This is a genomic window from Frankia sp. AgPm24, assembly GCF_023243055.1.
GTDB classification, from domain to species: Bacteria; Actinomycetota; Actinomycetes; order Frankiales; family Frankiaceae; genus Frankia; species Frankia umida.
Window position 1 is genome coordinate 57,672 of the sequence record NZ_JALKFW010000208.1, and the last position, 57,671, is coordinate 115,342.

General features: G+C 72.3%; 51 protein-coding genes and 4 tRNA genes (2 of these 55 cut by a window edge). 31 read left to right on the forward strand and 24 right to left on the reverse strand.

The window, feature by feature from the left end:
- The 3 genes from MXD61_RS21130 to MXD61_RS21140 all read left to right on the forward strand — a co-directional run.
- Positions 1-285, forward strand: partial view of an SPFH domain-containing protein gene (locus MXD61_RS21130; RefSeq protein ID WP_163549756.1) — the 3' portion only. The gene continues 630 nt to the left of window position 1, outside the view; the window shows 285 of its 915 coding nt (coding positions 631-915); its start codon lies beyond the left edge, outside the window; its stop codon occupies positions 283-285.
- A 154-nt stretch (positions 286-439) separates the two neighbouring features.
- The gene (locus MXD61_RS21135; RefSeq protein ID WP_163549755.1) at positions 440-982 is read left to right on the forward strand and encodes a DUF3145 domain-containing protein; all 543 of its coding nucleotides are present in this window, start codon (positions 440-442) and stop codon (positions 980-982) included.
- A 215-nt stretch (positions 983-1,197) separates the two neighbouring features.
- On the forward strand, positions 1,198-1,491 hold the full coding sequence (locus tag MXD61_RS21140; protein WP_163549754.1) for a DUF4193 domain-containing protein: 294 nt from the start codon (positions 1,198-1,200) through the stop codon (positions 1,489-1,491).
- 105 nt (positions 1,492-1,596) lie between these two features.
- Here MXD61_RS21140 and MXD61_RS21145 read toward each other — a convergent pair whose 3' ends face one another.
- Positions 1,597-2,190 (reverse strand): isochorismatase family protein, encoded by a 594-nt coding sequence (locus tag MXD61_RS21145; protein WP_248815195.1) that lies wholly within the window; start codon positions 2,188-2,190, stop codon positions 1,597-1,599.
- A gap of 230 nt (positions 2,191-2,420) precedes the next feature.
- Between MXD61_RS21145 and MXD61_RS21150 the strand changes: the two genes are divergently transcribed.
- Together MXD61_RS21150 and MXD61_RS21155 are read left to right on the forward strand one after the other, a co-directional pair.
- Entirely contained in the window at positions 2,421-3,230 is an 810-nt protein-coding gene (locus MXD61_RS21150; protein ID WP_248815196.1) for a DUF3097 domain-containing protein, read from the forward strand.
- Positions 3,231-3,390: 160 nt separating this feature from the next.
- Complete coding sequence (locus MXD61_RS21155) at positions 3,391-4,323, forward strand: N-acetylmuramoyl-L-alanine amidase (protein ID WP_248815197.1); 933 nt, start codon at positions 3,391-3,393, stop codon at positions 4,321-4,323.
- Between the two features lie 173 nt (positions 4,324-4,496).
- Here MXD61_RS21155 and MXD61_RS21160 read toward each other — a convergent pair.
- From MXD61_RS21160 to MXD61_RS21170, 3 genes are all read right to left on the reverse strand, one after another.
- Positions 4,497-4,568 (reverse strand) — tRNA-Val (locus MXD61_RS21160).
- 12 nt (positions 4,569-4,580) lie between these two features.
- A tRNA-Cys gene (locus tag MXD61_RS21165) sits at positions 4,581-4,652 on the reverse strand.
- Positions 4,653-4,694: 42 nt separating this feature from the next.
- Positions 4,695-4,767: transfer RNA gene (locus MXD61_RS21170), tRNA-Gly, on the reverse strand.
- Positions 4,768-5,087: 320 nt separating this feature from the next.
- On the opposite strand from MXD61_RS21170, the gene MXD61_RS21175 reads away from it, so the two are divergent.
- Complete coding sequence (locus MXD61_RS21175; RefSeq protein ID WP_374629327.1) at positions 5,088-6,197, forward strand: chorismate-binding protein; 1,110 nt, start codon at positions 5,088-5,090, stop codon at positions 6,195-6,197.
- Between the two features lie 233 nt (positions 6,198-6,430).
- Here the strand turns inward: MXD61_RS21175 and MXD61_RS21180 are convergent, their stop codons facing one another.
- The gene (locus MXD61_RS21180) at positions 6,431-6,862 is read right to left on the reverse strand and encodes an SsgA family sporulation/cell division regulator (RefSeq protein ID WP_009739629.1); all 432 of its coding nucleotides are present in this window, start codon (positions 6,860-6,862) and stop codon (positions 6,431-6,433) included.
- A gap of 552 nt (positions 6,863-7,414) precedes the next feature.
- On the opposite strand from MXD61_RS21180, the gene MXD61_RS21185 reads away from it, so the two are divergent.
- Both MXD61_RS21185 and MXD61_RS21190 read left to right on the forward strand, forming a co-directional pair.
- Positions 7,415-7,486, forward strand: a tRNA-Val gene (locus MXD61_RS21185).
- Between the two features lie 1,436 nt (positions 7,487-8,922).
- Entirely contained in the window at positions 8,923-9,492 is a 570-nt protein-coding gene (locus MXD61_RS21190; protein WP_308222809.1) for an HIT domain-containing protein, read from the forward strand.
- Positions 9,493-9,612: 120 nt separating this feature from the next.
- Here MXD61_RS21190 and MXD61_RS21195 read toward each other — a convergent pair whose 3' ends face one another.
- The gene (locus tag MXD61_RS21195) at positions 9,613-11,730 is read right to left on the reverse strand and encodes an elongation factor G-like protein EF-G2 (RefSeq protein ID WP_248815198.1); all 2,118 of its coding nucleotides are present in this window, start codon (positions 11,728-11,730) and stop codon (positions 9,613-9,615) included.
- 261 nt (positions 11,731-11,991) lie between these two features.
- Between MXD61_RS21195 and pgsA the strand changes: the two genes are divergently transcribed.
- The 17 genes from pgsA to cutA all read left to right on the forward strand — a co-directional run bounded on the left by pgsA (position 11,992) and on the right by cutA (position 31,707).
- Positions 11,992-12,762 carry a phosphatidylinositol phosphate synthase gene (gene pgsA / locus MXD61_RS21200; RefSeq protein WP_248815199.1) on the forward strand — a complete coding sequence of 257 codons (771 nt, stop codon included), beginning with the start codon at positions 11,992-11,994 and terminating at the stop codon, positions 12,760-12,762.
- Positions 12,759-13,658, forward strand: coding sequence for a phosphatidylinositol mannoside acyltransferase (locus MXD61_RS21205; RefSeq protein ID WP_248815200.1), 900 nt, complete (start codon positions 12,759-12,761; stop codon positions 13,656-13,658). The genes pgsA and MXD61_RS21205 overlap by 4 nt, the downstream gene beginning before the upstream one ends.
- Positions 13,655-14,782 (forward strand): glycosyltransferase family 4 protein, encoded by a 1,128-nt coding sequence (locus MXD61_RS21210; protein ID WP_248815201.1) that lies wholly within the window; start codon positions 13,655-13,657, stop codon positions 14,780-14,782. The genes MXD61_RS21205 and MXD61_RS21210 overlap by 4 nt, the downstream gene beginning before the upstream one ends.
- A 43-nt stretch (positions 14,783-14,825) precedes the next feature.
- A complete protein-coding gene (locus MXD61_RS21215) occupies positions 14,826-15,362 on the forward strand; it encodes a hypothetical protein (RefSeq protein ID WP_163548651.1) in 537 nt (178 codons plus the stop codon).
- Between the two features lie 204 nt (positions 15,363-15,566).
- A complete protein-coding gene (pdxS, locus tag MXD61_RS21220) occupies positions 15,567-16,517 on the forward strand; it encodes a pyridoxal 5'-phosphate synthase lyase subunit PdxS (RefSeq protein WP_285223341.1) in 951 nt (316 codons plus the stop codon).
- Positions 16,514-17,113 carry a pyridoxal 5'-phosphate synthase glutaminase subunit PdxT gene (gene pdxT / locus MXD61_RS21225; RefSeq protein ID WP_163548649.1) on the forward strand — a complete coding sequence of 200 codons (600 nt, stop codon included), beginning with the start codon at positions 16,514-16,516 and terminating at the stop codon, positions 17,111-17,113. The genes pdxS and pdxT overlap by 4 nt, the downstream gene beginning before the upstream one ends.
- Positions 17,114-17,135: 22 nt before the next feature.
- Positions 17,136-17,891, forward strand: coding sequence for a YebC/PmpR family DNA-binding transcriptional regulator (locus MXD61_RS21230; RefSeq protein WP_163548648.1), 756 nt, complete (start codon positions 17,136-17,138; stop codon positions 17,889-17,891).
- Positions 17,892-18,088: 197 nt separating this feature from the next.
- Positions 18,089-18,607 (forward strand): crossover junction endodeoxyribonuclease RuvC, encoded by a 519-nt coding sequence (gene ruvC, locus MXD61_RS21235; RefSeq protein WP_163548647.1) that lies wholly within the window; start codon positions 18,089-18,091, stop codon positions 18,605-18,607.
- Positions 18,604-19,326 carry a Holliday junction branch migration protein RuvA gene (ruvA, locus tag MXD61_RS21240; protein ID WP_248815202.1) on the forward strand — a complete coding sequence of 241 codons (723 nt, stop codon included), beginning with the start codon at positions 18,604-18,606 and terminating at the stop codon, positions 19,324-19,326. Before ruvC ends, ruvA begins: the two co-directional genes overlap by 4 nt.
- A 54-nt stretch (positions 19,327-19,380) precedes the next feature.
- Positions 19,381-20,427, forward strand: coding sequence for a Holliday junction branch migration DNA helicase RuvB (gene ruvB / locus MXD61_RS21245; RefSeq protein ID WP_248815203.1), 1,047 nt, complete (start codon positions 19,381-19,383; stop codon positions 20,425-20,427).
- Between the two features lie 119 nt (positions 20,428-20,546).
- Positions 20,547-21,119, forward strand: coding sequence for a preprotein translocase subunit YajC (gene yajC / locus MXD61_RS21250; protein ID WP_374629329.1), 573 nt, complete (start codon positions 20,547-20,549; stop codon positions 21,117-21,119).
- A 165-nt stretch (positions 21,120-21,284) separates the two neighbouring features.
- Positions 21,285-23,177 carry a protein translocase subunit SecD gene (gene secD / locus MXD61_RS21255; protein WP_248815204.1) on the forward strand — a complete coding sequence of 631 codons (1,893 nt, stop codon included), beginning with the start codon at positions 21,285-21,287 and terminating at the stop codon, positions 23,175-23,177.
- Between the two features lie 4 nt (positions 23,178-23,181).
- A complete protein-coding gene (gene secF / locus MXD61_RS21260) occupies positions 23,182-24,453 on the forward strand; it encodes a protein translocase subunit SecF (protein WP_248815205.1) in 1,272 nt (423 codons plus the stop codon).
- Between the two features lie 117 nt (positions 24,454-24,570).
- On the forward strand, positions 24,571-25,140 hold the full coding sequence (locus MXD61_RS21265; RefSeq protein ID WP_248815206.1) for an adenine phosphoribosyltransferase: 570 nt from the start codon (positions 24,571-24,573) through the stop codon (positions 25,138-25,140).
- 83 nt (positions 25,141-25,223) lie between these two features.
- Positions 25,224-27,869, forward strand: a complete 2,646-nt coding sequence (locus MXD61_RS21270; RefSeq protein ID WP_308222810.1) for a RelA/SpoT family protein — start codon at positions 25,224-25,226, stop codon at positions 27,867-27,869.
- A gap of 51 nt (positions 27,870-27,920) precedes the next feature.
- A complete protein-coding gene (locus MXD61_RS21275) occupies positions 27,921-30,611 on the forward strand; it encodes a bifunctional (p)ppGpp synthetase/guanosine-3',5'-bis(diphosphate) 3'-pyrophosphohydrolase (protein WP_248815207.1) in 2,691 nt (896 codons plus the stop codon).
- Between the two features lie 769 nt (positions 30,612-31,380).
- Entirely contained in the window at positions 31,381-31,707 is a 327-nt protein-coding gene (gene cutA / locus MXD61_RS21280) for a divalent-cation tolerance protein CutA (protein ID WP_175084650.1), read from the forward strand.
- Positions 31,708-31,762: 55 nt separating this feature from the next.
- Here cutA and MXD61_RS21285 read toward each other — a convergent pair whose 3' ends face one another.
- Positions 31,763-33,262, reverse strand: a complete 1,500-nt coding sequence (locus MXD61_RS21285) for a helix-turn-helix transcriptional regulator (protein WP_248815208.1) — start codon at positions 33,260-33,262, stop codon at positions 31,763-31,765.
- Between the two features lie 284 nt (positions 33,263-33,546).
- On the opposite strand from MXD61_RS21285, the gene MXD61_RS21290 reads away from it, so the two are divergent.
- Positions 33,547-35,385, forward strand: a complete 1,839-nt coding sequence (locus tag MXD61_RS21290) for a DEAD/DEAH box helicase (protein ID WP_248815209.1) — start codon at positions 33,547-33,549, stop codon at positions 35,383-35,385.
- Between the two features lie 119 nt (positions 35,386-35,504).
- On the opposite strand, the gene MXD61_RS21295 is transcribed toward MXD61_RS21290, so the two are convergent.
- Complete coding sequence (locus MXD61_RS21295; protein ID WP_248815210.1) at positions 35,505-36,356, reverse strand: peptidylprolyl isomerase; 852 nt, start codon at positions 36,354-36,356, stop codon at positions 35,505-35,507.
- Positions 36,357-36,677: 321 nt separating this feature from the next.
- On the opposite strand from MXD61_RS21295, the gene serS reads away from it, so the two are divergent.
- Positions 36,678-37,940, forward strand: coding sequence for a serine--tRNA ligase (serS, locus tag MXD61_RS21300; protein WP_248815211.1), 1,263 nt, complete (start codon positions 36,678-36,680; stop codon positions 37,938-37,940).
- On the opposite strand, the gene MXD61_RS21305 is transcribed toward serS, so the two are convergent.
- The 6 genes from MXD61_RS21305 to MXD61_RS21330 form a co-directional block, all read right to left on the reverse strand.
- Positions 37,905-38,957: a phytoene/squalene synthase family protein gene (locus MXD61_RS21305; protein ID WP_248815212.1), complete on the reverse strand. Its 1,053-nt coding sequence runs from the start codon at positions 38,955-38,957 to the stop codon at positions 37,905-37,907. The two genes, serS and MXD61_RS21305, sit on opposite strands and share 36 nt — an antisense overlap.
- Positions 38,954-39,913 (reverse strand): VWA domain-containing protein, encoded by a 960-nt coding sequence (locus MXD61_RS21310; protein ID WP_248815213.1) that lies wholly within the window; start codon positions 39,911-39,913, stop codon positions 38,954-38,956. Before MXD61_RS21310 ends, MXD61_RS21305 begins: the two co-directional genes overlap by 4 nt.
- Positions 39,910-40,965: a DUF58 domain-containing protein gene (locus MXD61_RS21315; protein ID WP_248815214.1), complete on the reverse strand. Its 1,056-nt coding sequence runs from the start codon at positions 40,963-40,965 to the stop codon at positions 39,910-39,912. The genes MXD61_RS21310 and MXD61_RS21315 overlap by 4 nt, the downstream gene beginning before the upstream one ends.
- Positions 40,962-42,092, reverse strand: coding sequence for a MoxR family ATPase (locus MXD61_RS21320; RefSeq protein WP_248815215.1), 1,131 nt, complete (start codon positions 42,090-42,092; stop codon positions 40,962-40,964). Before MXD61_RS21320 ends, MXD61_RS21315 begins: the two co-directional genes overlap by 4 nt.
- Before the next feature lie 98 nt (positions 42,093-42,190).
- Positions 42,191-43,702 carry a phytoene desaturase family protein gene (crtI, locus tag MXD61_RS21325; RefSeq protein ID WP_248815216.1) on the reverse strand — a complete coding sequence of 504 codons (1,512 nt, stop codon included), beginning with the start codon at positions 43,700-43,702 and terminating at the stop codon, positions 42,191-42,193.
- Positions 43,703-43,871: 169 nt separating this feature from the next.
- The gene (locus tag MXD61_RS21330; protein ID WP_248815217.1) at positions 43,872-45,017 is read right to left on the reverse strand and encodes a polyprenyl synthetase family protein; all 1,146 of its coding nucleotides are present in this window, start codon (positions 45,015-45,017) and stop codon (positions 43,872-43,874) included.
- A gap of 23 nt (positions 45,018-45,040) precedes the next feature.
- On the opposite strand from MXD61_RS21330, the gene MXD61_RS21335 reads away from it, so the two are divergent.
- Both MXD61_RS21335 and metF read left to right on the forward strand, forming a co-directional pair.
- The gene (locus tag MXD61_RS21335) at positions 45,041-45,733 is read left to right on the forward strand and encodes a hypothetical protein (protein WP_248815218.1); all 693 of its coding nucleotides are present in this window, start codon (positions 45,041-45,043) and stop codon (positions 45,731-45,733) included.
- 122 nt (positions 45,734-45,855) lie between these two features.
- Positions 45,856-46,752 (forward strand): methylenetetrahydrofolate reductase [NAD(P)H], encoded by an 897-nt coding sequence (metF, locus tag MXD61_RS21340; RefSeq protein WP_248815219.1) that lies wholly within the window; start codon positions 45,856-45,858, stop codon positions 46,750-46,752.
- Between the two features lie 7 nt (positions 46,753-46,759).
- On the opposite strand, the gene MXD61_RS21345 is transcribed toward metF, so the two are convergent.
- The gene (locus MXD61_RS21345) at positions 46,760-47,050 is read right to left on the reverse strand and encodes a hypothetical protein (RefSeq protein WP_248815220.1); all 291 of its coding nucleotides are present in this window, start codon (positions 47,048-47,050) and stop codon (positions 46,760-46,762) included.
- A gap of 63 nt (positions 47,051-47,113) precedes the next feature.
- On the opposite strand from MXD61_RS21345, the gene MXD61_RS21350 reads away from it, so the two are divergent.
- Positions 47,114-47,947: a CDP-alcohol phosphatidyltransferase family protein gene (locus MXD61_RS21350; RefSeq protein ID WP_308222811.1), complete on the forward strand. Its 834-nt coding sequence runs from the start codon at positions 47,114-47,116 to the stop codon at positions 47,945-47,947.
- A 406-nt stretch (positions 47,948-48,353) separates the two neighbouring features.
- Positions 48,354-48,965, forward strand: coding sequence for a hypothetical protein (locus MXD61_RS21355; protein ID WP_248815221.1), 612 nt, complete (start codon positions 48,354-48,356; stop codon positions 48,963-48,965).
- Positions 48,966-49,001: 36 nt separating this feature from the next.
- Here the strand turns inward: MXD61_RS21355 and MXD61_RS21360 are convergent, their stop codons facing one another.
- The 9 genes from MXD61_RS21360 to MXD61_RS21400 all read right to left on the reverse strand — a co-directional run.
- Complete coding sequence (locus tag MXD61_RS21360) at positions 49,002-50,504, reverse strand: NAD(P)/FAD-dependent oxidoreductase (protein ID WP_248815222.1); 1,503 nt, start codon at positions 50,502-50,504, stop codon at positions 49,002-49,004.
- A gap of 110 nt (positions 50,505-50,614) precedes the next feature.
- Positions 50,615-51,259: a response regulator transcription factor gene (locus MXD61_RS21365; protein WP_248815223.1), complete on the reverse strand. Its 645-nt coding sequence runs from the start codon at positions 51,257-51,259 to the stop codon at positions 50,615-50,617.
- Positions 51,256-52,644: a sensor histidine kinase gene (locus tag MXD61_RS21370; protein ID WP_248815224.1), complete on the reverse strand. Its 1,389-nt coding sequence runs from the start codon at positions 52,642-52,644 to the stop codon at positions 51,256-51,258. Before MXD61_RS21370 ends, MXD61_RS21365 begins: the two co-directional genes overlap by 4 nt.
- Before the next feature lie 47 nt (positions 52,645-52,691).
- Positions 52,692-53,459 (reverse strand): ABC transporter permease, encoded by a 768-nt coding sequence (locus MXD61_RS21375; protein ID WP_248815225.1) that lies wholly within the window; start codon positions 53,457-53,459, stop codon positions 52,692-52,694.
- Positions 53,456-54,373: an ABC transporter ATP-binding protein gene (locus MXD61_RS21380; RefSeq protein WP_248815226.1), complete on the reverse strand. Its 918-nt coding sequence runs from the start codon at positions 54,371-54,373 to the stop codon at positions 53,456-53,458. Before MXD61_RS21380 ends, MXD61_RS21375 begins: the two co-directional genes overlap by 4 nt.
- Before the next feature lie 82 nt (positions 54,374-54,455).
- Positions 54,456-55,601: a glycosyltransferase family 2 protein gene (locus tag MXD61_RS21385; protein ID WP_248815227.1), complete on the reverse strand. Its 1,146-nt coding sequence runs from the start codon at positions 55,599-55,601 to the stop codon at positions 54,456-54,458.
- A gap of 128 nt (positions 55,602-55,729) precedes the next feature.
- Positions 55,730-56,551, reverse strand: coding sequence for a bisanhydrobacterioruberin hydratase CruF (gene cruF / locus MXD61_RS21390; protein ID WP_248815228.1), 822 nt, complete (start codon positions 56,549-56,551; stop codon positions 55,730-55,732).
- On the reverse strand, positions 56,551-57,258 hold the full coding sequence (locus MXD61_RS21395) for a GNAT family N-acetyltransferase (protein WP_374629332.1): 708 nt from the start codon (positions 57,256-57,258) through the stop codon (positions 56,551-56,553). Before MXD61_RS21395 ends, cruF begins: the two co-directional genes overlap by 1 nt.
- 173 nt (positions 57,259-57,431) lie before the next feature.
- On the reverse strand, positions 57,432-57,671 hold the end of the coding sequence (locus MXD61_RS21400) for an FAD-dependent oxidoreductase (RefSeq protein WP_248815229.1). The gene runs 2,334 nt beyond the window's last position; 240 of the gene's 2,574 nt are visible here — the last part of the coding sequence; its start codon lies off the right edge, out of view; the stop codon is at positions 57,432-57,434.

A 57,671-nucleotide genomic window follows, 5' to 3' on the forward strand; every position in this document is an offset into this window, starting at 1 on the left:
CTGCGGGCCGAGGGTGAGCGGGAGGCGCAGATCCTCACCGCGCAGGGCGAGGCGCAGGCGATCGGCACCGTCTTTCGTGCCATCCACGAGGGCAACCCCGACCAGAAGCTGCTCGCCTACCAGTACCTGCAGACCCTGCCCCAGATCGCCCAGGGCCAGGCGAGCAAGCTGTGGATCGTGCCGAGCGAGCTGACCGGGGCGCTGGGCAGCCTCGGTGGTCTGCTCGCCGGACCGGGCCAGGGGGACCACCCCCCGGGCGAACCATCACCGGGCCGGGCGACATAGCCGGTGTGAGCACCGAGATACGACCAATTAGTCATACCTTTGGGTGGGGGTGGGGCTAGTCCCCACCGCTCGACCATGGGACGATTCCGTCAGCCGGTTGGGGCGGGTCGATGAGACGCAGGGGAAGGCGTTCCTCGTCGACGGAGGTTCCTGCGTGGTCGCAATATCCCCGACAGCTCGTGAGCTGTCGTCAACCCCGTCATCGTTCGCGGTGCCGGGCAAACTGGCGGTCCTCGCCTGTCCGCCAGCGCTGTGTCCACATCTCGAGTTCGGCGTGTCCACAGTGCTGTCCGCGGCCGTGTCGTTGACCTGGACGGCCCAGCCCGGTTCACCGGGGTTCCTGTTCGCCGGGCTGGAGTGGCGGGGCTCCCCGGGCACCGCCGGCCGGGTCGCCGCGAACCTGCGCCGGCTCGGGCACGTCACGTTCGAGACCGTGGAGGGCCCCTCCTCGGGCTGCGACGCCGAGCGCTACTCCTACACCCCGGAACTGGGCCTGCACCGGGCCGCCATCGCGGCCAACGGTGACGTCGTGGTCGGTGAGGCAGCCCTGCGGGCGCTGCTCGAACGCGGCGAAGCCCGGGAGACCCTGGCCCGCGGACTGCACCGTCTGCTCGGTACCGCATGGGACGACGTGCTCGAACCACTGCGCCGCGGGGCACACGGAGCGCCCATCACCTGGCTGCGGCGCACCGGCTGACACTGTCTGCGGGGAGTGGCCACACCCCCGCTGACCTGCGCTCCGTCAGGATGGCGGCGCCTGCGGGCGAGGTTCGTCGCGCAGCGACGCGGGCCGCGTTCCGGCGTGTGGCCAAGGCCACATACGGGTAGCGCGGGTCTGACGGGCACATACCCCGGCGGTTATGCGTTGAGGCTTGCGCACGACCACGAACAACCATTTTGGGAGTTACCTCAGTGGCCACCGATTACGACACCCCGCGTACGACCGACATAGAGGACGCATCGGAGCAGAGTTTGGAGGCACTCAAGGCCCGTCGTGCCGACGCGGCCGCGGATCTGGGCGATGAAGCCGACCCGTTCGAGGCGGAACTCGGACTGCCCGGCGCCGACCTGGCAGGCGAAGAGCTGAACCTGCGCGTCCTGCCCCGGCAGGCCGACGAGTTCACCTGCACACAGTGCTACCTCGTGCACCACCGCAGTCAGCTGTTCGACGAGCGTCGGATGGTCTGCCGGGACTGCGCGGCCTGACCCTCGACCAGGTGCACGGCGGTCAGCCGACCGTTGCCGGCGTGGCCCGCAGTCCGCACGGCCTGTCCACCGTGTGGCCTGCCGACCACCCGGGCGCGGGTGCGCTCACCCGCCGACCAGGACGCCAGCCTCGCGCATGGCGTCCACGGCCCGGTCATCGTCGCCGGGGTGCAGGTTCACGAACCGGGTGAGCGCCAGGGGCAGCACCACCGTCAGACCCTGAGCCCGGGCATCCAGTGCGCTGGCCCGCACACAGTGATCGCCAGCCAGGCCGACCACGACGAGAGTGGTGATCCCCAGCTGCCCAAGCCGCTCGCCCAGCAACGTCGCCCGGCGGACCCCCGAGCGTGGATCCCGCACCGAGAACGCCGAGTACCCGTCGGCCCCATCGACACCCTTGCGGATCACCTCGCCGTCGACGACCAGATCCGGGTGGAAGGCTGCGCCACGGCTGCCCGCGACGCAGTGCGGCGGCCAGACGCCGCCGCCGGTGACGAAGTGCGGTGTCTCGGCGGGATGCCAGTCCTGGCTGTAGAAGACCGGCGAGCCAGCGGCTCGGGCGGCTGCCACCTGCGCGTTTATCCCCGCGATGACCTGTTCGCCGTCGGCGACGTACAGACTGCCCGCGGGATCGGCGAAGTCGTTCTGCACGTCCACCACCAGCAGCCCGACCCCCGGTCCGTAGCCCACGCCCGGCATCAGGCCCACCTCTCCTTCGCTCGGGTCGGCGTGTGCCGACCCGTCGCACTGACCGACCGATCGTTCACCCCCGATCGGCAGTGTCCCGCCGGGAGCCGGAGCCGTCGAGGGGAAAGTGGGCCTGTCGTGTGGAATGTCGCCTCGGGTTGATATGTCCCCGCGTGTCGTATCCCGACACGCCAGGGCGGATATCCCTGATCATGGCCGGCTCGCGGCTTAGGTTCGGCCCCATGCGCAGCCGTGACTACGGTCGGGACGTCCTGGCGCCCGCCGCCCGCCCCCGTCCGCCCGTCGTCCCCGAGGTCGAGCTGGAGCGGGACCTGGTCGTCGAGGAGCTCGCGACCGGGTTCTGCGGCGCCGTGGTCGGGAGTGAGGCCGGCGGGGTGACACTGGAGGACCGTCATGGCGCGCGCCGGGTGTTCCCACTCGAGCCGGGCGGGTTTCTGCTCGAGGGGCGCCGGGTCACGCTGGTGCGCCCACGCCGGTCGGGCCCGGCCGCACCCATGCGGACGGCGTCCGGCTCCGTGGCGGTCGCCGGGCAACGGGCTCGCGTCGCCCGGGCCAGCCGCATCTACGTGGAAGGACTGCACGACGCGGCGTTGGTCGAACGGGTCTGGGGTGACGACCTGCGGATCGAGGGCGTCGTGGTGGAAAGCCTCGACGGCGTCGACGACCTGCCCGGGGTGGTCGACACCTTCCGCCCCGGGCCTGGCCGGCGGCTGGGGGTGCTGGTCGACCATCTGGTCGCCGGCAGCAAGGAGAGCCGGATCGCCGCGGCGGTGGCCGGCGAGCACGTCCTGGTCACCGGGCATCCCTACATCGACATCTGGCAGGCGGTGAAGCCGGCGTCGGTGGGTATCCCCGCCTGGCCCACCGTGCCGCGGGGGCAGCCCTGGAAGGAGGGGGTGTGCCAGGCGCTGGGAGTCGGTGATCCCACCGACATGTGGCGGCGGGTGCTGGCCAGTGTGGACAGCTACGCCGACCTCGAGGTCGGCCTGCTCGGCGCGGTGGAACACCTGATCGACTTCGTCACCGCCTGACATGGCACGGATGCGGACGGAATCCGGGCGGGGGAGTGCCGGGGGTGTGCCGCGGCGATGGTGGGCCGCAGCGTCGCATACGGTGAACTGGGCGGCCTGACACCCCCGCGGTGCGCGGCTGGGCACTGGTCGCCGTTCTTCGATGTCGATCAGGAGGCCGATGTCGGTCCGGGAACCGAGCATGATCGGGGCATCGTCGGCGTTGATCGGGGACCGGTGGTCGAACCACGGGTCGGGACGCTGGCCGCCGGTGGTGGTCTGGGCGTCCGGCGCGGTCCTTGTGATCATCTTCGCGTTGGGTGCCGGGTTCGGACTGCGCACCCTGCTCGGCGACGGGGACGCGCCGGGCGGTGCCGGGCCGGGTGGCGGTGCGGACGTGTCGTCGGCGACCTCCCTCGCCGGCCAGGTGATCGTGCTGGACGCGGGGCACAACGGCGGTAACGGCGCGGCGCCCGCGGCCATCGGCCGGCAGGTCCCGGCCGGCGGCATCAGCAAGGAATGCGACACCGTCGGCGCGCAGACCGATGCCGGCTATCCCGAACACGCCTTCACCTTCGACCTCGCCGAGCGGACGGCGCGGCTCCTACGGGCCCGCGGTGCCACGGTCCGCCTGACCCGGACGACGGACACGGGGGTCGGCCCCTGCATCGACGAGCGGGCACGGATCGGCAACGATCTCGGGGCGGACGCGGTGGTGTCCATCCACGCCGACGGCGGGCCGGCCCGCGGACGGGGGTTTCACGTGATCGCGCCGGCACTGAGCCCCGACCGGGCGAACGCGGCGATCCTCGCCCCGTCCACCAGGCTGGCGACCATCCTGCGCACCATGTTCGGCCGGGCCACCGGTGAGCCACTGGCGGACTACCTGGGCCAGCAGGGGATGACCATCCGCTCCGACCTCGGCGGGCTGAACCTCTCCCGGGTGCCGAAGGTCTTCCTCGAATGCGGCAACATGCGCAATCCGACCGACGCCGCCGAACTGGTCGACCCGGCGTGGCGCGCCCGGGCCGCGACCGGCCTCGCCGACGGCATCTCGTCGTTCCTGCGCACACCGTCGGCATCACCGACACCGCGTCGCCAGGCCGGCCCCTGACCGCGGCTGCCCCTGGATCCGCGTCCGCGAGAAACCGTCTGCTGTGGCCGCCCAACGCCCACCGGGCCGCGGCCCCGTGGGCGTCCCGTCAGAGGCCGCATCAGGCCTGGAAACAGAGACGGCCACTCCGCGTGGAGTGGCCGTTCGTGCAAGAGGGATCTGGGATCCCGGGGTGGGCGATACTGGGATTGAACCAGTGACCTCTACCGTGTCAAGGTAGCGCTCTCCCACTGAGCTAATCGCCCGCGATGGACCAGAGGCGGAGGCGGGAATCGAACCCGCGTACAGGGCTTTGCAGGCCCTTGCCTAAGCCACTCGGCCACTCCGCCGCGGTGGATGCGGCTGCAACGGACCTCAAGCCTCTACTTCCGAGCGGACGACGGGATTCGAACCCGCGACCCTCACCTTGGCAAGGTGATGCTCTACCAACTGAGCCACGTCCGCATCGCACCTGCCCTGTTCGGCGGTGCAGGTAGAACTCTAGCGGACGAAGGGGCCTCGCGTCGAATGGCCCGCCGGGCGTCGCGGAGATGTTGAGCTGGGTCAAGGCGTCCCACGTGAACATCCGGTTTCGCCCACGGCTCGGACACCAGGTCGGGTGTCCCGGGTGGCGACGGGGTCGGGGCGGCCCGGACGGCGTCCGCGGGGCCTGGTCGGCGGGGGCCCGCGGACGCCGAGGTACCCGGACGGGCCGGTCGGAGGCGGACCGCGAGCAGGGATGCGTGCTGCGGCGTCACCTGGCGGTGACGGTTAGGGTGAGCGGCGTGAGCCGGGCGAACACGGGCGTTCCGGGGCGCAGGTCCCACACGGTGGCAGCGGCGCGGGTCAGACCACGCCCACCCGGATCGTTCCTGCTCGCCGGCGGGCGGCTCGCCACCGGCGTACTCGAGGTCACCGACGACCCGGCGGTACTGGATCGTGGGGGCTTCTGGGCCGTCGCGATGGACTTCGAGGGCGCGTTGCGCTGCGTCCGCTTCGCGGACGTCCGGCCGGCGCCGCCCGGGGGGGTCGCGGCGTTGGCCCAGCAGCCGTGGCGGGGCCCGTCGGCGCACAGCTGGACGAGCAGCCTCGAGGAGGCGGCGTACGTCGCCGGGGCGCGGGTCATCCGGGAGCACATCGCCGCGGGGGAGGTCTACGAGGTCAACCTGTGCCGGGTGCTGTCCGCGCCCCTGCCCGCGGCGGGCGAGGCACCGGGCCGGGCCGACGGCGGTGGCCCGGCGGCCCTGGCCGCCGTGTTGGCCGCGGGCAATCCGGCGCCGTACGCGGTCGTGCTGGACGTGCCGGAGGCGGACCTGCGGATCGCGGGCGCGTCCCCGGAGCTGTTCCTCGAGCGCGACGGTGACCGCGTCCGCTCCGGGCCGATCAAGGGGACCGGGCGGACCGAGCGCGAACTGGGCCCGAAGGACGTCGCGGAGAATGTCATGATCGTGGATCTGGTGCGCAACGATCTCGGTCAGGTCGCACGGGTCGGGAGTGTGACGGTGCCGGCGCTGTGCGCACTGGAGCGCCATCCCGGGCTCGTGCACCTGGTCTCGACCGTCCGGGCCGAGTTGCGTCCCGGGATCGGCTGGGCGCAGCTGCTGGCCGCGACCAGTCCGGCCGGCTCGGTCTCGGGTGCGCCGAAGGCCAGCGCGCTGCGCATCATCGGCGAGCTCGAGCCGGTCCCGCGCGGCCCGTACTGCGGCGGCATCGGCTGGGTCGACGCGGACCGTGGCACGGGATGGCTCAGCGTCGGCATCCGCACGTTCTGGTTCGCGGGCGGACACCTGCGTTTCGGGACGGGTGCGGCCATCACCTGGGGCAGCGACCCACAGGACGAATGGCAGGAGACGGAACTGAAGGCGCGGCGTCTGGTGAGCCTCGCCAGCACATGATCGCCGATTCGCCCATGCGCTACTGGCACACCTGTGCGCATGCGCCAGCCGCACAGACGACGACCCGCCTGACCGAAGGGACCTCGGCCAGGCGGGTGGGTGCTCGTCCGCGCAAGGAATGCCGCCGCTAACCCGATGACGGGGCCGGCGGCGTGGGGAGTGTCGCCTCCCCGGTCGAACGGTGCCCGCACCGGTTCACCGGGGTCGGGCCACTGTCCCGACCCCGGTGAGAATCACCGCTCGGGACCGCCCCAGATCAACAGGGCGAGTTCTGCGTCAAGATCGATGATATCGCTCTCGCCGCCCAGGGGGACCGCGGAGTAGGTACGCCGTAGGAAGGCGAGAACTTCCGACCTCGGCATCTCGAACAACGCGTGCCCTGACGGACTGGACAGTGACAGGCAGACGATCCGCCCACCGGACTGGGCGGCCGGCCACACCTGGACGTCTCCATCGCCGGCGGGCCGGCGGACGCCATCACTGAGGAGTTGGCGCGCGAAGGTCCACTCCACCACTTCGTCCGCCCCGGTACGGAATCCGATGCTGATCGCATAAGGATCGGCCGGCTCGTATCGGACGGTGGCTGCGACCGGAACGGGCGCGCCGCCTGGGACGACAAGGCGAAGGGCAAGTTCGGCGGTGATCGAATCGTGACGAATAGTCATCGGGCGGCCTCTCATGGTGCGGTGGTGCGGGCGAGCACCCGTGTAACGGGATAGTTCCCTGTCTGAGTCCCGTTGGTAACAAGATTATGCCAAGACAACATCCGTTACGGCGGTTTTGAGTGAGTTACCCGGCCCGGAAGAGTGAACCCTTCCCGGGTAGAGCCTAGATCGGTCAGTCAGCGGATGGTTAGCCACCCATCGACCAGATGCGTGACTACCGTCCGTGATGACCGAAGGTCCCCCGAGTGTCCGGGCCCGTCTGCCGTGGCCGTTGCACCTTGAGCCTTCCCCGTCCGGGTGGTTCTCAACCTCGGCCAGTCGCGACGAAGCTGACGCGAAGCTGACTCTGGCCGCCCACCGGACGTGGGGGTCGAGATCGGTGGGACGATCGACATCGGAGGGACGTCGGACATCGGTGTGACGTCGGACTTCGGTGCGGCGGTGGGTGTCTGTGCGGCGGTGGATGTCGTTGCGGCGCTGGACATCGTGGACGCGGTGGACCCCCTGACGGGCCGCTCTCGGAGCCGTGTAAGGTAGTCCCATCACCTGCAAGGGCGTATAGCTCAGGGGTAGAGCGCTGCCTTCACACGGCAGAGGTCCGTGGTTCGAAACCACGTACGCCCACCGGCTGGTCCACATGTCTCTCCTTTCGCGGAGCGCGTGTCGGCGGCCTGAGGCCATGGCCGCCTCGGTCGTCCAACCCTCGGATTCCACCTGTGACGCACCTCTGCTGAGGGTCGCGATGCTGGTCAGGCCGCTACGGGTACGGGTACGGCGCTGAGGTGCGGGCCGGGCCTGGTGTCCTGATGGGTCACCTTCTCTCACCGAGGGGTCGGAGTGGGCCCCGGCGGTGGGCCGCGGGGTCTGGGATTCATGGTTACGGGTCGCCGGTGCAGGTGACGGCGTTCCGGGTCGGATTCCCCTTTGGTGGCGGTGTGAGCGGTCCGGAGGTTTGCCGGCGGGGGTGGCGGCGTCGGGCTCCGCGGCGTGGTTCGTCACCCGTGAACCGGTCCGGGTAGAGGCCAGGTGCCTGCATATACAGCGCAATTCCGACACTTCGGTCGATCTGGCGGCACGTGGCGCCTGGGGCCCGATGTCCGGACGCACCCCACTTTGGTGCTACCTGCGTGGGGGTGCCCGGCTGCGGACCCCCGTCGAGGCGACTCGGGGGCTCAGCGCGGTCATCCGGCTCTCGCGCACGGACAGTGAGCGATATGGGAGCCGTCGATCGCTGCCCCCACCGCCGTGATCCGGTCTCGGTCGGGTGTGTGTCGGACGGCTTCGTGGCTGGGATCGGGTCGACCGGCGAATGGTGCTCCGCACCCTGAGCACCGACCGTGGAAAGGGCCGGGCGTCGCGCCAGGGCGAATCGGCGGCGAGAAGGCGCACCGGGCGGTCCGGCGTGGATCGGCATCGGCTGTCGTTCCACTCTCTCGGTGGTTGACGGGTAGGTGGGTGGAGCGTGGGAAAGCGCGGCGGGGCCAGCGGGCTCCCGTCGCGTATTTCCACTCGGCATGACGCCCGGTCTGTACGGATCGGTCCACGGCCAGCTAGGCTGGCCGCGCAGAGGCGTTACGGGCTCGGGTTACGTTGTCGTGGTGTACCGGTCGCGCTGTACCGGCGCTCCAGGTCTCTGGTGTGCGGGTGCTGTGTCGACGCGGTCCTCTGTCCGGATGTGCTGGGAGAATCCTTCTGGTCACGGTGCGCGGCAGAGTGGGCGGCGGTGGCTCGGGTGCCGTGGTTCGAAACCGATAGCGCCACTCGGGGGAGACTGGCGGCGACCCCCCCACGCCGTCAGTCTCCCTCCTCCTCTCTCGGTGCGCACCCGCACCGGCGTGCGCATTCCCCGGGTACGCACCAGCCGCTTCGGGCACGTCCTGATAAATTGGCGAGATGACGACCACCCTTCCCGGGGGATCTGCCCGAAGGTCGGCCGGCGGGCGCGCCCGTGTGGTCGCCGGGGCGCATCGCTCGCGTGAGTCGCCGCGAGCGTCGGGCCGGATGTCAGTGGTCGGGCTGACCTGCGGTCCGGGTTCGGTTCGGCTGGGTCGGGTCGGTCGGTGATCGTCGAACCGCCGGCCGATGGCATCGCGCTCGAGGCGCAGTCGGGTGTCGGCCTGCGCGATGCGTTCCAGCGGCTCTACACGCCGCATCGACTCGCCTACATCAAGGGCGAGGGGCGTGGCCGCGACGATGAGTGCCCTTTCTGCGCCATCGTCACGATGACCGACGAGGACGGTCTGGTCGTCGCCCGCGGAAAAACGGTCTATGCGGTGCTCAACCTCTATCCCTACAATGCCGGGCATCTGCTTGTCGTGCCCTATCGTCACGTCGCCGACTACCTCGACATGGTCACCGAGGAAGTCGTGGAGATGGCGTTTTTCACCCGCCGTGCCCTACGGGTCCTGCGCGAGACGAGCGGCGCCCACGGTTTCAACACCGGAATGAACCTCGGTCACATCGCCGGGGCGGGAATCGCGGCGCACGTCCACCAGCATGTCGTTCCGCGCTGGGGTGGCGACGCGAACTTCATGCCCGTCATCGGAGCGACCCGTGTGCTGCCCGCTCTGCTCGGTCAGACCCGGGACATGCTCGCCGAACAGTGGGCCCGGACGGACCCGGAGGACTGAAGGCTCGGCGTGGACGGACCGGGCTGAGCTGGCCCGGTCGGCCGGACCGGGTGGACCCGGCCGGACCGAGGTGGCTGGCCGGGTGTCGGGTGGCGCCGAGTACGGTCGAGTGCCGCCGGGTCAGTCGGTCAGGGTGTCGGCCAGGGGGCGGGGCATCGGTTCGTAGCCGTGCGGTTCCCGGTGGAACTGGCCGCTGCCATGGCTGATCGACCGGAGCTCCATGACATAACGCGACATTTCCCGTTCCGGAACCTCGGCGTGCACGACGGTACGGGCCGCGTCCAACGTCGGAGGTGTCGCCGGCTCCATGCCGGTCACCCGGCCACGTCGTGCGCAGAGATCCCCCAGGACCGCGCCCACGAACGCGTCCGGTACGCAGACGTCCACCGTCAGCATCGGCTCCAGGACAACGACGCCGCCGACGCGCAGCGCGTCGCGCAACGCGAGCCCGCCGGCGAGCTGGAAGGCCAGATCGGAGGAGTCCACGCTGTGCGCCCGGCCGTCCACCAGCCGCACCCGTAGGTCGTCCAGTGGATGACCGACGTGCACGCCGGTGGCCATCTGGGCGCGGATGCCCTTCTCCACCGACGGGATGAACGCCCGCAGGACGGCCCCACCCACGATCTCGTCGACGAACTCGAAGCCGGAGCCCGGCGGCAGCGGCTCCACCTCGATCTCGCAGACGGCGTACTGCCCATGTCCGCCGGACTGCTTGACCTGACGTCCCGTGCCGTGGGCCGGGGCGGCCAGGGTCTCGCACAACGCGACCATCGGCGGTTCGGATTCGACGACCGTGCCGTAACGGGTGGCGAGACGGTCAAGGGCCGCCTCGGCATGCGCCTCACCCATGCTCCAGAGCACGATCTGGGCGGTCTGGGCGTCCTGGACGACGCGCAGGGCCGGGTCCTCCAGGCACAGCCGGGTCAACGCGACCGACAGCCGGTCCTCGTCCGACCGGGCCCGGGCCCGGATCGCGAGCGGCAGCTGGGGCTCGGGCATCGTCCACACCGGAAGCAGGCAGGGATCGTCCGGGCTGGACAGGGTGTCACCGGTCGCGGCCGTGGCCAGTTTCGTCACGACGCAGATGCCACCGGCCGCGCAGTACGGCACGCTGTGCAGGGCCGGGCCGTACGGACGCGACAGCGCCCCGACCCGCTCGTCGCCCGCGTGCTCGCCCGGTCCGCTGACCCGGACCATGTCGTCGGGGTGCAGCGTTCCACTGAACACCCGCACCACCGACATCCGTCCGACATACGGGTCGGTGGTCGTGCGGATCACCTCGGCGACCAGCGGGCCGGAGTCGTCCGGGTGGAGGGTAGGGTGCGCCGAGCCGTCCGGTCGGCGCAGCGCGGCCAGCTCCGCGGTGGACGGGGCGGGGAAGCAGCGGGCGAACAGGTCGAGCAGTTCGTGGGAGCCGAAGCCGCCGGCCGCCGCGGCCGGCGCCGGGTGGGGGACGGGCAGCGGACCGGAGAGCAGGACGGGGAAGAAACCGGCCTGGGCGACGGCGGTGGCCAGATCCGCGGACAGCAGCTCGGGGTCCGGTTCGGCGCCGCCGAGATAGCCCTCGAGCAGGGTCTCGTCCTCGCTCTCGGCGATGATGGCCTCGATCAGCGCGGCCCGGGCGGCCCGGGCGGTGTCCCCGGACGGTTCGGGGGACAGTTCGCGACGCTCGCCCGACGGCGCGTACTCGACGATCCGGTCGTGCAGGAGGTCGGTCAGCCGCATGCCACCCTCGCCCGACCTGCGGGCCAGCATCGCCGGCAGGACGCCGGGGCCGAACACGCGTCGACAGTCGCGGATCGTGGCGTCCAGGTCGGCCCGACCATGGTCGAGATGGGTGAGGGCGATCGCCCGTGGCATGCCCACCGCGGCGCACTCGGACCACAGCAGGCTGGTCGCGGCATCCACCCCGTCGACGGCGCTGACGACGAACAGGGCGGCGTCGGCGGCCCGCAGCCCCGCGCGCAGGTCCCCCAGGAAGTCCGGATGGCCTGGGGTGTCCAGCAGGTTCACCGTGCACTCGTCATGCTCGAACGAGCACAGGGTGAGGCCGTCGGAGTGGGCCCGGCGATGGTCGACGTCGGCGTGGCCCAGATAGCTGGTGTGCGAGCCGTGCTGCCCGTTGTGTCGCTCAGGCGGCCCCGCGACGGCCAGCAGCCGGTCGACCAGCGTGGTCTTGCCGGCGCCGGTGTGCCCCACCAGTGCCACGTTGCGAACACCCCTCGAGCCCACCGTCATCGCGGCCTCCCTGATCCGGACGTCTCCCGCAGCCGGTACCGGCAGACTCCTCCTTTGTGACGCGCGGCACAACCCGGACGTCGGCGGGGGAGGGCACGGGGACGACGCGGTGAAGACGCGGTGAAGGCGTGGGGAGGACGTGGGGCCGGGGCGGGACGGGTGCGGTGGAGCGCCCGTCGTGGCGGCGAGGATGTCGGTGCTCGGCGGTACTGTGAAGACCGCCCGAAGCCGGGCAGACGTGCGCGGGACGACGGGACGGACATGCTCGCAAGCAAGGCACGACCGCAGATCCAGAAGGTGCTCGACCCGGTGAGCCAGTGGGCCGCCCGTTCGTCGATCTCACCGGACGTGGTGACGATCATCGGCACCGTCGGGGTGGCGGGCGCGGCGCTGGGTTTCTTCACCCGCGGCGTGTTCTTCCTCGGCACGATCGTGATCACCCTGTTCGTCTTCTCCGACCTGATGGACGGGGTGATCGCCCGGGCACGGGGGATGTCGTCGAAGTGGGGTGCCTTCCTCGACTCCACCTCGGACCGCGTCGGAGATGCCGCGATCTTCGGCTCCCTGGTGATCTGGTACGCCGGGGACGGCGACTCCACGCCGCTCGTGGTGGCGGCGCTGATCTGCCTGGTCGCCGGCTCGATCACCTCGTATGTCAAGGCGCGGGCCGAGAGCCTCGGCTTCACCTGCAACGTCGGCTTCGCCGAGCGCGGCGAGCGGCTGCTCACCCTGCTGGTCGCCGCCGGGCTGTACGGGCTCGGAGTGCCCTATCTGCTGCCGGCCGCACTGTGGTTCCTGGTCGGGGCGACGTCGCTGACCGTCGTCCAGCGCGTGATCCACGTCTACCGGCAGTGGGACCGCGCCGGTGATCCCCCTGGCCCGCGTGGCTCGCGTGGTCCGTCCGGGTCGTCCGGGTCGGGCGGACCGGGTGGGTCGCCGGCACCGGGCGCTCCGCTGCCGGGCGGCGGGCCGATGTCGGCCGGTGGGCCCACGGTGGCGATGACCGGCCGCGGCGTCCCGCGGCGGCCGTGAGCTCCGGGCGGCTGACCGATCTGGCCTACGCGCTGGGGTGGCGGGTCGTCCGGTTGCTCCCGGAGCGGCTGGCCGCGGCCGTCTTTCGGGCCGGCGCCGACCTCGCCTGCCGCCGGGGTGGTCGTGGTGTGCGGCGGCTGCGCTCCAACCTGGCCCGGGTCGCGCCGACAGGCACCGACCTCGACGCGCTGACCCGCGCCGCGATGCGCTCCTACGCCCGCTACTGGCTGGAGGTCTTCCGGCTGACCGATCTCGGCCTCGAGCGCATCGTCCGCCAGATGCGGCTGCTGGACCAGCACGTGCTGCGGGAGGCACACGCCCAGGGCCGTGGCACGGTGGTCGCCCTGCCGCACATGGGCAACTGGGAGCAGGCCGGCGCGTGGCTGGTGGCCAGCGGCATGCCGTTCACCACCGTCGCCGAGCGGCTGCGACCGGAGTCGCTGTTCGAGCGTTTCCTCGCCTTCCGGACCGCGCTCGGGATGGAGGTCATCCCGCTGACCGGCGGCGAGTCCCCGCCCTACGAGGTGCTCGCCGCGCGGCTGCGGGCCGGTGGCACGCTGTGCCTGCTCGCCGATCGGGACCTGTCCAGTTCGGGAGTCGCCGTGCGCTTCTTCGGCGCGACCGCGACGATGCCCGCGGGCCCCGCCGCCCTCGCCCTGGAGACCGGGGCGGTCCTGCTGCCGGTCACCCTGTGGTTCGACACCGACGGCTGGAGCGGGCGGATTCACGCGCCCGTGCCGCACAGCGACGTCGCCACGATGACCCAGGCCCTCGCGGACGAGTTCGCCCAGGGCATCGCCGCCCATCCGGCCGACTGGCACATGCTCCAACGCGTCTGGCGGGACGATCCGCCCTCGTCGTCGCCGACCCGCGCGCCGGCATCGTCGGCTCCGTGAGGATCGGGATCGCCTGCCCGTACACCTGGGATGTGCCCGGCGGGGTGCAGGTGCATGTGCGGGACCTGGCCGAGACGCTGATCGCGGCCGGCCACGAGGTCTCGGTGATCACACCCGTCGACGACGAACGGACCCTGCCCTCCTACGCCGTGGACGTCGGGCGGGCCCTGCCCGTGCGCTACAACGGCTCGGTGGCCCGGCTGCTGATGGGGCCGGTCTCCGCCGCCCGGGTGCGCCGCTGGCTGCGTGAACACGACTTCGACGTGCTGCACGTCCATGAGCCCAGCGCGCCCAGCGTCGGCCTGCTGGCCTGCATGCTCGCCGACGGTCCGATCGTCGCCACGTTCCACACCGCCAACCCGCGCTCGCGGTTTCTCACCGCCGCGCAGGGCGCGTTGCAGCCGTCGTTCGAGAAGCTGCGGGCGCGCATCGCGGTGTCGGAGGCGGCCCGTCGCACCCTGGTCGAGCATCTGGGCGCCGACGCGATCCTCATCCCCAACGGGGTGGCGGTGGCGGGCTTCGTCGGCGCGACACCGCTGCCCGGCTACGACGACGGACGCCCCACGGTGGTGTTCCTCGGGCGCATCGACGAACCCCGCAAGGGTCTGGACGTGCTGCTCGCCGCGATGCCGGCGCTGCTGGCCAGCGTCGCCGACGTCCGGCTGCTGGTCGCCGGCCCCGGTGACGCCGCGGGTCTGCGCGCCCGGCTGGACCCGCGGTTGCGGGACCGGGTCGACCTGATCGGCCTCGTCTCCGACGCGGACAAGCCCCGGGTGTTCGCCTCCGGCCAGGTCTACTGCGCGCCGAACACCGGGCAGGAGAGCTTCGGCATCGTGCTGCTCGAGGCGATGGCGGCGGGCACCCCGGTGGTCGCCAGCGACCTGGACGCGTTTCGCCGCGTCCTGGACGACGGGCGGGCCGGGCGGCTGTTCGAGGTGGGTGACCCGGCGCGGCTGGCCGAGGTCCTCGCCGAGGTGCTCACCGACCCGGGCGGCGTCACCGATCTGGTGCGCCACGCCCACACGGTCGCGCAGGCCTACGACTGGCGCACGATCGCCGAACGCATCGTCGGGGTCTACCGGATGGTCTCCGGCGACGGACGGGTGTCGGTCGCTTCCAGCTGACCGGGACCCCGGTCACACCGCGGCGTTGGCTACGCTGCGCGAGATGGATGCCCTCGTGGTGGTGGTTGCTCTGGTGGTGGCGATCGCGACCTATCTGACCTGGCTGGCGTTGCGCCTTGATCGGCTGGCCGCCCGGGTCGCCGACGCCCGCGGGGGACTGGTCACCCAGCTCGTCGCCCGGGCCGACGCCGCCGACGCGCTCGCCACGCGGTGCGCGCTGCCCGAGCTCGCCGACAGCGTCCGGCGGGCGCGGGCCGCCCATCCGGCGCTGCTGGCCGGCGGCCCGCTGGACGGCGGGGTCGAACTGGCCGAGAACCTGCTGAGCCGGTCCCTGCGCTCCGGTGAGGTCGCGGCGGCCGGACAGCTCTTTCCCACCGAGCTGCACGCGGTCGACAGCGAGGCCGCCCGGGTCGCGCTCGCCCGCCAGTTCCACAACGACGCCGTGCGCGACCTGCGGGCCCTGGCCGGGCGCCGGCTGATCCGGCTGCTGCACCTGGTCGGACGTCGGCCGAGCCCCACCTACTTCGAGATCGACGACGCGCTGCCGGTCCGGGGGGATCTGCCGGGCCTCGCCTCCTGAGCGTCGGCCCTGACCGGGCTGCCCCGCCCACGGCACCGATGGCCGACCGGACCGCGCCGTACGATGGGATACCGACCCACCCACACGGGAATCACCGGGCCGGGCAGCCGACCTCTCCCGCGGCGTCCGATCGGGCGCGGCGTGGACGACGGCGGTGCCGGCCCGTGTGTGGTGCCCGACTGGAAGCGAAAGCGACGGCACATCATGTCCGAGGCCCAGAGCGCCCCCAACAGCGGCTTGGCGGCCGACTCCCCCCGTGACGGCGACGCGGCTCGCCACGCCGGCACCGCCCGCGTCAAGCGTGGCATGGCGGAGATGCTCAAGGGCGGCGTGATCATGGATGTGGTCAACGCGGAGCAGGCGCGCATCGCCGAGGACGCCGGCGCCGTCGCCGTCATGGCCCTGGAGCGGGTGCCCGCCGACATCCGCGCCCAGGGCGGCGTCGCGCGGATGAGCGACCCGGACATGATCTCCGAGATCGTGGCCGCGGTGTCGATCCCGGTGATGGCCAAGGCGCGCATCGGGCACTTCGTCGAGGCCCAGGTGCTGCAGGCGCTCGGCGTCGACTATGTCGACGAGTCCGAGGTGCTCACCCCGGCCGACCCGCATCACCACATCGACAAGTGGAAGTTCACCGTCCCGTTCGTCTGCGGTGCGACGAACCTCGGCGAGGCGCTGCGCCGGCTCGCCGAGGGCGCGGCGATGATCCGTTCCAAGGGTGAGGCGGGCACCGGCGAGGTGTCCAACGCCGTGGTGCACATGCGCACCATCCGCGCGGAGATCGCCCGGCTCTCGGCCCTGCCGGCCGAGGAGCTGTACGCCGCGGCCAAGGAGCTGCGCGCCCCGGTCGACCTGGTCACCGAGGTGGCCCGGCTCGGGCGGCTGCCGGTCGTGCTGTTCACCGCCGGCGGCATCGCGACCCCGGCGGACGCGGCGCTGATGATGCAGCTCGGCGCCGACGGTGTGTTCGTCGGCTCCGGGATCTTCAAGTCCGGCGACCCGGCCCGTCGGGCCCGGGCGATCGTCGAGGCCACGACCATGTACAACGACCCGGATGTCCTGGTGAAGGTGTCCCGTGGCCTCGGCGAGGCGATGGTCGGCATCAACGTCTCCGAGCTGCCGCCGGCCGCCCGCTACGCCGATCGTGGCTGGTGAGCGGCCCGCGGATCGGCGTCCTCGCGCTGCAGGGAGATGTCCGCGAGCACGCGCGCGCGCTCGCGGCGGCCGGGGCCCGGCCGGTGGAGGTCCGCCGGGTCGCGGAGCTCGACGAGGTCGACGGCCTGGTGCTGCCCGGCGGGGAGTCCACCACCATCGGGCGGCTGCTGCGGGTGTTCGCGTTGCTGGAACCGCTGCGGGAGAGGGTGCTGGCGGGCCTGCCCGTGTTCGGCTCGTGTGCTGGCATGATCCTGCTTGCACGGGACGTCGTGGACGGCCGACCCGACCAGCCTCTGGTCGGCGGGCTGGACATGGTGGTCCGGCGCAACGCGTTCGGCCGGCAGGTCGACTCGTTCGAGGCGGACCTCGACGTCGTCGGTGTGCCGGGACCGCCGGTGCATGCGGTCTTCATCCGGGCACCATGGGTGGAAAAGGCAGGCGACACGGTCGAGGTACTGGCCCGTGTCGCCGAGGCGCCGGTGGCGGTCCGTCAGGGGTCGCTGCTGGCGACGGCGTTCCATCCCGAGCTCACCGGTGACTTCCGGGTACACCGGCTTTTCGTCGACATCGTGCGATCATCCGGATCAGGTCGGTGATTGCGAGTAAGAGGGGCAGGACATGAGCGGTCACTCCAAGTGGGCGACCACGAAGCACAAGAAGGCGGTCATCGACGCCCGGCGCGGCAAGCTGTTCGCCAAGCTGATCAAGACGGTCGAGGTCGCGGCCAAGACCGGCGGGGGAGACCCGGCCGGCAATCCGACGCTCGCGGACGCCATCGCCAAGGCGAAGTCCCAGTCGGTGCCGAACGACAACATCGACCGGGCGGTCAAGCGCGGCTCCGGTGAACTCGGCGGCGGCGTGAACTACGAGAGCATCACCTACGAGGCCTACGGGCCGGCCGGGGTGGCGGTGCTCGTCGAGTGCCTGACCGACAACCGCAACCGGGCCGCGTCCGACGTGCGGGTGGCGATCACCCGCAACGGTGGGACGGTGGCCGACCCGGGTTCGGTGTCGTACCTGTTCAACCGCAAGGGCGTCGTGCTGCTGGCCAAGCGGGACGGGCTGACCGAGGATGACGTGCTGCTGGCCGTCCTCGACGCCGGCGCGGAGGAGGTCAACGACCTCGGCGACGACTTCGAGGTCATCTCCGAGGCGACCGATCTGCACGCGGTGCGGGTCGCGGCGACCGACGCCGGGCTCGAGGTCAGCTCGGCCGACATCTCCTGGCTGCCGAGCGTGAGCGTGCAGCTGGACGCCGAGCCCGCCGCCAAGGTGCTCAAGCTGGTCGAGGCGGTCGAGGACCTGGACGACGTGCAGAACGTCTGGTTCAACGGTGACATCTCCGACGATGTCATGGAGCTGGTCACCAGCTGAGTGCGCCCGAACGCCGGGGCACACCGCCGGGGGCGTCCGATCGGCCGCGGTCGGCGTGTCGTGGATGTCGTGGTTGCGCCGCACGCCGTAGTATCGAACGAGTGTTCTCGCCGCGGTGCGCGTCCTCCCGCGGCGAGTTCCCTGCGGCGGGTTCTTCGGCGGTGGGATCCCAGCGGCGTGCGTACTCGGGAGGATGGATGCGGGTGCTCGGAGTCGATCCGGGGCTGACCCGGTGTGGCGTGGGAGTGGTCGACGGTGGCGTCGGCACCCGGGCCACCCTGGTCGAGGTCGGGGTGCTGCGCACCTCGGCCGGGGCGGATGTGGCCGATCGGCTGCGCGCCATCGCCGACGGGATCGACGCCTGGCTGGACCGCACCAGGCCGCAGGCCGTGGCAGTGGAGCGGGTGTTCAGCCAGGCCAACGTGCGCACGGTGATGGGCACCGCCCAGGCCGGCGCGGTGGCCATCATGCTGGCTGCCCGGCGGGATCTGCCGGTGGTGCTGTACACGCCCAGTGAGGTCAAGGCGGCCGTCACCGGCAGCGGCCGGGCCGACAAGGCACAGGTCGGTTTTATGATCACCAAGCTGCTCGGGTTGGCCGAGGTGCCGCGGCCCGCCGACTCCGCCGACGCGCTGGCGCTGGCGCTGTGCCACCTGTGGCGCGGCCCGGCCCTGGCTCGGATGCGGGCGGCCGCCGGCCCCGGGGGCACGCGGTGATCGCCTCGGTGTCGGGCACGGTCACCGCGCTGGGGCCGCTGTCCGCGGTCGTCGAGGTCGGCGGGGTGGGGCTGCTGGTCCAGTGCACCCCGGCGACGCTTGCGTCCCTGCGGGTGGGGGAGCCGGCCTCGTTGGCCACCACCCTGGTCGTGCGCGAGACGGAACTGACCCTGTACGGCTTCGCCATGCCCGACGAGCGGGACGTCTTCGAGGTCCTGCAGTCCGCGGCCGGCGTCGGCCCGAAACTGGCCCAGGCCGTCCTGGGCGTGCACGATCCCGACACGGTCCGGCGCGCCGTCGCCGAGGAGGACCTCAACGCCCTTACCCGGGTACCCGGCATCGGCCGCAAGGGAGCCCAGCGCATCGTGCTGGACCTGCGCGACCGCCTCGGCCCCCCGCGCGGTCCCGCGGCTGTGCCCGGCCCGCGGGCGGGTGCGCAGGCCCGGGCGGGCAGCCCCGGCGAGCATGGTCCCGGTGGCACGGTCGCGGCCTCGGTGCGGGAGGCCCTGGGCGGGCTTGGCTACTCCGCCCGCGAAGCCGAGGACGCCGTCGCCCGGGCGCTGGCCGCGCTCGCAGACCCTCCGCTCGCAGACCCTCCGCTCGCCGATCCCGCGGGCGACACTCCCACGGGCGACGCGGTCTCCGAGACCGCCATCCCCGTCTCCGAGCCTGACGCGGCGACGCTGCTGCGTGGGTCCCTCGCCGTGCTGCGCCGATGACGGCCCGCCGCGGGCCGTCCCGACAGTGGCCAAGCGCCTGCCCCGGCGGCGCGGATGGGTGAGCAGGGCCTGGTCTCGGCGGTCGCCAACGCCGAGGAACGGGCGTTCGAGGCGGGTCTGCGGCCGCACACCCTGAGCGAGTTCGTCGGCCAGGGCAAGGTTCGCGAACAGTTGACCATCATGCTCGAGGGCGCCCAGGCCCGCGGCACACCGCCGGATCACGTGCTGCTGTCCGGTCCGCCCGGCCTGGGCAAGACCAGCCTCGCCATGATCATGGCCGAGGAGCTCGGGGTTCCCCTGCGGATGACCAGCGGCCCGGCGATCGAGCGTGCCGGCGATCTCGTCGCGATCCTGACCGCGCTCTCCCCGGGCGAGGTGCTGTTCCTCGACGAGATCCACCGCATCGCCCGGCCGGCCGAGGAGCTGCTCTACTCGGCGATGGAGGACTTCCGGGTCGACGTGATCCTCGGCAAGGGCCCCGGGGCGACGGCGATCCCGCTGGCGCTCGCCCCGTTCACGTTGGTGGGGGCGACGACCCGCTCCGGGCTGCTCACCGGACCGCTGCGCGACCGGTTCGGCTTCACCGCCCACCTGGACTTCTACCGTCCCGACGAGCTCACCCAGGTGCTCACCCGCTCCGCCGGGCTGCTCGGCGTGCGGCTCACCCCCGAGGGCGCCGACGAGGTCTCCGGTCGCTCGCGGGGCACCCCACGGATCGCGAACCGGCTGCTGCGCCGGGTCCGCGACTACGCCGAGGTGCGTGCCGACGGCACGGTCACCCGTGAGGTCGCCGCCGCCGCGCTGCGGGTCTACGACGTCGACGGGCTCGGGCTTGACCGGCTCGACCGGGCCGTCCTGGAAGCCCTGGTCACCCGGTTCGGTGGCGGTCCGGTCGGACTTTCGACGCTCGCGGTGTCGGTCGGTGAGGAGACCGAGACCGTCGAGGACGTGGCCGAGCCGTTCCTGCTGCGGGCCGGCCTGCTGATCCGCACCGCCCGCGGCCGGGTGGCCACGCCGGCGGCCTTCGAGCATCTGGGTGTCGAACCGGTCAGTGACCCGCTTGGGCGCAGCCAGACGGCGCTGTTCCCCGACGCTGGCTGACCTGCCGCGGCAGCCTGGCGACGGCGCGTGCGGCGGTACAAACCGGACTCCCGGGCCCTGCCCACCGAACGCACCCGTTCGATACGTACGATCGCCGCAACAGTTCAGGAGGACGGGATGTGGGCGCGTACATGACGACGGCGGCGGGCAACAGCGAAGGTGGATCGATCGGCGGGTTTCTGCTCCCGTTGCTCCTCGTCCTCGTCGTGGTCTACATCTTCTCGATGCAGCGCCGCCGGGCCAAGGCCCAGCAGCAGGAGGCGTCGCGGATCGAACCGGGCACCCTGGTGGTGACCACCGCCGGTCTCTATGCCACCGTCGTCGAGCTGGACGAGGGCGACATCCTACTCGAGATCGCCCCGGACGTCGTCTGCCGCTTCAGTCGTAGCGCGGTCGCCCGCGTGCTGAGTTCCCCTGGCGACCAGGACGACCACGACCACGATCACGACCACGACGACCACGACGACCACGACGACCACGACGACCACGATCACCATGACCACGGTGATGGTGTCGGCGCACACGGTGCCGGCTCGACCGGCGAGGGCATCGGCGACACACCCGCCGCCGACGGAGCGGCGTCCGGCGAGACGCCAGCCGGTGGTACGCCAGCCGGTGGTACGTCGGCCGGTGGCGAGACGACCGGTAACGGCGACGTGGGAACGCCCGACCGGCTACGCAAGGAGCTGTGACCGCGGGTCGTCGTAGAACCGGGTGACGCACAGTCGCCGCGTCACCGCCAGGGGCTCGGAACGTACCCTCGGTGACATTCGTTCGGGTACGTTGAGCAACGCCGCTCCGGGCACGGCGAGGCGAACCAGCGCCGGTCAGCCGGTGCATGAGGAAGGGGCTCGCACGTGGCACGCCGCTCGGCACGGGTTTCCGCGGGAACCTCCGCATGGACCCGGCTGGGGATCCTCGGAGGGCTGTTCGCCCTGCTCTACGGCCTTATGGCCGTCACCGGCACCTGGACCCCCCGGCTCGGTCTCGATCTCCAAGGTGGCACGAGCGTCATCCTGACCCCTCGGGCCACGGGTGGCCAGTCGGTGAACTCCGGCGCCATCAACCAGGCTGTCGACATCATCCGCCAACGCGTCGACGGGCTCGGGGTCGCCGAGTCCGAGGTCCACCGCACGGGCAACCAGATCGAGATCTCGGTGCCCGGCCGTGGCCGCAGCGACGTCGTCGACCTCGTCGGTCAGACCGCCGAACTGCGCTTCCGTCAGGTCTACCAGGCCGATGCGGCCACCGCGGCGGCACCGACCCCGGCGCCGACGGCGACGCCGGCCCCCGGCGCGACCCCCGCCCCCGCGGGCAGCGCGACTCCCGCTCCGTCGGTGGCACCGACACCCAGCGTGGCGCCGGGCGCGGCCACCCAGCCGAGCCCGACCGCGACCCAGCGGCCCGCGGCCCTCGGTCTGCCGGGTGAGGGTTCGGGTCTCGCGGTGCAGGCGGTGTCCTTCTCCGCCCGGTCCGGTTCGACCGTGCTCGCCGCGCCCGCCGCCACCATCGCCCCCGCCGCCAGCACCGCCCCATCGGCGGCGCCCTCGGCCTCCCCTGCTCCGTCGACGACGGCCTCCCCGGCGCCCACGCAGGCCACCGATCCAGCCGCCGCCGCGGCCGCGCCGCCGGCCAGTGTCGTGGCCCAGTACACCGCGTTGACCTGCGCGCCCAGCGACGTGCGCCGCTCGGCGGCGAGCACCGACAAGGCGCAGGACTGGATCGCGGCCTGTGACCGCGACGGCACCACCAAGTACCTGCTGATGCCGGCGTCGGTCGTCGGCACGGACGTGAAGACCGCGTCCGCCGGTCTGCAGGGCGGTGGCGGCACCACGTCCATCAACACCGGGCAGTGGGTGGTGAACGTCGAGTTCACCGGTTCCGGCCAGGGCAAGTTCACCCGCCTCACCGAGCAGACGATCGGCAAGCAGGTCGCGATCGTGCTTGACGGCGTCGTCCAGTCGGCGCCGCAGACCAACGAGCGCATCGCCGGCACGGCCCAGATCTCCGGCTCCTTCAACCAGTCCGACGCCGATGATCTGTCCAACGTGCTGCGCTACGGTGCGCTGCCACTGGCGTTCGAGCGGTCCCAGGCGGAGTCGATCTCGCCGACCCTGGGTCGCGACTCCCTGCACGGTGGCCTGCTCGCCGGCGGGATCGGTCTGCTGCTCGTCATCGCCTACTCGTTCCTGTACTACCGGGCGATGGGCATCGTCGTGGTGGCCTCTCTGGTGGTCAGCGGCGGGATCATCTACGCGTCGGTGGTGCTGCTGGGCAGCGCGATCGGCTTCACGCTGACCCTCGCCGGCATCGCCGGTCTGATCGTGTCGATCGGTGTCACCGCCGACTCGTTCGTCGTCTACTTCGAACGAATAAAGGACGAGGTGCAGGCCGGTCGGACGGTGCGGGTCGCCGCCGACCGGGCCTGGCCCGCCGCGCGGCGCACAATGCTCGCCGCCGACACCGTGTCGTTCCTCGCCGCCGCGGTGCTCTACGTCCTGTCGATCGGCTCGGTGCGCGGGTTCGCCTTCACGCTGGGTCTGTCCACCCTGAGCGACGTACTGATCATGTTCATCTTCACCCGGCCGCTGGTAGCGCTGCTGGTGCGGCGCAGGCTGTTCTCCGTCAGTCGTTTCTCGGGACTGAGCCCGAAGATGATCGGCGGACGAGCCGCCGCAGTCCCGGTGGCCACCACCCGGGCGCGTCTGGCCAAGCGGCCGACGCCGGCCGGGCAGAAGCGGGAGAGCTGAGACGATGGCACTGCTCGCGCGGATCTACCGCAGCGACTTCCACGCGGACTTCGTCGGCCGCCGCCGGGCCTGGTACACGGTGTCCGGTGTCGTCGTCGCGATCTGCGTCATCAGCATGATCGTGCGGGGTTTCAGCCTCGGCATCGAGTTCTCCGGCGGCGCGGTGTTCCAGTTGCCGAGCAACGGCGGCACCGTCGAGCAGGTGGAGGACACGCTGGCGAACGCGGGGATCGACCCGTCCGACAGCGTGATCCAGCAGCTCGAGACGTCCCACCAGTTCCGGGTGCAGACCCGCACGCTCACCGATCAGCAGACCGAGCAGGTCACCAACGCGTTGGCGAAGCAGTTCTCGATCTCCGATCCGGACCGCAACATCGCCGTGTCGACGGTGGGCTCCTCCTGGGGTTCGACGATCACCAAGAAGGCGATCCAGGGTCTGATCGTCTTTCTCATCCTGGTCGTCATCTACCTGTCGGTGCGTTTCGAGTGGAAGATGGCGATGGCCGCGATGGCCGCGCTGGTGCACGACCTGATTGTCACGATGGGTGTGTACTCGCTGGTCGGGTTCGAGGTGAGCCCGTCCACGGTGATCGCAGTCCTGACCATTCTCGGTTTCTCGTTGTACGACACGGTGGTGGTGTTCGACCGGGTGCGGGAGAACACCGCGGGAATCGCGACGTCCACCCGGCGCACCTACGCCGAGTCGACGAACGACGCCCTCAACGAGACGTTGGTCCGTTCGCTGAACACCTCGCTGATCGCGCTGATCCCGGTCGCGTCGCTGCTGTTCGTCGGCGCCGGGCTGCTGGGCGCCGGCACGCTGAAGGACCTGGCGCTCGCCCAGTTCGTCGGTATCGCGTCGGGTACCTACTCGTCGTTGTTCTTCGCGACGCCGCTGCTGGTCGACCTCAAGCGCTCCGATCCCGCGGTGGTGGCCCTCGACGCGCGGGTCGCCCGCGATCGGGCCCGCCGGGCCCGCTCCGGCGAGGGCCTCGCCGCGGACACCTCCGGTGCCCAGGCGGCGCGGGTGGTCGGCCGTGGCCCGCGGGGCCTCGGCGACGGTGACGACGGTTCGGACCACCTGGACGGGCCCGGTGGTTCGGGGGCCGCGGGCCCGGGGGAGGGCCGAGACGGCGGGGCGTGGGGGGAGCCGGTGACCGCGGGCGTAAACATCGGCGGTGCGGCCCGTCGGCCGCAGCCAGGTGCAGCTCCGCGACGCGCCGGGCAGCGCAAGCCCGGGCGTCGGGGGCGTCCAAGCGGTAAGAAGCGACGGTAGGAAACGTCTGCCGGAGTGACACGAACAGGCCGGGCGGGTCCCGCGTACGGCGCCGGCTGTGCCGGACCGTCTGGAACACAGGCAGCGGACTAACCCGAAAGTGGGCGGAACGAAACGATGACAGGCATCGGCGAGGTAGTACCCCAGCGGTCCGCCACGAACGACGCGGCCGCCGACGTGCTGCGTAGCCACGTCCGGGACATCCCGGACTGGCCGCAGCCCGGCGTCGTGTTCAAGGACATCACCCCGCTGCTGTCGTCACCCACCGCGTTCGGCGTGGTGATCGGCGCCATCGCGGACATCGCGCGGGAGCGGGGTGCCACCACTATCGCGGGCATCGAGGCGCGCGGCTTTCTGCTGGCCGCCCCGGTGGCCGACCGGATCGGTGCCGCCCTGGTGCCGATCCGCAAGAAGGGCAAACTGCCCGGACCGATCCGCAGCGCCACCTACGACCTGGAGTACGGCAGCGCCACCATCGAGATCCACGCGGACGCGGTACCCGCGGGTGAGAGGGTGCTGCTGGTGGACGACGTGCTCGCCACCGGGGGCACCGCCGCGGCCGCACACGGCCTGCTCGTGGAGTGCGGCGCCGAGGTGGTCGCACTGACGGTGCTCATGGAACTGTCGTTCCTGCCCGGCCGCTCGCGGCTTGGAACACTGGATATTGTCCCACTTCTGGCGATTTGACCTAAATCGGCACTGGTCTGCGGAAGGCGGGGGCCGGTCCCGGGGTTACGCTCGTCAGAGCAGTCCCCAGTCTGGAGCGGCCCGTGCCTGAGGCAGCGCCGGTGACCACCGGAGCGTCGTCGTCCGCCTCGGCCCCCACCAGGGAGCCGAGGTCGGCGGCGACGCCCGCGCGCCCGGCGTCCGGCCGCGCGCCGGCGGCTCGTGAGCTCACGGGCCGTCAGCCGGCGGCCCTCGAGCCGGCGGCTCGCCCGTCGGTGGGCCCGGAGCTGGTGGGCCCGGAGTCGGGTGGCCCGGAGTCGGGTGGCCCGCATCCGGTGCCCGAGCGGGCGCCGGATGGTCCGTCCGAGGCGGCGACGCCCGGCAGCGGGCTCTCGGCCGGTGACGCGCCTGGCGGTGGCGCGTCCGGAGGGTCGCAGAGCGCTCCGGTCATCCCGCGGCTTGGGCACGAGTCGCCGCCGTTGCCGCGCCGGGTACGTGGTCGGCTCTCGCGGCTGTCCACCCACCGGGCCACGCCGTCGTCCACGCTGGACCCGGTGCTGCGGGGGTTGCTCGCCAACCATCCGCGGGCCGACATCGACCAGGTGCTGCGGGCCTTCGAGGTCGCTGACGCGGCGCACGCCGGTCAGGTGCGCTTCTCCGGCCATCCCTACATCAGTCATCCCATCGCGGTCGCGGGCATCCTCGCCGATCTCGGGATGGACACTCCGACGCTGTCCGCGGCGCTGCTGCACGACACGCTGGAAGAGACATCACTGACCGTCGACGTGATCCGGGAGACCTTCGGGGACCAGATCGCACTGATCGTGGACGCGGTCAGCAAACTCAACCGCGTGAAGGTCGGGGAGGCGGCGCAGGCGGAGACGATCCGCCGGATGGTCGTGGCCATGGCCCGCGACCCCCGGGCGCTGGTGGTCAAGCTCGCCGACCGGCTGCACAACATGCGTACCCTGCGGTTCCTGCCCGAACACAAGCAGGAGCGCAAGGCCCGGGAGACGCTCGAGGTCTATGCCCCGCTGGCCCATCGCCTCGGCATGAACTCGCTGAAGTGGGAGCTGGAGGACCTCTCCTTCGCCGCGCTGTACCCGAAGCGGTACGACGAGATCGTCCGGCTGGTCGCCGACCGCGCGCCGAGCCGCGACGTCTACCTCGCCGACGTGATCGGCCAGGTGCAGACCGGTCTGCGCGACTCGCGGATCAAGGCGGTCGTGTCCGGCCGGCCGAAGCACTACTACTCGATCTACCAGAAGATGGTGGTGCGCGGCCGGTCGTTCGACGACATCTACGACCTGGTCGGCATCCGCGTCCTGGTGGACTCCGTCCGCGACTGCTACGCCACGCTCGGCAACGTCCACGCGAACTGGAAGCCGATCCCGGGCCGGTTCAAGGACTACATCGCGATGCCGAAGTTCAACATGTACCAGTCGCTGCACACGACGGTGATCGGCCCGGAGGGCAAGCCCATCGAGTTGCAGATCCGCACCCATGCCATGCACAACCGGGCCGAGTACGGCATCGCCGCGCACTGGAAGTACAAGGAGGACGGGGTCGCCGTGCGTACCTCGGCCACCCCACGTCCCGGGCGGCGCCGCGGCGGCGCGGAGCCGGACCTGATGAGCTGGCTGCGCCAGGTGCTGGACTGGCAGCGCGAGAGCGCGGACCCCGGCGAGTTCCTCGACAGCCTGCGGTTCGCGGCGGAGACCGACGAGGTGTTCGTGTTCACCCCGAAGGGTGACGTCATCCCGCTTCCGGTCGGGTCCACCTCGGTCGACTTCGCCTACGCGGTGCACACCGATGTCGGCCACCACTGCGTCGGCGCGCGCATCAACGGCCGGATCGCCACGCTGGACACCCAGCTCGACAACGGCGACACGGTCGAGGTCTTCACCTCGCGAGCCCCGTCCGCGGGTCCCAGCGAGGACTGGCTGATGTTCGTCCGCTCGTCCCGGGCCAGGTCGAAGATCCGCCAGTGGCATGCCCGGGAGCGCCGCGAGGACGCGATCGTCGCCGGCCGTGACGCGATCGGTCGGGCGATGCGCCGCCATGGTCTGCCGCTGTCCCGGCTGATGAGCGGCGACGCCCTGCTGGGCCTGGCCAAGGACATGCGCTACCAGGATGTCGCCGCGCTGTACGCGGCGGTGGGGGAGAACCACCTGAGCGCGGCGTCCGTGGTCAGCCGGCTGCTGACGACCCTGGGCGGCCCGGAGGGCGCCGAGGAGGACGTCGGCGAGACCGAACTGCCGATCCGCACGCTGCGCCGTTCCGCCGCGGAACCCAGCGTGCTGGTCACCGGCGCGCCCGACGTGTGGACGAAACTCGCCCGCTGCTGCGCGCCGATGCCCGGCGACGACATCGCCGGCTTCGTCACCCGCGGTAAGGGCGTGTCGGTGCACCGCGGCGACTGCGTCAACCTCACCGGGCTGCGCGGCGGCCCACACGACCGGTTGGTCGAGGTCGCGTGGGCGGCCTCGTCGGGCTCGGTGTTCCTCGCCGTGATCCAGGTCGAGGCGCAGGACCGCACCAAACTGCTCTCCGACGTGACCCGGGTGCTGTCCAACCGGCACGTCAACATACTGTCCGCATCGGTCACCACGACCCGTGATCGTGTGGCGGTCAGTCGCTTCACCTTTGAGATGGGCGACGCGAAGCACCTCGGGAACATCCTGAGCGCGGTCCGATCCCTGGATGGGGTCTACGACTGTTTCCGCGTCACCTCGGGCGTACAGGCCTAGCCGAGAACCAGGCCTGGTAGTCCCGGGCCTGGACAGACCCAAGGGGGCGCCGTGGATGCAGAGACGGTAGGTGCGGGCTTTCCGGCCGGCGGCGGGCTGTCCCCCGCGCTGGCCAGATCGGACGCGGCCGACGACGCCTCCCGGGCGATGTCGGCCGCCCGCCAGGCAAGCGTGCGGCTCGCGTACCTGGCCCGGCGGATGGCCGCGCCGCGGATGTCGCAGGTGCCCCCCGAGCTGCGCGACATCGTCGAGGCCCATCGGGACTACCATCCCCGCGCCGACATCGCGGCCCTCGTGCACGCCTTCGGCGTCGCCGAGCAGCTGCACGCCGGACAGATGCGCCGCAGCGGTGACCCCTACATCAGCCATCCGCTGGCCGTCACCGCGGAACTCGCCGAACTCGGCGTCGACACGACCACCCTCATCGCGGCCCTGCTGCACGACACCGTCGAGGACACCGGCTACACCCTCGCCTCGGTGACCGCCGAGTTCGGGCCCGAGGTCGCCAACCTCGTCGATGGCGTCACCAAACTGGACAAGATGCGTTTCGGGGAGGCCGCCGAGGCCGAGACGCTGCGCAAGCTCATCGTCGCGCTGGCCCGGGACTACCGGGTGCTGGTCATCAAGATCGCCGACCGGCTGCACAACATGCGCACGCTCAACTTCATGTCCCCGGCCAAACAGCAGAAGATCTCCCGGGTGACGCTGGAGATCCTGGCGCCGCTGGCCCACCGGCTCGGCGTGAGCGTGATCAAACGCGAGCTCGAGGACCGGGCGTTCGCCGTGCTGCATCCCGCCGAACACGCCCGCATCGCCGCCGTCGTCGACGAGTTCACCGCCGCCGAGCAGAACAGCGGCGCCATGCGGGACATGGTGTCGCGACTGCAGTCCGGTCTCGCCAGCGCCCGGATCGACGGCGAGGTGGCCATCCGGGCCAGTCACCTGTTCTCCATCTACAAGCGGGCCCAGGAACGGGCACGGGCACCGCGGGACTACACGGACATCGTCCGGGTGCTCGTTCTCGTCGACGAGATCACCGACTGCTATGCCGCGCTCGGCGTGATCCACGCCCTGTGGCGCCCGGTGCCGGGCCGGCTGCGCGACTTCGTCGCGACCCCGAAGTTCAACATGTACCAGTCGCTGCACACCACCGTCGTCGACGATGACGGCCGCAGCATCGACATCCAGATCCGCACCGCCTCCATGCACCAGCTGGCCGAGACCGGCATCATCGCCCGTCCCGTCGGGGCCGGGGCCGACGGCGCCCGGCTGGAGGGCCTGTCCTGGCTGCACAGCCTGCTGGACTGGCAGGAGGACACCGTCGACTCGGACGAGTTCCTCGAGTCACTGTCGTCGGACCTGGAATCCGACGAGGTGCTCGCCTTCACCCCGAAGGGCCGCATGATCGCGCTGCCGGCCCGGTCCTCCCCGGTGGACGTCGCCTACGCGGTGCACACCGACATCGGCCACCGGGCGATCGGCGCCCGGGTCAACGGCCGGCTCGTCCCGTTGCACACCCGGCTGCGCAACGGTGACGTGGTCGAGATCCTCACCTCCAACCTCCCCGGCGCCGGCCCCTCGGAGGACTGGCTCCGCTTCGTGCGGACCTCCCGGGCTCGCGTCCGCATCCGTCGCCACCTGGCCCGGGCCCGGCGCACCTCCCCGTCCGGCTCCTCGTCGTCGTTCTCGTCCCCGACGGCCGGTGTGACCTCGTCCACCGGTGTCGGTACGTCCGGTGTCGGTACGTCCGGTGTCGGTTCCTCCGTGGGTAGGGCTTCGTCCTCGCCTTCGGCCGGGATGAGCCCGACGGCACGACCGCTCGGGTCCGGCGGGGCGATGTGGCCGGCGATCAGCGCCGGGAAGCCACCGACAGCCGGGACCGCTCCCCGCGCCCTCGACGGCGGCGAGACCGATGGGACCGTGGCGACCGATGGGACCGTGGCGACTGGTGCGAGCGTGGCGACCAGCGCGAGCGTGGCGACTGGTGCGACTGGTGCGACTGGTGCGACTGGTGTGACTGGTGTGACGGTGGTGGCTGGCGAACTCGGGGCGGCCGTCACCGGGCCGGGACGTCGTGGGAGCGCTGGCAGCCAGTCCGCCGTCGCCGACGACGGGACCGGCGTGCGGACGCCGATCCGGCTGGCGCGATGTTGCCTTCCGCTGCCTGGCGACACCGTCGTCGGCCTCACCACCCATGGGAACGCCGCAGCCCTGCATCGACAGGAATGTGCGAATGTGACCGATGTGTCGGCGGAGCGTGAGCGGGTGCCGGTGGCGAGCTGGTCCATGCCGCAGGTCACGATCTTCCCGGCGGAGATCGCGGTCGAGGCGTTCGACCGCTACGGGCTCCTGGCCGACATCACCGAGATTCTCTCCGAGACCTCGGTCTCGGTGCGGGCGGCCTCCACCACCACGTCGGACGACCGGGTCGCCCACGCCCGTTTCACCATCGAGGTCACCGGCCTGGAGCAGCTCGGCCGCATCCTCGCCGCGGTCCGTCACGTCGGCGGCGTGTACGACTGCTATCGCGCCTGCCAGACCCAGCCCCCGCCGCGCACCCCCCGGCCAGGCACAACCAGCCCGGTCGGCCCCGGCGATCCCACCACCACCACCACCACCAGCGGCTCCGGCTCCGCGTCGGCATCCTCCCGTTCCTCCCGCCCGCCCCGAACCTCCCGGTCGCTGCCCGGATCGGTGCCGATGGCCACCGCCCCGCGGGAACCCGAATCGACGGTGGGCTAGCCGCCTCGCCCGGCCCTCGCCGCCGACGGCCCGCTCCGCGGACGGATGCCGAGGGTTGTGCGGTCGCATGCCGAGGGTTGTTCGGTGTGGGGAGGCCGAATCCTTGAACAACCCTCGGCATGTCGCGATCTCTGTCGTGATCCAGAGGCGCTGGAGCACCTGACCCCACCGCCTGGACCCGGCGAACGCACACCCCGGTTCCCGGGCAGGACGGCCAGCGGCGAAACCATGATCCGATCTCGGGCGTGAACCGCGGGGGTGGTGGGATGGTGATGGTGGGGCGAGCCGGACAGGACGGTGGGCGGCGGTCTGGGCTCGGCGGGACAACTCCATTCGGGGGAGAAGATCACCCGAATGGAGGGGCTCGGATGGGCTGGTCCATTACGTACGGTGATGTTTCTGCTGAGGTCGAACGGGGTGGATGACCGTCCGCCCGGACCGGGATCCGTGAGGCGTGTCGCGGCCGCGCCGAGGCCGAAAGGGCGTCGGCGCGGGCTGCGGGAAGAGGCCCGGGAAGGAACCTGGCGAAGGGGGTCCACGGAGTGAGCCGTGGCTGGCCCGGGAAGCCGGGCGATTCCAGTGCGGAAGGTGCCTTCCGTATGGACCGGATGTAACCGGCACGTATCCAATGTCATCCACGCCGGCAGATTGCGGGCGAATGACGGTGGGTGGAATGTGGTGGCCCGCTCGGGGCGCTGAAAATTCAACGGCCGTGGCGGCCCATCGATGTAGAGTATCCTGCGTATCCCCGTTTCCAGAGGGAGTGCGCATGAGTCATCTGCAGGTCGTCGTCAGTATCGACTCCCTGGACGGCGCCGAGCGTATCGGTCGGGCGCTGGTGGAGGCCCGACTGGTCGCCTGTTTCCAGGTCCTCGGCCCGATGCGCAGCATCTATCGGTGGAAGGGCGAGATCGAGCAGGCGGACGAATGGCTCTGCCTGGCGAAAACGACCACCGCGCGATTCGACGAGATGCGCGAGCGACTCGTCGTCCTGCATCCGTACGACAATCCCGAGATCATTGCGACGCCGATAGTCGCTGGGCACGGCGACTATCTGGACTGGATCAGCGAGCAGACCAGACCGCTCGCACAGTGATCCGGAGCCTGCCGGTTGTGCCAGGGACCGGCCGCGGTGACCGCGGCGGGAGGAATCAGACCAGGGCCCGCAACTGGTCGTCGAGATCCCGCACGACCTGGGTGTGCTGCCAGGGGCGCAGGTGTTCGCGGGCGCGGCGGACGCGGGCGAGTCCCAGCGAGAAGTCGGTTTGCGCGACGATTGCGAGGGATTCGGCGGCGAAGTGGCAGGCCGCGTCGATCTCGCGGCGCTGGATATGCACCTCGGCGATGTCGCTGAGAAGCAGGGAGCGCTTCTTGGTGGCCCCTGGTCCGGCCACTCGCAGTGCTTCGGTCGCCGCGGCGTAGGCGGCCGCGGGACGACGCAGCCTGGTGTATGTGGTGACTTTCAGGCCGTCGAGCCGGCCCCGGTCAAAGAAATGCGTCCAGACCCGGCTGCCATCGCTCTCGCCGCGGTCGAAGGCATCCTGGGCGCGGTCGAGGGCGGTCAGTGCGGCCCGGCCCTCACCGCGGGCGGCCTGCTCCTCGGCCTCGCGTGCGGCCAGCCAGGCACGGGTCATCGCGGTGCTGCCGGCCGCGGCCCGTCGCTGCGCCTCACCGAGCAGCGCGCAGGCCTGGTCGTGGCGGCCCTGGCTGGCGGTCTGGTAGCTCTCGTAGCCCAGCACGCAGGCCCAGAGCCCGTGGTCCTCGGCGTCCCGGGCGGCCTCGATGGCGACCCGGTAGTAGGCCGTCGCCGCCGGCAGGTCGTTGCTGTCGAAGGCCAGCCAGCCCGCCAGTGCCGCGGTCTCGCCGGCCGTCGAGGTCAGCGAGCGGCGCAGGGGGGAACGGCCGGTGGACTCCAGCAACTGGATGAGACGCCCCAGATGCTCGGTGACGCGTGGCATCAGCGTCCGGGCGGGAACACGCTCCTCCAGGCCGTACAGACCCGCGGTGCGCTGGCCCAGCTCCTCGACGAGCTCGGGGGTGACGCTGGCGCGTCGTCGCAGCGCCGCGGACAGCCGTTCCCAGGGCGGGCCGTCGGCGCCCGCGCCCAGCGGGACGACCGCCACACCGCCCGCGGCGGCCAGCAGACGCAGCACGTCGCGGCGCTCCACCGGCGGGCCGTTGGGGTCGATCACACTGCCGGTGCCGTGCAGGGCCGCCACCGGACCCACGGTGACGGTCGCCCCGCCGACCGTCACGCCCGCGACATCCGCTGGTCGGCCGGGTTCCGGTCGACCAGCGCCGCCTATGGGCGCGAGTGCCTCGTCGTCGACGAATCCGAGTTCCACCGATGACCGACCGAACAGCGCGCGCAGCAACCGCTGATAGCGGAGACTGGGCTTTTTATCGCCCTTCTCCCACTTGCAGATCATGTTTCCGGTGACACCGGCCTCGCGACCGTCGTGCACCATGGAGAAACGGCGGATCTCGGTCGCGAGCCGTTCCTGCGACCAGCCCCGCTCCTCCCGACTCAGCCGCAGCCGGGAGTTCGGTGTGCGTGGTGCCGGGCCGCGTCCGGATGGCGCGCCATCGTCGACGGAAGCACCGGTGGGGGAAGTCCGGGACGCCCCCGAGGGAGCGGTCGTGAGCTGCATCGGGGCCTCCGAAGTCAATCGGTTGACTCCTGGAGCTTAACCCTCAGTGAGATATGCCGGGCATGCCGTCCGTGGTCCTTCCGGGACCAGAAGCGGAAAAGGTGTGGTCCCTGTGGTCTTTGTCATTCGTGGACGGTGTGATTCGTGGACAGTCGGTGTGCCGCTGCGGAGGGTGGCGCACCCTGGGGCGCGGACGGTGGCGCAGCCGGTGGCCGTCCGTCGCGGACCGTTGGGCCCCGGGCGTCGCCTTCGCCCGCCCGGGTCCGGCCTTCTACAGTGTGGGGGTGAGAGCCGGACCCCTCGACCGCCGACCTCGACCGACCGGATCCGGCGCCCCTGCCCGTCCACTGCGGGCGTGGCAGCAGGCGGCTCTGGAGATCTACCGTGCGCGTTCGGCGTCGGGCGCGCGGGACTTCCTCGCGGTCGCGACGCCGGGCGCGGGCAAGACGACCTTCGCCCTGCAGATCGCCGCCGACCTGCTCGCCGCCGGTGAGATCAGCCGGATCACCGTGGTCGCACCCACCGAGCACCTCAAGCGGCAGTGGGCGGCAGCCGCATCCGAGGTCGGCATCGACCTGGACCCGGACTTCCGCAACGCGGCCGGCGCCACGTCCTCGGACTACACCGGCGTCGCCGTGACCTACGCGCAGGTCGCGGCCCATCCAGCCCTGCACCGGGCCCGCACCGGGGCGCGGCGCACCCTGGTCATCCTGGACGAGATCCATCACGCGGGCGACGCGTTGTCGTGGGGAGAGGCGGTGCGGGAGGCGTTCGCCCCGGCGACCCGCCGACTCGCCCTGACCGGAACGCCCTTTCGCTCCGACGTCAACCCCATCCCGTTCGTCACCTACCTGCCCGGGACGGACGGTGTGCTGCGCAGCATCGCCGACTCCTCCTACGGTTACGCCGAGGCGCTGCGCGACGGGGTCGTCCGTCCGGTGCTGTTCCTGGCGTACTCGGGGGAGATGTCCTGGCGCACGAGCGCGGGGGCGGAGCTGTCGGCGCGCCTGGGCGAACCGTTGACCAGCGACCAGACCGCCGCCGCCTGGCGCACCGCGCTCGACCCCCGCGGCGACTGGATGCCTTCTGTGCTCGCCGCCGCCGACACCCGGCTCTCGCAGGTCCGGGCCGGTGGCATGCCGGACGCGGGTGGCCTGGTCATCGCCACCGATCATGCGACCGCCCGGGCCTACGCCGGGATGCTCGCCCGGCTCACCGGCTCGTCGCCGTCGGTCATCCTCTCCGACGACCCCACCGCGTCCTCGAAGATCGAGAACTTCCGGCGTTCCACCGACCGGTGGATGGTCGCCGTGCGGATGGTCAGCGAGGGCGTGGACGTGCCACGGCTGGCCGTCGGGGTCTACGCCACCTCGGCGTCCACCCCGCTGTTCTTCGCCCAGGCGGTCGGGCGGTTCGTGCGTGGACGCGGCCGGGGCGAGACCGCCTCGGTGTTCCTGCCCAGTGTGCCGTCCCTGCTGGGGCTCGCCGGCGAGATGGAGGTCCAGCGCGACCACGCGCTGGAGAAGTCCCCGCGCGACCCCGACGCCTTCGACGACGACGCGCTGCGCGAGGCCAACCGCCGCCGCGACGCCCCCGACCAGCCCGACACCCTGTTCACCGCGCTCGGCTCGTCCGCCCACCTGGACCGGGTCATCTTCGACGGCGGCGAGTTCGGCACCCCGGCCGCGATCGGCTCGGTCGAGGAGGAGGACTTCCTCGGCCTGCCCGGCCTGCTCGAACCCGACCAGGTCGCCACGCTGCTGCGGCAGCGGCAGGCCGCCCAGCAGGCCGCGGCGCGCAGGGAGGCGGCGAAGTCTCCCGGTCAGTCGCAGCCGGTGGTACCCACCGCCCGCACCGCGAGCACCGCCGGAGTCGCCGGTGCCGGTGCCAGCACCAGTGCGGGTACGGACGAGGACGATGCCGCCCGGCCCAAGCACGAGATCATCGCCGAGCTGCGCCGCGAGCTCAACCGCCTCGTCGGCATGCACTTCCACCGCACCGGCAAACCGCACGGGATGATCCACGCGGAGCTGCGCCGCAGCTGCGGCGGGCCGCCGAGCGGCCAGGCCACGGCCGCCCAGTTGCAGGCCCGCATCGACACCGTCCGGCGCTGGGCGAGCTGACCCGACCGACGCCGACCCACGTCATCAGCCGACCGCCGACCGCCACCGCCGACCGGTGGACCGGATGCTGATCGCCGGTCGGCGGGGTGGGGCGCGGCGGGGCTGGCGACGCGGTGGGGTCAGCCGCCCTGGGAGACGGTGATCGAGGTGATCTTGGCCTTGCTGGCTGGCGCGCCGTCCGAGCCGCCACCCTCGACCCCGGGCTTGGTGAGCTTGTCCAGCACGTCCAGACCCTGGGTGATCCTGCCGAAGACGGTGTAGCCACCGGCGAGCGCGGCCGCGCCCTGCGTCGTCGGGGTGGCGTAGTTGATGAAGAACTGGCTGCCGTTGCTGTCGGGCTGCGAGCTGTGGGCCATCGCGAGGACACCGCGGTCGTAGGTGACACCCTCGGTGTTCTCGTTGGCGTAGCCGTAGCCGGGGCTGCCGGCACCGGTGCCGGTCGGATCCCCGCACTGCAGGACGAAGATGCCGGCCTCGGTGCCGGCCGTCTCACGGTGGCAGGCGGTGTCGTCGAAGTACTTCGTGTCGGCGAGGGTGAGCAGCGCGTGCACGGTGCAGGGGGCCTTGTCGGCGTCCAGGGTCGCGGTCATCGTCCCGGCACTGGTGTTGATCACCATGGTGGCGGGGGAGGTGTCGACCTTGGCGGCGGCCTTGGGCAGCGTCGCGTTGCGGGCCGGGGTCTCGCCGTTGGACGTGTAGACGCAGTCCCCGACCTTGCTGGTCGGCGCGGCGGCCGCGGCGGAGGGGGTCGTCGCCGGGTTCGCCGTGGCGGTGGCGTTGTCGTCGTGGTCCTTGCCGGTGAGCAGGATGGCGGCGATCGACGACGCGGCGACGACGACCACGATGAAGCCGGCCACGATGGCCAGCCGCTGCTGGCGGCGGCGCTGGGTTTGGCGGCGGCGCTCGGCCTGCCGGGTGGCCCGGGCCTCGGCGAGCTCGCGTTGGCGTCGATCCCTCGAACTGGTGGCCACCGTCGCCGGCCCTCCTCATGTATCGACTGACGGTTGTGGACGCCCTACGCCTGCCGGAGTCGGTCCGCACCAGGGGCGGTACGCACCGATGGGCACCGGGACGTGGGCACCGTCACCGTAACCGTTCCACACGGTAACTGTTGTTCCAGGTCGGCCGTGGGGGGCGCTCCGACCCACGATGCCGCTTCCAGGATGCCCGGGCTGCCTGTGCGGGGGCTGTCCGTGGCCGGGGAAGGGGCGCAGGGGTGGCTGGTAGCGTGGCCGTGGGGGTGCGATGCGGCACCACCACGAGGCGTGATCATTCAGGGGTTGACGCGACGCATGCTCGACAAGCGATTCATCCGGGACAACCCGCAGGCCGTCCGGGACGCGGTCGCCGCCAAGGGCGTCGACCTGGATGTCGACGAACTGCTCCAGCTTGACCAGGAGAACCGCAAGCTGCAGTTCGAGGTCGACGAGGCGCAGGCGCAGCGACGCAGCCGCTCGAAGCAGTTCGCGAAGGCCGACGAGGCCCGCCGCGCCGAGCTGCGCGCCGAGCAGGAGGCGTTCGACCGACAGCTCAGCGACAACCGCGAACGCCTCGCCCGCACCGCTGCGCGGCTGGCCGAACTGATGCTCGCCACACCGAACATCCCCTGGTCCGGCGCGCCGGTCGGGCCGGACGAGTCGGCCAACGTGGTGCTGCGCACCGTCGGCGCCCCGCCGAGCTTCGACTTCGACCCGCTGGATCACGTCGAGCTCGCCGAACGCCGGGGCTGGGCCGAGTTCGCCCGGGCCCGGCGGGTGGCCGGTGAGCGGGCCTACGCCCTCGTCGGCGATCTGGTGCTGCTTGAACGCGCGATCCACTCCTACGCGCTGGACCTGCTGCGGGGCAGGGAGTTCACCCCGATCTCGGTGCCGGCGCTGGTCCGTGAGGAGCCGCTGGTCGGCACCGGGATGCTGCCCAAGGGGCGCGAGGAGATCTACGAGATACCCGCCGATGACCTGTTCCTGGCCGGCACCGCCGAGGTCGCTCTCGTCGGGCTGCACGCCGGGGAGATCCTCGAGGCGGCCGCGCTGCCCGTGCGCTACGCCGGTATCTCCGCGTCCTTCCGCCGGGAGATCGGCAGCGCCAGCCGGGATGTGCGCGGCCTGCTGCGGGTGCACCAGTTCGAGAAGGTCGAACAGTTCGTGCTGTGCGCCGCGGACGAGGCCGAGTCGGCCCGCTGGCACGCGGAGCTGCTGGCCACCGCCGAGCGCATCCTCACCGATCTGGGGCTCAGCTACGAGGTGGTCGAGTGCGCCACCGGTGACATGGGCGTCGGCAAGTTCCGGATGAACGACATCAACACCTGGTTTCCCTCGCTTGGCCGCTACCGGGAGACGCACAGCTGCTCGACCCTGCACGACTGGCAGGCCCGGCGGGCGAACCTGCGCTACCGCGACGCCGACGGCACCATCCATTTCGCGCACACGCTGAACAACACCGCGGTCGCCACCCCGCGGCTGCTCGCGGCGCTGCTGGAGAACCACCAGACCGCCGACGCCGGCATCCGGGTGCCCGAGGTGCTACGCCCCTACCTGGGCGGACGCGAGCTGCTCTGAATCCGCGGGGCTGTGGCGGCGGGCCCGGTGGGCGCGGACGAGAGCGGGGCCGGCGACGGCGAGCCGGCGGCGCATCGCCACCGAGACCCGCTGGTCCAACACCTGGTAGTCGGCGCGTTCCACCTCGTCCAGGATGGCGCGGTAGAGCACGAACGCGGTGCGCATGCAGTCGCGTGAGGTGGGGTGCAGCAGCCGGATGCCGGGCTCGGCGCAGCGGAACAGCTCCCGGGCCCGGCTGATCTCGAAGGCGAGCAGGCGGCGCACCGGACCGTCCACCACGCCGGTGGCCAGACGCTCCCGGGTGACGCCGAACAGCGCCAGTGACTCCGCTGGCAGGTAGACGCGACCGCGGCGCAGGTCCTCACCGACATCGCGGATGAAGTTCGCCAGCTGGAAGGCGAGCCCCAGGTCGCGCGCGTAGGGCAGGGCGCTGTCGTCGGACGGTTCGAGCAGGGGCACCATCTGCAGGCCGATGACCGCCGCCGAGCCGTACATGTAGCCGACGAGGTCGTCCCAGGTCGCGTACTCGGTGACGGTGAGATCCATCGCCATGGACGACAGGAACGCCGCGAAGTGGCCCGGGTCGAGGGCGAACCGGCGGATCGTGTCGATCGTCGCCGGCAGCACCGACACCTCGGCCCCCGGGCCACGGCCCGGCCGAGCCTGGCGCCAGCCCGGGTCGTCGGGGGCGTGGCGGTCGTCGGGGTCGCGGCCGAGGGCGGCGTCGACGTGCTGGGGGGTCACACCGGTACGCAGGGCGGTCAGGAACCGTTCGCCCCAGGCGCGTAGCGCGACGGCCCGTTCGGCGTTGCCGAGCTGGGCGTCGAGGTCGTCGACGAGGTCGTCGGCGTGCCGGGCGAAGCCGTACAGGGCGTGGACGTGCGGGCGTTTCCACGCCGGCAGCAGCAGCGTCGCCAGGTAGTAGGTGCGTCCGTGCGCGGCGTGCAGCGCCCGGGCCCGGGCGTAGGACGCCCGCAGCCGCGGATCGGTGATGCCGGCGGCGGCTACGGCGTTCACGGCAGCCGGGAGGTGAAGGCGAGCGAGGTGGCCGCGGCGGCGAAACCGAGAGCCACCGACAGGCCGAGGAACCAGGTGGTGATCTCCCGGTACTCGGTGCGGTAACCGATGGAGCTGCCCAGGTTGCGGTAGACCGAGCGCAGCTCGTCGCCGGTGGCGGCGCGATGGTAGGAACCCTCGGTCTCGTTGGCGATGTCGTGCAGGGCCTGCTCGTTGACGGGGACGGGAACCTCCTGGCCCCCGACGTCCAGGGTGCCGCCGGGGGTGCCATAGGCGATGGTGTCGACGGGGACGTGGGCCGCCCGAGCGGCCTCGATGGCCTGGGAGTTCGGCCGGCCCCGGGTGGTCTCACCGTCGGAGAGCAGCACGATCGCTGCGGGCGGTGGGTTCTGGCCGCCGGCGGACAGGCGCTGGCTCGCGGTGGTGATGCCCTGCAGGGACGCGAACACGCCTTCGCCGATCGCGGTGGCCGGGCCGAGCTGCAGCCCTCGGATGCCGGCGCGCACCGACTCGCGGTCGGTGGAGGCCGGCACCAGCACGGTGGCGCTGCCGGCGAAGGACACCAGGCCCAGGTTGATCCGCGGGGGCAGCTGGTCGACGAACGCCACGGCGCCCTGCTTGGCCGCCTCCAGCCGGGTGGGGGCGATGTCGGTGGCGGCCATCGAGTTCGACACGTCGATCGCCAGCATGATCGTCGCGCGTTCGCGTGGGACGCGTTCGGCGCGGGCCGGGCGGGCCAGCGCGAACACCAGCCCGGCCAGGGTGAGCAGGAGCAGCGCGGCGGGTACGTGCCGGCGCCACCAGGCCGGTCGGCGGGGCAGCACCGAGGCGAGCACGGTGGTCGAGGACAGCCGGGCGGCGTAGACGCGCCGGCGCAGCGACAACACGACGTAGGCCGCCAGCAGCGCCGCGACCAGCAGGTTGAGCCACAGCCAGTGGCCGGCGAGGAAGTTCACCAGCGCCCCACCGCCGCTGCCCCCGCGGCCGGGGCGAACAGGGCCCGCCCGGTCGTGCCCGCCCGCCCGACCCGCCCACCGGCCGGTGCGGCCGCGACGGCCGCGGCCAGCGGTGGCCGGCGACCGGCGCCGCGCCCGCGCCGGTTGGCCGCGGCGAACCGGGCGATGTCGACCAGCCAGTCGGAGTCGGTGCGCAGCACCAGATGGTCGGCGCCGGCCCGGCGCAGGGCGAGCGCCACCTCACGCCGGTGCGCCGCGGCCGCCTGGGCGTACCGGGCGCGCAGCCGCCGCGACGAGGTCGGTACCTCCAGCAGGGCGCCGGTCTCGGCGTCGACGACGGGCAGCAGACCGACGGCGGGCAGTTCCAGCTCGAGCGGGTCGAGCACCTCGATGGCGAGCACCTGGTGGCGGGCGGCCAACGCCCGCAGCGGACGTTCCCAGCTCAGGTCGGTGGACTGGAAGTCGGTGATGACCACCGCCAGACCCCGCCGCCGCGGCGGGCGCATCAGACCCGCGAGGGCGACGGACAGGTCGGTGGCCGCGGCCGGCTCGGGGCGGCGCAGCGGCCGGTCGTGGGCGGTGCGGGGGGTGGTGAGCAGGTTGCGCAGCAGCGCTCGCAGACCGGCACGGCCAGGGCGGGCCGGGTAGGCCCTCGTCCCGCCGCCGGTGAGGGCGACGGCGCCCATCCGGTTACCGGTGCGGGCGGTGAGGAAACCGACGGCGGCGGTCGCGGCGATCGTCAGGTCACGCTTGTCCAGCTCGCCGCTGCCGAACTCGGAGCTGGCGGTCAGGTCGACCAGCGCCCAGGTCTCGAGCTCGCGGTCGGCGATGAGATCGTGCACATGCGGGACGGTGGTGCGGGCGGTGACCGCCCAGTCCATCCGGCGCACGTCGTCACCGACGGTGTACTCGCGGCTTTCCGCCTTCTCGCTGCCGTGGCCGGGCAGCAGGCCGAGATGGTCACCGAGCAGCATGCCGTCGAGGCGGCGCAGCACGGTGAGTTCGAGGCGGCGCAGCGTCCGCTCGATGACCGGATCGGTGCCGGCCGTCATCCGCGCGGGCCCTGCTCGAGGTACTCGGGGAAACCCGACCGTGGGTTGGCGCCCCAGCCGCCGGTGTGCGGGCCGGTGTACGGGCCGCCGGGCCCGCCGGTGGCATAGGGGGCCTGCTGGCGCGGCGCGACCTGCGGCGGGACGATCGAGGAGACGATGCGTGCGGCGATCGCGTCGGCGGAGAGCCCCTCGGCGAGCGCCTCGTAGGACAGCACCAGCCGGTGCGGCAGCACATCCAGGGCGACGGCGATGACATCGTCGGGGACCACGTAGTCGCGGCCGCGCAGCAGGCCGAGGGCCCGCGCGGCGGCGATCAGGCCCAGCGACGCCCGCGGCGAGGCGCCGTAGGCGAGCTGGCCGCGCAGCTCCGGCAGCCCCGCCTGCTCCGGCGCGCGGGTGGCGAGCACGAGGTTCACCGCGAACTCGACGATCGCGTGGTGGACGAACACGTTGTCCGCCCGCTCCTGCAGGCGCAGCAGCTTCGCCGGGTCGAGCACCGGCTCGGGTACGGGGGGACGCACCCCCATCCGCCGCACGATCTCCAGCTCCTCGGCCGGGCTCGGGTAGGGCACGGTGACCTTCATCAGGAACCGGTCGCGCTGGGCCTCGGGCAGCGGGTAGACGCCCTCGGACTCGATCGGGTTCTGGGTGGCCAGCACCAGGAACGGCCGTGGCAGCGGATGGGTGACTCCGCCCAGGGAGACCTGCTTCTCCGACATGATCTCCAGCAGCGCCGACTGTACCTTCGCCGGCGCCCGGTTGATCTCGTCGGCCAGCACGAAGTTCGCGAACACCGGCCCGAGTTCCACGTCGAACGACTCGCTCGTGGACTTGTAGATGCGTGCGCCGACGATGTCGGACGGAACCAGGTCGTTGGTGAACTGGATGCGGACGAACGAACCGCCCACCACCGTCGCCAGGGTCTGCACGGCCAGGGTCTTGGCGACCCCCGGCACCCCCTCGAGCAGGCAGTGCCCCCGCGCGAGCAGCGCGACGAGCATCCGCTCGACCATCCGATCCTGCCCGACGATGACCTTCTTGATCTCGAACAGGGCGCGTTCGAGCAACGCCGCGTCCGTCGTGGTGTCCGGTGCCGCGAGGCTGGCCGGGCTGCGCCCTTGGTCCATGCCGGTATTCTCCCAGCCGCCGGGCGAAATGGGGGACCAACCGAGTCGGCACGGCGAGGTTCCAAGGGACTTCTAACCCCCTGTTCAGGAACTATCGCTCAGCGCAGGGCCCGGGAGCGGTAGTCGCGGCGCGGTCCGAGAACGCGCTCGGCGGCGAGCCGTCCAGAGACGAGCACCATCGGCACGCCGACGCCCGGGCGGGTGCCGCTGCCGGTGAACACCACGTTCGCCAGCCCCGGCGCCAGGTTGCCCGGGCGGAACGGGCCGGTCTGCCCCAGCGTGTGGGCGGCGGCGAACGGCGCTCCCGCCGCCATCCCGCGGGCCCGCCAGTCCGCCGGCGTCGTCGTGGCCGCCACCTCGATGGCCGCGCCGAAACCCGGATAGCCGCGCCGTTCGCAGGTGGCGATGACCTCGTCGCGGTAGCGCGGGCCGAGCACCGACCAGTCCAGACCGGCGGTGAGGTTCGGGGTGGGAAACAGCACGTAGTAGGCGTGCCCGCCGGCCGGAGCCAGCGTCGGATCGCTGCGCGAGGGCGTGCTGACCAGGAAGGACGGGTCGCTCATCAGCTCGCCGCGGTCGATGATCTCCGCGAAGGTGCGTCGCCAGGCCTGGCCGAAGTGGATGGTGTGATGGGCGGTGTGCGGGTAGTCCACCCGGGCCCCGGCGTGCAGCAGAAAGCAGGACGGGGAGTAGCGCAGCCGCCGCAGCCGCCGTGGCGCCGCCCCCGGCGGCAGCAGGTCGGCGTAGGCGATCGGCAGGTCGGGGTTGAGCACGACCACGTCGGCGGGCACCCGTTCACCCGCCGCGGTGTGCACGGCCACCGCCCGTCCGCCGTGGACCTCCACCCGGGTCACGGTCGTGTCATAACGCAGGGTCACGCCGTGTTTGGCGGCCGCGCCGGCCAGCGCCTCGGGCACGGCGTTCATCCCGCCGGTCGGGTGGTACACCCCGGCGACACAGTCCATGTACGAGATGACCGCGTAGAGCGCCAGCGCGTCGTGCGGGGCGAGACCCGCGTACATCGCCTGGAAGGAGAACAGCCGCCGGGTCCGCTCGTCGCGCAGATGACGGTCGACGACCGGGGCGAGCCGGCGGAACCCGCCGAGCGCGGCGAGCCGGGCCAGCGCCGGACGCATCAGCGTCAGCGGCGAGTCGACCTGAGCATCGATGAAGTGCGCGAACTGGACCCGGAACATGTCCGTCACCAGCGTGACGAACCGTTCGAAGCCCGCCGCCTCCGCCGGCCCGCACAGCGCACGGATCTGCGCGGCGGTGTCGGCCGGGTCGGCCCGCACGTCCAGCGACGAACCATCGGCGAAGAACGCCCGGTACATCGGGTCGAGCCGGGTGAGGGTCAGCCAGTCCTCGAGGTTCTCACCGACGCAGTCCAGCGCGTCCGCGAGCAGCTCCGGCATCGTCAGCACGGTCGGCCCGGTGTCGAACTGGTAGTCACCCAGGGCGAGCCGGCCCGCGCGCCCACCGGGGCCCGCCTCCCGTTCGAGCACGGTGACCCGCCGTCCGGCCCCGGCCAGCCGCAGCGCCGCCGACAGCCCGCCCAGGCCCGCACCCACGATGACGATGTGATCTGTTGGCCCCTGTACCGTGCGCATCAAGCCCCGCCTCCCGCCTGCCTGCCGCCCGTGCGTCCCTGCGTCCGTGTGCGTGTCTCTGTGTCTCTGTGCCTCTGTGTGGTCTGTGCGGTCTGTGCGGTCTGTGCGTCTTTGGGCGCCGCTGTCAGCTGCCCGCGCGGCGGGGAGATGCGGCGCCGTGATGTCGTCCCTAGTGTGTCCGGACGGTGGCCGCGACCGCGAGGCGTGACAGCGCGTCGAAGGTCGTGGCGTCCAGGGGGGTGGCGGAGGCCGTGGTCGCGGTCAGGGCGGCGAGGGCCTCGGCGGCGCAGGCCGCGATCCGCTGTTCGGCCAGCTCCAGCGCACCACAGCTGACGACGAACGCCCGTGCCTGGTCGAGTGCCGCGGGAAGATCGGGCCGATCCACCAGGGCCCGTAACCCGGTCGCGTCCGGCTGACGGGCGGCGAGCGCCAGCAACGCGTTCGGCCGGCCGTTGCGCAGGTCCTCGCCGGCGGGTTTGCCGGTCACCGCCGGATCGCCGAACAGATCCAGGATGTCGTCGCGTAGCTGGAACGCCTCGCCGAGCGGCGCGCCGAAGGCGGCGTACGTCGCCAGCGACTCCGGCGGCGCCCCGGCCAGCAGCGCGCCGAGCTGCAACGGGCGGATCACGGTGTACCCGGCCGTCTTGTACCGGGCGATCCGTCCGATCCGCACCGACGGTCGGCCATCCGGACCGGACGGCTCGCCGCCCTGGCGCGGGGGCGGGCCATCCTGAGCCGACGACTCGTCGTCCTGGCGCGCGGGCGGGTCACTGTCGAGGTCCAGGGGATGGCCGCTGAGGTCGAGGTACTGGCCGGCGACGAGCTCGGTGCGCATCCGGGAGTAGATCGGCCAGGCGCGCAGCAGCGCCGCCGGTTCCAGGCCGCTGGCCATCAGCAGATCGTCCGCCCAGCTCAGGAACAGATCACCGAGCAGGATGGCGGCCGACTGCCCGAACCGGTCGCTGTCACCGGGCAGCCCGCGGGCGCGATGGCGCAGCGCCAGGTCACGGTGCGCGCTCGCCCGGCCGCGGCGCAGCTCGGAGGCGTCCATAAGATCGTCATGCACCAGCGCGCAGGCGTGTAGCACTTCCAGGGACGCGGCGGCCATCACGATTTCGGGACCGTCCGCCGCGCCGACGCCCCGCCACCCCCAGTAGCAGAACGCCGGACGCAGCCGCTTGCCGCCGCCGAGCAGCACCTGTTCGGCCACCTCGAGGAACGGAGCGAGCTCGGGGTCGATCTCGAGCAGCGTGACCCCACGGTCGGCGAGGAACTGACGCAGTACCGCGGACACCCGAACGCGGATGTCCGTCATCGACGGCCGGGGTACGGTGCGGTGTGCCCGTGTTCGACACGCTCGTTGTGGTGATCGCCGTGGTCCTGTTGGCCGCCGCGATCGGCGGTCTTTCCCTGCTGAAACTGCCACCTGCCGAACTCGTCCACACCGTTGACGGTATAGACGCCGTCGAGCTGATGATGGCGGCGGGCCGTGTCGAGGTGGCGGATCGGGCCCGGGACAGCGTCCGGGCCGAGCTCACCGTCCGCCGTCGGCCCGGCCGGGCGGCACCCACCGTGACGACCGTCGGGTCGGTGCTGCGTATCGACGGTCGTCGCAGTGAGGTACGGGTCCGGTTGCAGGTGCCCGCGGGTACCCGGGTGCGGGCCGAACTGCTCACCGGCGAGATCACCCTGTGGGGCGTCGGCGGCGAGCTGTCGCTGGTCACCCGGGACGGCACGATCGCCGGCCGGGAGCTCGGCGCCGGCCCCGTCGCCGCCCGCAGCCGTGAGGGCGACGTGAACCTGCACTTCAGCAGCCCGCCGCGGGACGTCCACGCGCAGAGTGACACCGGCCTGGTGACGGTGATGCTCCCGGACGAGCGTTACGACGTCGCCGTGGAGTCCGGCGACCCGCGTGGCGTCGACCTGAACCTCACCGCGGTGCCCGGCGCCGCCCACCGCGTGGTGGCCCGCACCATCTCCGGTCGGGTGCAGGTCGGCACCACCGCACCGCTGGGCCCGCTGCCCATCTGACGGCCATCCCGACCGCCCGTGGTCCTTCGGTGGTCGTCCTTGACCGGCCTGCTGGCCGCCGGCCGGCCGCTGCCGGCGGGGGCTGTTCCCAGGCGTGGTCTCCGGCGGGCTACGCTCGGAGGATGACGGCGGTTCGTAGTGTGAGCGCGCGACCGACAACGATGGCCGAGTTCCTCGCCGCGGGGCTACCGTCGTTCTCCTTTGAGTTCTTCCCGCCGAAGACGTCGGAGGGAGAACGGCAGCTGTGGACGGCGCTGCGCCAGATCGAGGCGCTGCGCCCGTCCTTCGTCTCGGTCACCTACGGTGCCGGCGGCTCCACGCGGGACGGCACGATCCGCGTGACCGAGCGGATCGCCACCGAGACCACGCTCACCCCCATCGCACACCTCACCGCGGTCAACCACTCCGTCGCCGAGCTGCGTCAGGTGATCGGCAACTACGCCGGTGCCGGGGTGCGCAACGTGCTGGTGCTGCGCGGCGATCCGCCGGGTGACCCGCAGGGGACGTGGACCGCCCATCCGCAGGGCCTCGAGTACGCGAGCGAACTGGTCAGCCTGGTCCGCGCGGCCGGGGACTTCTGCGTCGGGGTGGCGGCCTTCCCCGACAAGCATCCCCGCTCGCCGGATCTCGACACCGACGCCCGTCATCTGGTCGCCAAGTTCGACGCCGGCGCCGACTACGCCATCACCCAGTTCTTCTTCGGCGCGGACGACTACTTCCGCCTGGTCGAGCGGGTCCGGGCGCTCGGCTGCGACAAGCCGATCATCCCCGGGATCATGCCGGTGACGAACGTGTCGCAGATCGTGCGAATGGCGCAGCTGTCCGGTGCCGCCCTGCCGAGCGACCTGGTGGACCGTCTGCAGGCGGTCGCCGACGATCCGGCCGCTGTGCGCGCCGTCGGCGTCGACGTGGCGACCGAACTCTCCCGTCGCCTGCTCGACGGTGGGGCGCCCGGCCTGCACTTCATCACCCTGAACCGCTCCAGCGCCACCCGGGAGATCTTCCAGGCCGTTCGCTAGCCTGCTGTCAGGCGCGGCTGGACGTGGGTGTGGGAGGCGTCTCGGGCCGGGCGAACACCGCCGCGTAGGAGTCGAACACGCACAGCAGCCAGTCCTCGCGGAACGACTGTGTGCGGGCCAGGGAGAAGCCGGCCTGGTTGGCGGCGTCGATGACCTGGGTGATCAGCCCCAGGTCGAGGGTGCTGAACACCGAGGGGACGCGCACGGCGAGCATCACCTGATCTCGGTGGGGCGTGAACACGGCTGGCACGTCGAGATCCTCGATGTGCTCCACCACTCCGGTCGCCTGCTCGGTCACGGCACCCCCTGCCCGTGACCCTACGTCCCGGCCGCCGTCCTGTCCTCGCTGTTTCATGGATGTGTGCCGAAGCCCGCCCCCGATCCCGCTCGCCACCCCGATTCGGCCGGTCCCCCCGACCCTGCCGGTCCCCCCGACCCTGCCGGCCATCCCGATTCGGCCGGTCTCCCCGATCTCGACGGTTATCTCGCTCGCTGGTCGCAGCTGCACGGTGGGTACGACGTCCGCTCGGGGCTGTGGCTCGTCCGGACGTTCCTGACGTTCGTCCACCGGATCGCGCGCCCGCTGGCGGTCCGGCGGGTGGCGCCGTCCGCGGTGACCGCTGGTGGGGTTGTGCTGACCGCGCTGGTGGTGCCCGCGTCGGTTGTGGGTGGGCGGTGGCCGCTGCTCGGCCTGGTCGCGCTGATCCTCGGCGGCGTGGCGGACAGCGTGGATGGTGCGGTGGCGGTGCTGACCGGACGGTCCACCGCGTGGGGTTACGTCCTGGACTCGGTCGCCGACCGCTGTGGTGACGTGCTGTGCCTGGTCGGACTGTGGTGTCTCGGGGCACCCGGGGGGCTGCTGGTCGCCGCCGGCTGTCTGCTCGGGCTGTTGGAGTACACCCGGGCGCGGGCCGGGAACGCCGGTTTCGGTGAGATCGGTGTGGTGACGGTGGGTGAGCGCCCGACCAGAATGATCGTGACCGGTGCCGGCCTGGTGGGCGCCGGCCTCGTGCCCGGCCTCGCGGACGTCGCCGCCGTCGTCGCGGCCACCGCGACGGTCGCGGTCTGCGCCATCGGCCTTCTCCAGCTCACCGTCACGCTCCGAACCGCCCTCATCGGCGCACCGCCCCCCGCCGCCCCAGCGCCACCACCACCATCGCCGGCCCCACCGACGCCGGACGTGTCGCCGTCCTAGGCATCGACGTCGGACGTGGCCGCCGTACGGACGTGGCCGCCGTACGGACGTGTCGCCTGTGCGCAGGTGTCGCCGTACAGGCTTGGTCGCCGCCGGCGTACGGAGGTGTCGCCATGCGGGCGAGGCGCGCGGGGATGGCCAGCCGGTGCGTGGTCGTGGGACGAGTGTTGGTGGCTGATTGCTGGCTATCCGCGGCGATCTTGATTTGTGTACTGAGTGTCTGCGGAGGCTAACCGAGGCGGCAGATTACGGAACCGAATTCGCGGTCGATGCCTCCTTTTCCTGCCGAATTTGCGGACGTATTGCTACGATCCGGCCGTATGCTCGTTTCGCCGATCACGATGGTCCTGACCACGGGGTTCGGCGTCGAGTCGCCCACCCCGCGATAAAGGATTCGGGAAAAAAGATGCTGTCGCAGATCGCCCGCAGATCGTCCCCACTTCGTCTGGTCGCCGCGGTTTTCGCGCTTGCCACCGCGGTGATCCTCAGCCTGCTGCCCAGCTGGGGCGCGCAGGCCGCCCCCCCGGCCCCGGCCGCCCCGGTGGTCTCGGACGCGGCCCCACTGGCGAAGGCCGTACCGTCCGCTCCCGGCCGGGTGCTGCTGCTCGGGCGGATCGCGCATCCGCTGGTGCTCAGCGTCAACGACCTTGCCACCAGGTACCCGCAGCACACCCAGACCGTCACCTTCCAGAGCGGCGCCGGCCCGCAGACCCACACCTACACCGGGCCGCTGCTCTACGACGTGCTGCAGGCGGCCAAGCCGTCCTTCCGGGCCGACGTGAAGAACGACTCGCTGCGCTACGCGGTGGTCGTCCACGCCAGCGACAACTACGAGTCGGTCGTGTCCTTCCCCGAGATCGACCCCGGCTTCGGTAACACCGCGAGCCTGCTGGCCGTGACCGAGGACGGCACGTCGCTGGCCACCGCTGGTCCGCGGCTGACCGCGCCCAAGGACACCAAGGGCGGTCGCTACGTGAGCAACGTCGTCGCCGTCGCCCTGGTGCGGGCCGGCCTGTAGCACCGCACCGGGTCTCGTCGGCCCCGCCGGATGTTTCTAGGCGGGGCCGACGAGGTCGGCGACGATCGCCGCCGACAGCACCACCAGCGGCAGGCCGCCGCCGGGATGCGCCGAGCCGCCGACGTGGAACAGGCCCCTGACGGCGGTCGCGTTCGGCGGGCGCAGGAACGCCGAACGCGCACCGTGCGAGGCCGTCCCGTAGATCGCCCCGCCGGGTGCCCCCGTGCGCCGCTCGAGATCGGCCGGGGTGATCGTCTCGTACCAGCGCAGGCGGTCCCGCACGTCGAACCCGCGGGCCGCCAGCAGGTCCAGCACATGGCGGGCGTAGCCGTCGGCGAGCCCCGGCCGATCCCAGTCCAGCCCGGCCTCGCCCGCCGAGGGCAGGTGCGGCGCGGCGTTGACCAGGACGAACCAGGCCTCGCCGTCCGGTGGGGCGCAGGCCGGATCGTCCGGGGTGTGCAGGTAGATCGCCGGGTCGGTGGGTAGCCGTCCGGTGAACACCGCGTCGAACTCGGCGTCGTAGTCCGCCGGGAACATCACCGTGTGGTGCGCGAGCGCACGGGTGGAGCCGGGTGGCCGCCTGGCGAGTGCGAGCAGCAGCACGAACCCCGACATCGACCGGTTCGCCCGCCGCAGCCGACGGCGCCCGGCCCGGCCGAGCCCCGTCGGCAGCATCCCGCCGTACAGCGCCGCCGCGTCGACGTTCGCGACGACGACGTCCGCGGGCAGCCGGATGCCGTCGGCGAGACGGACACCGTCGACCCGCCCGCCCGGCGTGCACGTCACCGCACGCACCCGGGTGCCGGTCAGGACCCGGGCCCCGCAGCGGCGCGCCCGCGCGTCGATCGCCGCACCGAGCCGGCGCAGCCCACCCGGCACATACCAACCGCCGAACCGGCGTTCGGCGTGCAGGACCGACACCAGCGCCGCGGGTGCCCGCCGTGGGTCGGACCCGGAGTAGGTGGCGTAACGGTCCAGCATCAGACGCAGCCGCGGGTCCCGCACCATCGACTGGCCGAGCCCGCGCAGGCTGCGCCAGGGCGCGACCGCCGGGATGTCCCCGGGTGCCGCCCAGGCCAGCCGGCCAAGCCCGGCCGCCCGCACCGGACTGGCCAGGAACGGCCGTTCGGCCGCGTCGAAGACACGCGCGGCCCGCGCGGCCAGGCGCCGCCAGTCCGCGCCGGCCGGTGCGCCGAGCCGGGCGTCGAGTTCGGCGAGGAACGCCTCCTCGTCGGCGTGTGCGGCCAGGACGGTGCCGTCGGCGAACCGGTAGGCGGCGATCGGATCGAGCCGACGCAACTCGAGTTCGTCCTGGCCGGGGGGGCCGCCGGTCGCGGCGAACAGATCCTCGAACACGTGCGGCATGGTCAGCAGGGACGGGCCGGTGTCGAAGCCGTAGCCGTCACGCTCGTACCACCCGAGCTTGCCGCCCACCGCCGGACTCTGCTCGCAGACGGTGACCTCATGCCCGGCCGCCGCCAGCCTGGCCGCCGCCGCCAGCCCGCCCACACCGGCACCGATCACCACCACCTGGGCCACGGAGCCGACTCTACGACCCGGCTCCGACCCGCACGGCCCGGGCTGGACGACCCGCGGATGCCGATGGTCTCCGTTGTCCTGCCGGACGCGTTGCCCTGCCTCGGGGCTGGTCAGCCGAGGATGCCGCGCTCGTAGGCGACGGCCACGGCGGCGGCGCGATCGCGGACACCGAGTTTGCCGTAGAGGTGGACGAGATGGGTCTTGATCGTGGCCTCGCTGACCAGCAGCGTGCGGGCGGCGGCCTGGTTGGTGGCGCCGGCGGCGACCAGCCGCAGCACCTCGAGTTCACGGGGGCTGAGCGCACCGGGCTCGCGGGTGCCGACCCGGTTCATCAGGGTGCCGGCGACGGACGGCGCGAGCACCGACCGACCCGCGTGGGCGGCGCGTACGGCGCGCAGGAGTTCGTCGCGTCGCGCGTCCTTGAGCAGGTAGCCGGTGGCGCCGGCCTCGATCGCGGGCAGTACGTCCCGATCGGAGTCGAACGTCGTCAGCACGAGCACGCGGGCCGGATGACCCCGACGGCGCAGCTCGGTGATCGCCTCGACACCGCCGGTTCCGGGCATCCGCAGATCCATGAGGATGACGTCCACCTCGAGGGCCCCGGCGACCCGGACGGCCTCGGCGCCGTCCGCGGCCTCGGCGACGACGGTGAACTCCGGATCGCCGGTGAACAGCCCGCGCAACCCGTCCCGGACGATGGGATGGTCGTCCACGATCAGCAGCCGGATCGGCTCACCCGGCACGTCCCGCGTCACGCCGGTGCCCGCTCGGGACGAGCGTCGCCCACGGCGTTCGGCGTCGTCGAGGGGGACGCCGGTGGGGACGTGGACGGAAGCGGGATCGCCGCGTTCACGATCGTGCCGTCGCCGGGGGCGGACTCGATGGTCAGGGAACCGGCCAGGGCCTGCGCGCGGCGCCGCATCCCGGTCAGACCGTACCGGCCGGACGGGGAGTCGGCGGCCGGCCGGAAGCCGGCGCCGTCGTCGGCGACGTCGAGCAGCACGGTGTCATCCACATAGCTGAGGGTGAGCTGGACCCGGGTGGCCCGGGCGTGGTTGGCCACATTGGCGAGGGCCTCCTGGGCGATCCGGTAGATGGCGGTCTCGATCTCGGTGGAGACACGGGTCGGCGCACCGGTGGTCACGACGTGCGCCGGGATCGCGGTGCGGCGCGTCCAGTCACCGGCCAGTGCGGTCAGGGCCTCAGCCAGGCCGGCCCGGTCGAGCTGCTCGGGCCGCAGCGCCCGCACCGAGCGGCGGGCCTCGACGAGATTCGCCCGCGCCAGCGCGTCGGCGAGCTCCAGATGACGGGAACGCTCGGCCCGTTCGCCCGCGTCCTCGGCCTGACGGGCCGCCTCGAGCTGGGTGATGATGCCGGCGAGGCCCTGCGCCAGCGTGTCGTGGATCTCCCCGGCGAGGCGTCCCCGTTCCTCGGTGACGCCGGCCTCGCGGGCCTGGGCGAGCAGCTGGCTGTGCAGACCGGCGTTCTCCCGCATCGTGACGTGAAGAAGCCGGTTGGTCTCCGCCAGCTCGGTGATCATCTGGCCCCGTTCGACGTTCTGGTCGATCACCTTGTTGATCAGGGTGGACATGCTGAGCACCGCGATGACGTTGAACCCCGCCATGATCAGAAAACTGACCGTGTGGACGGGAGAGCCGTTCGGGTAACCGGCGGTCTGGGAGGCGGCCAGGATGAGCGCGGTCGCCACGAACCCGTACACCCGGCCGCGGCGGCCGAGTTCGTCGGCGAAGAAGTACCCGGTGAAGGCGAACACCCCATACCAGGGACTGACCCAGACGAGTACGCCGCCCAGCGTGACGTGGATGACGAACACCAGCCGGCGTATCCGCGGCGGCACCCCGTCGGTCGGGTAGCGCAGCATCCCCGCCGACCAGACGGCGGCCACGAGCACCAGGACCAGGCCCGCGACCACCCGGCCCCGGGAGACGTCGAAGGAGGAGGCGGTGATCAGACTGAGCAGCGTCGCCACGACGAGCATCGGCAGGAGCAGCAGCCGGGCGATCCGGTCGGACCGCCGCTGCCACGCTGTCGCACCGTCGGCCCCGGCCTGCCCGCTGGCCGCCGTCGCCGTCACCGTGGTGACCAGTGCCTGGTCGGTGACCACCGCCGCTTCGCCCATACCGGAGATGGTCGCACCGGACGCGGGGGCGGTGGCCGCGGGCGGGCTCACTGCCAGCGGAACCGGCGGGCGGCCACGACACCGCACACCACGGCGTAGGCCGCGAGCACGAGCAGGGCCGCGGCGGCGGGCCAGCGTCCGTCCAGGCAGTCCTGCACGGCGCGGGCGCCGGCGCCCAGTGGGGTGACATCGCTGATGTCGCGCAGGACGTGGGGCATCTGCGAGCGTGGGATCCACATGCCGGCGAAGAACAGCAGCGGGAAGAACACCACCAGGCCCAGCGCGTTCGCGGCCTTCTCACCGGGGGCCAGTGCGGCCAGCACCAGGCCGATGCCCAGCATGGCCGCCGCGACCAGCGCCAGCGTGAGGACGAACCCGGCGAACTGGCCGGGTAGCGGCACGCCGCATCCGACGGCGATGGCGAGCATCGTCGCGTCGAGGACGGTCGCCAGCGCCAGATAGATCAGGGCTTGGGCGCCGAGCAACCGCGACGGTGGCACCGGTGTGGTCGACAGCCGGCGCAGGATGCCCCGTTCCCGGTAGCCGGCCAGCACCGCCGGCAGCAGGTTCGCCGCCGTCATCAGGAACTCGTACATCATCAGGACCGGTAGCCAGGTCTCCAACGGACTGTGCCCGTCGAACGAGTCGCTGGGGTGGCGGGTCGCGGGCACGGCGCCGAGGACGACCACCGCGGCCAGCGGAATCAGGGCCGTCCAGACGACGCCGGCGGCGGACCGGCCAAACAGCAGCGCCTCGACCCGCACGAGTTCCCGGAACGGATGCCGTCCCGGCGACGGCACGAGCGATGAGGTCATGACGTGCTCCTCGAGGAGGCGTGCGCGGTGAGGGCGAGGTAGGCGTCGTCGAGGCTTGGCTGTTCGACCCGCAGCCGGTGGGCCAGCACACCGCGGCGGGCGAGGTGCGTGACGAGGGCGGACAGCGTCTCGCCGGCCCCGACGACGAGAATCTCCTCGCCGTGGCGACTGGCCGACTCGACGCCGGGCAGCCCGGCGAGCTCGCGCTCGTCGACGGGCTCGGACGGAACGAAGCGGATGCGCTGGCCGGCGTCCAGGCGTGCGGTGAGCGCCGCCGGCGAGTCGCAGGCCACCACCTGGCCGGCGTCGATCACGGCGACGCGGTCGCACAACCGCTCCGCCTCGGCCATGAAGTGCGTGACGAGCAGGATCGTCACCCCCCGCTCGCGCACCGCCGTGATGAGTTCCCAGGTGTCGCGCCGGGCCGCCGGGTCCAGGCCGGTGGTGAGCTCATCGAGGATCGCCACGGTCGGTCGGCCGATCAGCGCCAGCGCGATCGAGAGCCGCTGGCGCTGCCCACCGGACAGCTTCGCGAACCGCACGTCCGCCTGTCCGGTGAGTCCGAGGAGCTCCAGCAGCTCGTCCGGGTCGGCCGGGTCGGGATAGAACGACGCGTACAACCGCAGCGCCTCACGCACCCGCAGGTTCGGCTGTACCTCGCTGGCCTGCAACTGGACGCCGAGTCGCGCCGTCACCGCCGTCCGTTCGCGCCGCGGGTCGTGGCCGAACACCCGCACCCGGCCGCCGTCGGGTACCCGAAGTCCGGCGACACACTCGACCGTCGTCGTCTTTCCGGCGCCGTTGGGCCCCAGCAGGCCGAAGATCTCACTCTCCTCGACGGTGAACGACACGTCGCGCACCGCGACCCGTTTCCCGTAGGCCTTCCGCAGGCCCGCCACCTCGATCACTGTCACTGCCTCGCACCTCCCGCATCGTCGGGGACGTCGCACCGTCGTGGACGTCCCCGACGATCTCGCGGGATCGCGGGTTCCAACATCACCCGGGCGGCTGCTCCGGGTGCTCCATCGGGTGGACCCCGGGCGTCCACCGATCGGTGGACGCGGTGACCGGGCGGCCCTTCCAGGTGGCCTGGCCGCGGCGGCGACGCCACCAGGACACCGTGGTGAGGTAGCCGAGCAGGCCGATCGAGACCGGGTGGGCGAGCGGATCGGGCCAGACCCGGCCACCGGTGCGGCGGGCCGCGATCGTCCGGCTGGTGACGCCGGCGAGGTAGCCGAGGACACCGGCGGGGCGTCCGCGCAGGGCGGCGAGCGCCGGCAACACGTACAACCAGCCCAGCAGGCCGACCTGGGCGGCGCTGGCCGCCGGGCTGCCACCGGCGGCGGCCAGCGACTTGGCGTAGCCGTCGCGCAGGGACGGCCAGTCGGTGTACATCCGGTTGTCGGCCAGCGGCGTGCCGTCGGTGACGACCCCCCGTCCGCCGGCCCGCTTGACGGCGCGCAGCAGGGCGACATCCTCGATGATCTGGTCGCGCACGGCGGCGTGCCCGCCGGCCCGCCGGTACGCGGCCGCGTCGACGCACAGGAACTGCCCGCCGGCCGCGGACAGCGACGGGCGCGGGCTTCGCTCGGCGATCCGCAGCGGCAGCAGCGCGAGCCACAGCCAGGACAGCAACGGCTGGACGAGCCGTTCGGCGGTCCCACCGGCCGCCTGACGCGGATACGGCGAGATCAGGTCGAGCCCGGTGGCGCGCAGCAGCAGGACGGCCCGGGCCAGCCCGTCCGGCGCCAGTGTCACATCGGCGTCCACGAAGACGAGCGCGCTGCCACGGGCGAGCGCGGCGGCCCGCGCGCAGGCATGCGGTTTGCCGAGCCAGCCGGCCGGCGGCGCGCCGCCACGCAGGGCGACGACGCGTGGGTCGCGGTCCGCCCAGGCGGCAAGCAGCCGGTCGGTGCCGTCGGTGGACTCGTCGTCGTAGACGATGATCTCCAGCCGGGGCAGGTGGGTGGCGGCGAGCAGGGCCGCGAGACAGCCGTCGAGACGGCCGGCCTCGTCGCGGACCGGCAGGATCACCGAAACACCCTCGGGGACGGTTGTGGCCGGTGGGGCGACCCGCAGCAGCCGCGCGTTGCAGGCCGTGTGCACCGCGACGCACACCGAGGCGACCGCCGCCGACCGCACGACCGCCGACCAGGCGGCTGCCGACCACGTGGTCGCCGACCGTGTGGCCGCGAACCGAGGGGCCGCGAACCGAGGGGCCGCCGGCCGGCTGTCCGGTGGTGGCGGTGTCGCCGGGGAGCGCGGGCGCTTCACCGGCGCGCTCGCGGACCGGCCGGGTCGCGAGCCGGGACATCGCAGCGCCAGCGGCGCAGCGCGAGCACAAGGGTCGCGCCCATGGCGACCCCGCCGATCGCCGCGACTCCCGGACGGCCGAAGAACGTGAGGTTCGCCAGCACCGAGGACAGATACGTCCAGCAGAGCATGACCATCGGAACACCCTCGGACGCGGATGTGCGCGCGGACGTGGGCTCGGGCTCAGGTGTGCGGTCGGGCAGGGCGAGCAGGGCGCCGATCATGACCGTGCCGGCCAGCAGCCAGCCGAGGAAGTTCGAGATCGGGATGCCGTTGAGGGCCGGTCCCCCCGCGGCCGCCCAGACCCAGTGGCCGGCCTCGACCATCTGCGGGTCGAGGAAGAGATCCCAGGTGGCGAGGACCAGGCCGCCCAGCAGGGCGGCCCGGTCGGGGGTCCGCCGGTGGCGTCGGACCAGGACGTAGGTGGGGTAGGCCATCATCGCCCAGGCCAGCGGTATCACCGCGGCGACACCGAACACCCGCGGGCCCAGTGACGTCCCGTAGCTGTAGTGGCCGAAGGGGACGCCGGTGTGGACTCCGAGCAGCTCCACCCCCAGCCCGCCACCGACGGCGATGACCAGGTAGCCGGCGGTCCAGGCCAGCCCGCGGGTGACAGCCGCGTGGGTGGTGCTGGTGAGGAAGAAGAGCACCACCACGATGATCGTGAGGGCGTCCAGCGCGTGGTCCGGCATCAGCGGGTAGGCGATCTGCGCCAGGATCGTGGCCGCGGCCAGCAGGTGGGGCGCCCGGGGTGTCAGGGACACCGGGCGGGCGGACATCAGCGGACGGACGCCGGTCTGCCGGTGCCCGGCGCCTGCCCGTCGCCGGCAGCACCCCGCGCGGTCGCGCTCTGGCTGACGCTGCCCTGCGTGACGCTGCCCTGCGTGACGGTGCTGTGCGGGGCGGGTTCCGGGACGGGGCCGCCCAGTTCCTTGCCGAGCACGGCGTAGGGGGTGACGGTGCCGGGGAACTGGAAGTCGCTGAGCAGCGGGACGAAGCCCTCGCTGTCGTAGAGCCGGCGGGCGCGGCTGCCGTGCGGTTCGAGGGCGGACAGCGCCGCGGTGCGGTGCGGCGCGTCGCGCAGCAGTTCGCGCAGCAGCTGACGGCCCAGGGTGTGGCCCTGGTAGGCGGGCAGCACGTGCAGTTCGACGACCTCGAGGACGTCGTCCAACCAGTGCCGGGCCGAACCGGGGGAGATGGCGGTGAGCGCGTCGACGACGACGTCGTGCCACCACTGGCCGGGTAGGCCGGGCAACGCGTAGGTGATGCCGACGAGGGTGTCATCGGAGGTGACGGCGGCGACGGCGCGCAGGTCAGGACGGTCGAAGTGGCGGCGCGCATGGTGGGCGCGGTCGCGGGCGGCCCGGACGGGGTCGGGTTCGTGAAGGTCGAGGAAAGCCGCCTTGTACACCCCGATGACGTCGTCGAGTCGGGCCCGCATACGACTCGACGACCACCGGACCACGCTGATGTCCACGTCGGTCACCGGCGTCGCCTCCTGTCCGCCCCCTGCGGCCTGCTCGCACCGCCCGGCACCGAACAGGCCCGCAGGGCGGTACCGGCGGGCCAGCGGGCCAGGGCGCATCCTCACATCGCCTGACGATAACGCGGCCATCGCCGAGGGCGCCGGCCGACGGGAGCGCCTGCTACGTAACGTCGTCACTCTGCCGCGCAGGGCGCTTTCTCCCGGATGGAGGGCAGGCCGATCCGGTCGCCCGCCATGGCCAGCCCCGCGCAGCGTGCGGTGCCCTGGAGCAGGTCAGCGGCCAACATCGCGATGGCTGGTGCCTGCACGGCGCCGCCGGCGTTGGTGCCCGCGGCGATCACCACCCGACCGTCATGGCCAGGAAGGGCGGTGACCAGGGGTAGCCCGTCCGGGGTGGCGGGACGTGCGCAGAT

Bases quoted from the DNA above. Each gene is read 5' to 3' on its own strand.
- MXD61_RS21370 (WP_248815224.1), bottom strand. From the start codon at position 52,644: ATGGGCGAAGCGGCGGTGGTCACCGACCAGGCACTGGTCACCACGGTG.
- MXD61_RS21320 (WP_248815215.1), bottom strand. From the start codon at position 42,092: ATGGACCAAGGGCGCAGCCCGGCCAGCCTCGCGGCACCGGACACCACG.
- MXD61_RS21155 (WP_248815197.1), top strand. From the start codon at position 3,391: ATGTCGGTCCGGGAACCGAGCATGATCGGGGCATCGTCGGCGTTGATC.
- cutA (WP_175084650.1), top strand. From the start codon at position 31,381: ATGAGTCATCTGCAGGTCGTCGTCAGTATCGACTCCCTGGACGGCGCC.
- MXD61_RS21355 (WP_248815221.1), top strand. From the start codon at position 48,354: ATGCTGTCGCAGATCGCCCGCAGATCGTCCCCACTTCGTCTGGTCGCC.
- crtI (WP_248815216.1), bottom strand. From the start codon at position 43,702: ATGCGCACGGTACAGGGGCCAACAGATCACATCGTCATCGTGGGTGCG.
- MXD61_RS21145 (WP_248815195.1), bottom strand. From the start codon at position 2,190: ATGCCGGGCGTGGGCTACGGACCGGGGGTCGGGCTGCTGGTGGTGGAC.
- MXD61_RS21150 (WP_248815196.1), top strand. From the start codon at position 2,421: ATGCGCAGCCGTGACTACGGTCGGGACGTCCTGGCGCCCGCCGCCCGC.
- MXD61_RS21215 (WP_163548651.1), top strand. From the start codon at position 14,826: ATGGATGCCCTCGTGGTGGTGGTTGCTCTGGTGGTGGCGATCGCGACC.
- secF (WP_248815205.1), top strand. From the start codon at position 23,182: ATGGCACTGCTCGCGCGGATCTACCGCAGCGACTTCCACGCGGACTTC.
- MXD61_RS21315 (WP_248815214.1), bottom strand. From the start codon at position 40,965: ATGACGGCCGGCACCGATCCGGTCATCGAGCGGACGCTGCGCCGCCTC.
- MXD61_RS21180 (WP_009739629.1), bottom strand. From the start codon at position 6,862: ATGACTATTCGTCACGATTCGATCACCGCCGAACTTGCCCTTCGCCTT.
- cruF (WP_248815228.1), bottom strand. From the start codon at position 56,551: ATGTCCGCCCGCCCGGTGTCCCTGACACCCCGGGCGCCCCACCTGCTG.
- MXD61_RS21265 (WP_248815206.1), top strand. From the start codon at position 24,571: ATGACAGGCATCGGCGAGGTAGTACCCCAGCGGTCCGCCACGAACGAC.
- ruvC (WP_163548647.1), top strand. From the start codon at position 18,089: ATGCGGGTGCTCGGAGTCGATCCGGGGCTGACCCGGTGTGGCGTGGGA.
- ruvB (WP_248815203.1), top strand. From the start codon at position 19,381: ATGGGTGAGCAGGGCCTGGTCTCGGCGGTCGCCAACGCCGAGGAACGG.
- metF (WP_248815219.1), top strand. From the start codon at position 45,856: ATGACGGCGGTTCGTAGTGTGAGCGCGCGACCGACAACGATGGCCGAG.
- pgsA (WP_248815199.1), top strand. From the start codon at position 11,992: ATGCTCGCAAGCAAGGCACGACCGCAGATCCAGAAGGTGCTCGACCCG.
- MXD61_RS21285 (WP_248815208.1), bottom strand. From the start codon at position 33,262: ATGCAGCTCACGACCGCTCCCTCGGGGGCGTCCCGGACTTCCCCCACC.
- MXD61_RS21230 (WP_163548648.1), top strand. From the start codon at position 17,136: ATGAGCGGTCACTCCAAGTGGGCGACCACGAAGCACAAGAAGGCGGTC.
- MXD61_RS21330 (WP_248815217.1), bottom strand. From the start codon at position 45,017: ATGACGGACATCCGCGTTCGGGTGTCCGCGGTACTGCGTCAGTTCCTC.
- serS (WP_248815211.1), top strand. From the start codon at position 36,678: ATGCTCGACAAGCGATTCATCCGGGACAACCCGCAGGCCGTCCGGGAC.
- MXD61_RS21195 (WP_248815198.1), bottom strand. From the start codon at position 11,730: ATGACGGTGGGCTCGAGGGGTGTTCGCAACGTGGCACTGGTGGGGCAC.
- pdxS (WP_285223341.1), top strand. From the start codon at position 15,567: ATGTCCGAGGCCCAGAGCGCCCCCAACAGCGGCTTGGCGGCCGACTCC.
- MXD61_RS21375 (WP_248815225.1), bottom strand. From the start codon at position 53,459: ATGACCTCATCGCTCGTGCCGTCGCCGGGACGGCATCCGTTCCGGGAA.